The organism is Rhodophyticola sp. SM2404 (genome assembly GCF_053570515.1).
In genome coordinates, this window is sequence record NZ_JBSEDL010000002.1 from 1 (window position 1) to 55,915 (window position 55,915).

54 protein-coding genes (1 of these 54 cut by a window edge) are annotated in these 55,915 nt (G+C 58.2%); 23 read left to right on the forward strand and 31 right to left on the reverse strand.

Annotated features, from left to right (window positions below; all coding sequences use genetic code 11):
• Positions 1-137, forward strand: a 137-nt coding sequence (locus tag ACTYEO_RS02970) for an integrase core domain-containing protein (protein WP_449322648.1), incomplete at its 5' end; no start/stop codon positions are given.
• A 31-nt stretch (positions 138-168) separates the two neighbouring features.
• On the opposite strand, the gene ACTYEO_RS02975 is transcribed toward ACTYEO_RS02970, so the two are convergent.
• Positions 169-510, reverse strand: a complete 342-nt coding sequence (locus tag ACTYEO_RS02975) for a glycosyltransferase family 32 protein (protein WP_449322230.1) — start codon at positions 508-510, stop codon at positions 169-171.
• Between the two features lie 156 nt (positions 511-666).
• Between ACTYEO_RS02975 and ACTYEO_RS02980 the strand changes: the two genes are divergently transcribed.
• Positions 667-1,872 carry a glycosyltransferase family 2 protein gene (locus ACTYEO_RS02980; protein ID WP_449322231.1) on the forward strand — a complete coding sequence of 402 codons (1,206 nt, stop codon included), beginning with the start codon at positions 667-669 and terminating at the stop codon, positions 1,870-1,872.
• Positions 1,873-1,919: 47 nt separating this feature from the next.
• Here ACTYEO_RS02980 and ACTYEO_RS02985 read toward each other — a convergent pair whose 3' ends face one another.
• Together ACTYEO_RS02985 and ACTYEO_RS02990 are read right to left on the reverse strand one after the other, a co-directional pair.
• A complete protein-coding gene (locus ACTYEO_RS02985) occupies positions 1,920-2,348 on the reverse strand; it encodes a DUF1178 family protein (RefSeq protein ID WP_449322232.1) in 429 nt (142 codons plus the stop codon).
• Between the two features lie 73 nt (positions 2,349-2,421).
• Positions 2,422-2,907 carry an NUDIX hydrolase gene (locus ACTYEO_RS02990; protein ID WP_449322233.1) on the reverse strand — a complete coding sequence of 162 codons (486 nt, stop codon included), beginning with the start codon at positions 2,905-2,907 and terminating at the stop codon, positions 2,422-2,424.
• Between the two features lie 143 nt (positions 2,908-3,050).
• Between ACTYEO_RS02990 and ACTYEO_RS02995 the strand changes: the two genes are divergently transcribed.
• The 3 genes from ACTYEO_RS02995 (at position 3,051) to hemP (ending at position 4,983) form a co-directional block, all read left to right on the forward strand.
• On the forward strand, positions 3,051-3,584 hold the full coding sequence (locus ACTYEO_RS02995; protein WP_449322234.1) for a glutathione peroxidase: 534 nt from the start codon (positions 3,051-3,053) through the stop codon (positions 3,582-3,584).
• Positions 3,515-4,708, forward strand: a complete 1,194-nt coding sequence (locus tag ACTYEO_RS03000) for an acetoin utilization protein AcuC (protein ID WP_449322235.1) — start codon at positions 3,515-3,517, stop codon at positions 4,706-4,708. The genes ACTYEO_RS02995 and ACTYEO_RS03000 overlap by 70 nt, the downstream gene beginning before the upstream one ends.
• A gap of 98 nt (positions 4,709-4,806) precedes the next feature.
• Positions 4,807-4,983 (forward strand): hemin uptake protein HemP, encoded by a 177-nt coding sequence (hemP, locus tag ACTYEO_RS03005; RefSeq protein WP_449322236.1) that lies wholly within the window; start codon positions 4,807-4,809, stop codon positions 4,981-4,983.
• 27 nt (positions 4,984-5,010) lie between these two features.
• Here the strand turns inward: hemP and ACTYEO_RS03010 are convergent, their stop codons facing one another.
• From ACTYEO_RS03010 to ACTYEO_RS03020, 3 genes are read right to left on the reverse strand one after another with little or no spacing between them, the layout of a single operon-like run.
• The gene (locus ACTYEO_RS03010) at positions 5,011-5,877 is read right to left on the reverse strand and encodes a HalD/BesD family halogenase (RefSeq protein WP_449322237.1); all 867 of its coding nucleotides are present in this window, start codon (positions 5,875-5,877) and stop codon (positions 5,011-5,013) included.
• 35 nt (positions 5,878-5,912) lie between these two features.
• Positions 5,913-7,427: an NAD(P)(+) transhydrogenase (Re/Si-specific) subunit beta gene (locus ACTYEO_RS03015; RefSeq protein WP_449322238.1), complete on the reverse strand. Its 1,515-nt coding sequence runs from the start codon at positions 7,425-7,427 to the stop codon at positions 5,913-5,915.
• 13 nt (positions 7,428-7,440) lie between these two features.
• A complete protein-coding gene (locus ACTYEO_RS03020) occupies positions 7,441-9,018 on the reverse strand; it encodes a Re/Si-specific NAD(P)(+) transhydrogenase subunit alpha (RefSeq protein WP_449322239.1) in 1,578 nt (525 codons plus the stop codon).
• 227 nt (positions 9,019-9,245) lie between these two features.
• Between ACTYEO_RS03020 and ACTYEO_RS03025 the strand changes: the two genes are divergently transcribed.
• The 4 genes from ACTYEO_RS03025 to moaA all read left to right on the forward strand — a co-directional run bounded on the left by ACTYEO_RS03025 (position 9,246) and on the right by moaA (position 13,829).
• Positions 9,246-10,007 carry an SDR family NAD(P)-dependent oxidoreductase gene (locus tag ACTYEO_RS03025; RefSeq protein WP_449322240.1) on the forward strand — a complete coding sequence of 254 codons (762 nt, stop codon included), beginning with the start codon at positions 9,246-9,248 and terminating at the stop codon, positions 10,005-10,007.
• 127 nt (positions 10,008-10,134) lie between these two features.
• Positions 10,135-11,325, forward strand: coding sequence for a kynureninase (gene kynU, locus ACTYEO_RS03030; protein ID WP_449322241.1), 1,191 nt, complete (start codon positions 10,135-10,137; stop codon positions 11,323-11,325).
• Between the two features lie 158 nt (positions 11,326-11,483).
• A complete protein-coding gene (locus tag ACTYEO_RS03035; RefSeq protein WP_449322242.1) occupies positions 11,484-12,767 on the forward strand; it encodes a DUF3422 family protein in 1,284 nt (427 codons plus the stop codon).
• 48 nt (positions 12,768-12,815) lie between these two features.
• Positions 12,816-13,829, forward strand: coding sequence for a GTP 3',8-cyclase MoaA (gene moaA / locus ACTYEO_RS03040; RefSeq protein WP_449322243.1), 1,014 nt, complete (start codon positions 12,816-12,818; stop codon positions 13,827-13,829).
• 4 nt (positions 13,830-13,833) lie between these two features.
• On the opposite strand, the gene ACTYEO_RS03045 is transcribed toward moaA, so the two are convergent.
• The 4 genes from ACTYEO_RS03045 to argE are packed head-to-tail and all read right to left on the reverse strand — an operon-like array spanning position 13,834 to position 17,970.
• On the reverse strand, positions 13,834-14,430 hold the full coding sequence (locus ACTYEO_RS03045) for an SAM-dependent methyltransferase (protein WP_449322244.1): 597 nt from the start codon (positions 14,428-14,430) through the stop codon (positions 13,834-13,836).
• 11 nt (positions 14,431-14,441) lie between these two features.
• Positions 14,442-15,605, reverse strand: a complete 1,164-nt coding sequence (locus tag ACTYEO_RS03050; protein WP_449322245.1) for a M20 aminoacylase family protein — start codon at positions 15,603-15,605, stop codon at positions 14,442-14,444.
• Between the two features lie 26 nt (positions 15,606-15,631).
• Complete coding sequence (locus tag ACTYEO_RS03055) at positions 15,632-16,798, reverse strand: M20 aminoacylase family protein (protein ID WP_449322246.1); 1,167 nt, start codon at positions 16,796-16,798, stop codon at positions 15,632-15,634.
• A 17-nt stretch (positions 16,799-16,815) separates the two neighbouring features.
• Positions 16,816-17,970 (reverse strand): acetylornithine deacetylase, encoded by a 1,155-nt coding sequence (gene argE, locus ACTYEO_RS03060; protein WP_449322247.1) that lies wholly within the window; start codon positions 17,968-17,970, stop codon positions 16,816-16,818.
• Positions 17,971-18,155: 185 nt separating this feature from the next.
• On the opposite strand from argE, the gene ACTYEO_RS03065 reads away from it, so the two are divergent.
• From ACTYEO_RS03065 to ACTYEO_RS03085, 5 genes are all read left to right on the forward strand, one after another.
• The gene (locus tag ACTYEO_RS03065) at positions 18,156-19,190 is read left to right on the forward strand and encodes an ABC transporter ATP-binding protein (protein WP_449322248.1); all 1,035 of its coding nucleotides are present in this window, start codon (positions 18,156-18,158) and stop codon (positions 19,188-19,190) included.
• Positions 19,183-20,214, forward strand: coding sequence for an ABC transporter ATP-binding protein (locus ACTYEO_RS03070; RefSeq protein WP_449322249.1), 1,032 nt, complete (start codon positions 19,183-19,185; stop codon positions 20,212-20,214). Before ACTYEO_RS03065 ends, ACTYEO_RS03070 begins: the two co-directional genes overlap by 8 nt.
• 23 nt (positions 20,215-20,237) lie before the next feature.
• Positions 20,238-21,956 (forward strand): peptide ABC transporter substrate-binding protein, encoded by a 1,719-nt coding sequence (locus ACTYEO_RS03075; RefSeq protein WP_449322250.1) that lies wholly within the window; start codon positions 20,238-20,240, stop codon positions 21,954-21,956.
• 96 nt (positions 21,957-22,052) lie between these two features.
• A complete protein-coding gene (locus ACTYEO_RS03080) occupies positions 22,053-23,060 on the forward strand; it encodes an ABC transporter permease (protein WP_449322251.1) in 1,008 nt (335 codons plus the stop codon).
• Positions 23,053-23,976 carry an ABC transporter permease gene (locus ACTYEO_RS03085; protein WP_449322252.1) on the forward strand — a complete coding sequence of 308 codons (924 nt, stop codon included), beginning with the start codon at positions 23,053-23,055 and terminating at the stop codon, positions 23,974-23,976. Before ACTYEO_RS03080 ends, ACTYEO_RS03085 begins: the two co-directional genes overlap by 8 nt.
• Before the next feature lie 16 nt (positions 23,977-23,992).
• Here the strand turns inward: ACTYEO_RS03085 and ACTYEO_RS03090 are convergent, their stop codons facing one another.
• Positions 23,993-24,181 (reverse strand): hypothetical protein, encoded by a 189-nt coding sequence (locus tag ACTYEO_RS03090; RefSeq protein WP_449322253.1) that lies wholly within the window; start codon positions 24,179-24,181, stop codon positions 23,993-23,995.
• Here ACTYEO_RS03090 and ACTYEO_RS03095 point away from each other — a divergent pair.
• Positions 24,173-24,847 (forward strand): hypothetical protein, encoded by a 675-nt coding sequence (locus tag ACTYEO_RS03095; protein ID WP_449322254.1) that lies wholly within the window; start codon positions 24,173-24,175, stop codon positions 24,845-24,847. The genes ACTYEO_RS03090 and ACTYEO_RS03095 overlap by 9 nt on opposite strands.
• A gap of 10 nt (positions 24,848-24,857) precedes the next feature.
• Here the strand turns inward: ACTYEO_RS03095 and xseA are convergent, their stop codons facing one another.
• Positions 24,858-26,438: an exodeoxyribonuclease VII large subunit gene (gene xseA, locus ACTYEO_RS03100; RefSeq protein ID WP_449322255.1), complete on the reverse strand. Its 1,581-nt coding sequence runs from the start codon at positions 26,436-26,438 to the stop codon at positions 24,858-24,860.
• An 85-nt stretch (positions 26,439-26,523) separates the two neighbouring features.
• On the opposite strand from xseA, the gene purD reads away from it, so the two are divergent.
• A complete protein-coding gene (purD, locus tag ACTYEO_RS03105; protein ID WP_449322256.1) occupies positions 26,524-27,786 on the forward strand; it encodes a phosphoribosylamine--glycine ligase in 1,263 nt (420 codons plus the stop codon).
• Positions 27,787-27,853: 67 nt separating this feature from the next.
• Here the strand turns inward: purD and hppD are convergent, their stop codons facing one another.
• Positions 27,854-28,951, reverse strand: coding sequence for a 4-hydroxyphenylpyruvate dioxygenase (gene hppD, locus ACTYEO_RS03110; protein ID WP_449322257.1), 1,098 nt, complete (start codon positions 28,949-28,951; stop codon positions 27,854-27,856).
• Between the two features lie 143 nt (positions 28,952-29,094).
• Here hppD and ACTYEO_RS03115 point away from each other — a divergent pair, with 143 nt between their 5' ends.
• On the forward strand, positions 29,095-29,550 hold the full coding sequence (locus tag ACTYEO_RS03115; protein WP_449322258.1) for an Lrp/AsnC family transcriptional regulator: 456 nt from the start codon (positions 29,095-29,097) through the stop codon (positions 29,548-29,550).
• 18 nt (positions 29,551-29,568) lie between these two features.
• Positions 29,569-31,518, forward strand: coding sequence for a monovalent cation:proton antiporter-2 (CPA2) family protein (locus ACTYEO_RS03120; protein WP_449322649.1), 1,950 nt, complete (start codon positions 29,569-29,571; stop codon positions 31,516-31,518).
• A gap of 58 nt (positions 31,519-31,576) precedes the next feature.
• On the opposite strand, the gene cobT is transcribed toward ACTYEO_RS03120, so the two are convergent.
• Positions 31,577-32,593 carry a nicotinate-nucleotide--dimethylbenzimidazole phosphoribosyltransferase gene (gene cobT, locus ACTYEO_RS03125; RefSeq protein WP_449322259.1) on the reverse strand — a complete coding sequence of 339 codons (1,017 nt, stop codon included), beginning with the start codon at positions 32,591-32,593 and terminating at the stop codon, positions 31,577-31,579.
• Between the two features lie 84 nt (positions 32,594-32,677).
• Here cobT and cobS point away from each other — a divergent pair, with 84 nt between their 5' ends.
• Positions 32,678-33,448, forward strand: coding sequence for an adenosylcobinamide-GDP ribazoletransferase (cobS, locus tag ACTYEO_RS03130; protein WP_449322260.1), 771 nt, complete (start codon positions 32,678-32,680; stop codon positions 33,446-33,448).
• Positions 33,449-33,463: 15 nt separating this feature from the next.
• Here the strand turns inward: cobS and ACTYEO_RS03135 are convergent, their stop codons facing one another.
• The 6 genes from ACTYEO_RS03135 to ACTYEO_RS03160 form a co-directional block, all read right to left on the reverse strand.
• Complete coding sequence (locus tag ACTYEO_RS03135; protein ID WP_449322261.1) at positions 33,464-33,742, reverse strand: glycine zipper 2TM domain-containing protein; 279 nt, start codon at positions 33,740-33,742, stop codon at positions 33,464-33,466.
• Positions 33,743-33,926: 184 nt separating this feature from the next.
• Positions 33,927-34,442: a CarD family transcriptional regulator gene (locus tag ACTYEO_RS03140; protein WP_449322262.1), complete on the reverse strand. Its 516-nt coding sequence runs from the start codon at positions 34,440-34,442 to the stop codon at positions 33,927-33,929.
• A gap of 294 nt (positions 34,443-34,736) precedes the next feature.
• On the reverse strand, positions 34,737-35,072 hold the full coding sequence (gene fdxA, locus ACTYEO_RS03145) for a ferredoxin FdxA (protein ID WP_449322650.1): 336 nt from the start codon (positions 35,070-35,072) through the stop codon (positions 34,737-34,739).
• Between the two features lie 52 nt (positions 35,073-35,124).
• Positions 35,125-35,499 carry an RNA-binding S4 domain-containing protein gene (locus ACTYEO_RS03150; protein ID WP_449322651.1) on the reverse strand — a complete coding sequence of 125 codons (375 nt, stop codon included), beginning with the start codon at positions 35,497-35,499 and terminating at the stop codon, positions 35,125-35,127.
• The gene (locus tag ACTYEO_RS03155; protein WP_449322263.1) at positions 35,496-38,297 is read right to left on the reverse strand and encodes a helicase-related protein; all 2,802 of its coding nucleotides are present in this window, start codon (positions 38,295-38,297) and stop codon (positions 35,496-35,498) included. Before ACTYEO_RS03155 ends, ACTYEO_RS03150 begins: the two co-directional genes overlap by 4 nt.
• Positions 38,298-38,321: 24 nt before the next feature.
• Positions 38,322-38,882 carry a tetratricopeptide repeat protein gene (locus tag ACTYEO_RS03160; protein ID WP_449322264.1) on the reverse strand — a complete coding sequence of 187 codons (561 nt, stop codon included), beginning with the start codon at positions 38,880-38,882 and terminating at the stop codon, positions 38,322-38,324.
• Between the two features lie 81 nt (positions 38,883-38,963).
• Here ACTYEO_RS03160 and ACTYEO_RS03165 point away from each other — a divergent pair, with 81 nt between their 5' ends.
• The gene (locus ACTYEO_RS03165) at positions 38,964-39,257 is read left to right on the forward strand and encodes an SCP2 sterol-binding domain-containing protein (protein WP_449322265.1); all 294 of its coding nucleotides are present in this window, start codon (positions 38,964-38,966) and stop codon (positions 39,255-39,257) included.
• A 29-nt stretch (positions 39,258-39,286) separates the two neighbouring features.
• Positions 39,287-40,210 carry an alpha/beta fold hydrolase gene (locus ACTYEO_RS03170; protein ID WP_449322266.1) on the forward strand — a complete coding sequence of 308 codons (924 nt, stop codon included), beginning with the start codon at positions 39,287-39,289 and terminating at the stop codon, positions 40,208-40,210.
• Here the strand turns inward: ACTYEO_RS03170 and ACTYEO_RS03175 are convergent.
• Genes ACTYEO_RS03175 through proS form a run of 4 tightly spaced genes read right to left on the reverse strand, consistent with a single transcriptional unit; the run spans position 40,207 to position 44,112 of the window.
• The gene (locus tag ACTYEO_RS03175) at positions 40,207-40,890 is read right to left on the reverse strand and encodes an ABC transporter ATP-binding protein (protein ID WP_449322267.1); all 684 of its coding nucleotides are present in this window, start codon (positions 40,888-40,890) and stop codon (positions 40,207-40,209) included. The genes ACTYEO_RS03170 and ACTYEO_RS03175 overlap by 4 nt on opposite strands.
• A complete protein-coding gene (locus ACTYEO_RS03180; RefSeq protein WP_449322268.1) occupies positions 40,883-42,181 on the reverse strand; it encodes a lipoprotein-releasing ABC transporter permease subunit in 1,299 nt (432 codons plus the stop codon). The genes ACTYEO_RS03175 and ACTYEO_RS03180 overlap by 8 nt, the downstream gene beginning before the upstream one ends.
• Before the next feature lie 34 nt (positions 42,182-42,215).
• The gene (locus tag ACTYEO_RS03185; protein ID WP_449322269.1) at positions 42,216-42,764 is read right to left on the reverse strand and encodes a peroxiredoxin; all 549 of its coding nucleotides are present in this window, start codon (positions 42,762-42,764) and stop codon (positions 42,216-42,218) included.
• Position 42,765: 1 nt separating this feature from the next.
• Complete coding sequence (gene proS / locus ACTYEO_RS03190) at positions 42,766-44,112, reverse strand: proline--tRNA ligase (RefSeq protein ID WP_449322270.1); 1,347 nt, start codon at positions 44,110-44,112, stop codon at positions 42,766-42,768.
• Positions 44,113-44,302: 190 nt separating this feature from the next.
• Between proS and ACTYEO_RS03195 the strand changes: the two genes are divergently transcribed.
• The gene (locus ACTYEO_RS03195; RefSeq protein WP_449322271.1) at positions 44,303-44,728 is read left to right on the forward strand and encodes a hypothetical protein; all 426 of its coding nucleotides are present in this window, start codon (positions 44,303-44,305) and stop codon (positions 44,726-44,728) included.
• Here the strand turns inward: ACTYEO_RS03195 and ACTYEO_RS03200 are convergent.
• From ACTYEO_RS03200 to ACTYEO_RS03225, 6 genes are all read right to left on the reverse strand, one after another.
• Positions 44,725-46,311, reverse strand: a complete 1,587-nt coding sequence (locus tag ACTYEO_RS03200; RefSeq protein WP_449322272.1) for a Ppx/GppA family phosphatase — start codon at positions 46,309-46,311, stop codon at positions 44,725-44,727. The two genes, ACTYEO_RS03195 and ACTYEO_RS03200, sit on opposite strands and share 4 nt — an antisense overlap.
• A 31-nt stretch (positions 46,312-46,342) precedes the next feature.
• On the reverse strand, positions 46,343-48,520 hold the full coding sequence (locus ACTYEO_RS03205) for an RNA degradosome polyphosphate kinase (RefSeq protein ID WP_449322273.1): 2,178 nt from the start codon (positions 48,518-48,520) through the stop codon (positions 46,343-46,345).
• A 45-nt stretch (positions 48,521-48,565) separates the two neighbouring features.
• Positions 48,566-49,240, reverse strand: a complete 675-nt coding sequence (locus tag ACTYEO_RS03210; RefSeq protein ID WP_449322274.1) for an HdaA/DnaA family protein — start codon at positions 49,238-49,240, stop codon at positions 48,566-48,568.
• A gap of 3 nt (positions 49,241-49,243) precedes the next feature.
• On the reverse strand, positions 49,244-50,311 hold the full coding sequence (locus ACTYEO_RS03215; RefSeq protein WP_449322275.1) for an AI-2E family transporter: 1,068 nt from the start codon (positions 50,309-50,311) through the stop codon (positions 49,244-49,246).
• 62 nt (positions 50,312-50,373) lie between these two features.
• Positions 50,374-52,503 (reverse strand): methylmalonyl-CoA mutase, encoded by a 2,130-nt coding sequence (scpA, locus tag ACTYEO_RS03220; protein ID WP_449322276.1) that lies wholly within the window; start codon positions 52,501-52,503, stop codon positions 50,374-50,376.
• Positions 52,475-53,404 (reverse strand): hypothetical protein, encoded by a 930-nt coding sequence (locus ACTYEO_RS03225; protein WP_449322277.1) that lies wholly within the window; start codon positions 53,402-53,404, stop codon positions 52,475-52,477. The genes scpA and ACTYEO_RS03225 overlap by 29 nt, the downstream gene beginning before the upstream one ends.
• 148 nt (positions 53,405-53,552) lie before the next feature.
• Between ACTYEO_RS03225 and ACTYEO_RS03230 the strand changes: the two genes are divergently transcribed.
• Complete coding sequence (locus tag ACTYEO_RS03230; RefSeq protein ID WP_449322278.1) at positions 53,553-54,017, forward strand: DUF4174 domain-containing protein; 465 nt, start codon at positions 53,553-53,555, stop codon at positions 54,015-54,017.
• A gap of 51 nt (positions 54,018-54,068) precedes the next feature.
• Here ACTYEO_RS03230 and ACTYEO_RS03235 read toward each other — a convergent pair whose 3' ends face one another.
• On the reverse strand, positions 54,069-55,915 hold the 3' portion of the coding sequence (locus ACTYEO_RS03235) for an acetyl-CoA carboxylase biotin carboxylase subunit (protein ID WP_449322279.1). 154 nt of this gene lie beyond the right edge of the window; 1,847 of the gene's 2,001 nt are visible here — the last part of the coding sequence; its start codon lies off the right edge, out of view — the gene reads right to left on this strand; it ends in the stop codon at positions 54,069-54,071.

Consider the following 55,915-nt stretch of genomic DNA (forward strand, 5'->3'; position numbering starts at 1 on the left):
CGTTGCGCGAAGCACAAATCATCATCGAAAGCTGGAGGAAACACTACAACACCAAGCGACCACACAGTGCATTGGGCTACCGCCCACCAGCGCCCGAAGCCATCATCCCGATGGACCAAAGGCCGATCATGCACTAACTTTCAAATTGGACCACTCATGTGGGGCTGCTCACACTTCTTCAGCTCTGTCATAGACGGTATAGGCGCATTTCTCGGTCAGCAATTCGTCAACCGGATGCTGACAAATAGCATCCGCATCGGCCATAAAACCCCCGTATTCATAGAGGATTTCATAGCGCATCAAATCCTGCACACCCGCATATTCCCCCCGCGAGAAATACTCATGGATCAGTTTTCGCGTGCGGAACGGAAAGCGCATCAAGAAGTCATTGTCATAGATGCGATATTCCCATGAGGGATGCATCTCCGGCCAAGACCGCATCCAGTCTTTGGGCATAGGTTTCGGGCCAATCCAGATATGGCCCATGATTTTAGGGATGCGAACCGCCATTCAAGCGTGCCTGTCTTGCTTTTTTCTTGCCCATAAGGGACCACAGAAGAAGGGTGGAGACAACATCGGGCATTTGCAATGAGGGCAAATTCACCTTGCCCGTTGCGCCTATGCCAGACATCCTTGCTCAAAACGAACAAAGACCTTTGAGGCCCGATGGCAAACGCCCCGCATACCGCAACCATTGTCACCATGATGAAGGATGAAGGCCCCTATTTGCTGGAATGGGTGGCGTTCCATCGGCTTATCGGGTTTGACAATATCTGCGTCTATTTCAACGATTGCTCAGATGGCACATCGCAGATGCTTGCGCGTCTTGAGGAAATGGGCGAGTTGCGCGCTTTCCCCAATATGGTGCCTGAGGGAAAGAAACCCCAGCCCAACGCCCTGACCCTCGCCGAGAAAAACCCAGCCATCACCCAAAGCGATTGGGTGCTTGTGATGGATGCCGATGAATTCCTGCATATCAAAAGGGGCGATGGCCACCTGCGCGACCTGTTGGAGGCTTTGCCTGAGGGCACGGATGCCCTTGCCCTGACATGGCGGATCATGGGCTCAAACGGGCTTGAGGCATGGAACCCAGGCCTTGTGACCGCGCAGTATGCACGCGGTGCGCGCGATGATTTCCGCAAAGGTTGGGGCGTGAAAACCCTGTTCCGCCCTTTTGAGAATATGAAATTCGGCATCCACCGCCCCAGCATCAAGCAGCGTAAAACCTCCCCCCAGCGGGAGGCCGCTTTGCTGGACCAGCTATGGGTCAATGGCTCAGGCCGCCCGCTGACCAAGCGCTTCAAGGCCGAGGCTTGGCGTTCCTCGACGCATACGGTCGGGTATGATCTGGCCGAGGTGAAACATTTCGCGACTCGCAGTCTTGAGAATTTCCTGCTGCGCGATCTCCGAGGGAATGTGAATAATAAGACGGGCAAATATGACCCTGCCTATTTCGCGATCTTTGATCGGAATGAGGCCCCCCAAGACGGGCTGAAACAGCATCTGAAAGCGCTCAAGGACAAGCGCGATGCCTATCTTGCTGACCCCCTGCTTGCCGAGTTGCAAACCCGTGCAGAGGCGTTTCATCAGGCGCGCTTGGATGGGCTCAAAGCCCGCGCAGATTATGACGCGCGGCTGCAAGCCCTGCGCGCCGCGGGCGCTGTGCCCTATGAGGCGCTGACTCAGGTACTCTATACCCAATCCCTACCGCCCGAGGCCAAGAAACAGGTGGCAGGCTTGCAGGCCAAGGGTGTGCCCGACAGCCATATCGCGCAAATGATCGCGCAATCGCCCCTGATCAAACAGATCGAACGCACCACGGATGAAGCGGATGCCGCCGAATACGCCGCCATGGGCATTTCCGTGACCTAGACCTCGCGCCTTGGGCGTTTACCCTCAGATAGTGGCTCTATATCGACTCAATTAGCTTTGGATTTGGGCAAGAACGGGATCGGCAGGATGGGGACGCCATCCTCGATCAAGGCTTTGGCTTCTTCAGGCTTGGCCTCGCCGTGAATTTGGCGCTCAGGTGCATCGCCTAGATGGATCTTGCGCGCCTCATCGGCAAATTTGCCCCCCACATAGGTGGAGTTCTTTTCCAGATTTTCGCGCATGTCCTTTAAGGCCTGTTCCGCAGGATGCGACGGCTCGGCCAAGGTTGGCGCGTCTTTGCCCGCGTCCCCCTTGCGGGACAGATTGGGGGCCATGATCGCTTTGGTGACATCACTATCCCCGCAGATCGCACAGGCAACCAGCCCCTTACCCGCCAACCCCTCAAAGGCCTCGGCGGATTGGAACCAGCTTTCAAAGCTGTGATCTTGGGAACATTTCAATCGGTATCTGATCATGAGAGCCGATACTTATAGTCTTACCCCGCAGATTCAAGCGGCAGATAGATCAGCACCCCCTGTCGAAAGGGTGTCACTTGGTCTTGTGAAAACCCGAAGGGTCAAAATTTTCCACGAGGCGTTTGAGGCTTTTCTCACGCACCTTTTTGGCCGCTTTCGCAGGTTTGAACCATTTGCGTTTACGCGTGCCCGCCTCGGGAAAAACATCCTCAAGGGTTTTTACGCGGATCGGGAAAACTGTGACCACACAGGCCAGCGCCGACCCGTCATCAAGCACTTTATTATAGGAATAGAGCCCGATGCACAGATCAATAACCCTGCCTTTTACCCCAGCCTCTTCCCATGCCTCAACGGCTGCAGCCTCCGCAGGGGTCTTGCCATTCATCGGCCAGCCCTTGGGCACAATCCAGCGTTCCGTTTCCCGAGAGGAGACCAGCAAGACCTCGACCGCACCCGATTTCTTCACGCGATAGCATAAGGCCGCGCATTGAATACGCGGGTCGCGCTTTGCAGCGCTGCCCAGTTTTAATGGGGCCTGATGGGTCAATAAACTGCTCATTTGAGCCTATAATCGCATGATTTGGTGGGAATATACAAACCTCCCACCAAATTATGCGATTCTATGTAACGAGACTATCAATATCACGCCGCTTGACCGCATCTTGTCGCGACATAGGTTAAAAACTGATCGGAGACCGCCCAATGCCCCATCTTTTTCGCATATCCATTGCCTCTTTTTTGTTCAGCCTCGTGCCGATCATGGGTTTTGCGGCGGATGATTTCCGCTTTGCCTCTATTGATGGCGGGGAATATGCTCTCTCGGATTGGCGGGGGCAGCCTGTTTTGGTGGTAAACACGGCGTCGCTCTGCGCCTTCACCCCGCAATATGACGAATTACAGGCCCTGCATGATGCTTATGGCCCACGCGGGCTTGTCGTTTTGGCGGTGCCCTCGGATGATTTCGCGCAGGAATTGGCCACAGAGGAAGATGTCGCCGAATTCTGCGAATTGAATTTCAACCTGACCCTGCCAATGACCGAAATCACCCGTATCCGCGCGCCTGATGCGCATCCGTTTTTTGCATGGCTTGATCAAGATCACGACTTCCGCCCGCGCTGGAATTTCAACAAGGTTTTGTTGGATGGCGAGGGGCAGGTTATGGATACATGGGGCAGCAGAACCAGCCCGATGAGCGGGCAGATCACCGGCGCAATCGAGGCGATGCTGGCGCAGTGACTGCGCTGACCAAACCCCTTTTTCTCGGATCGGAGATTTACCGCGGCTCCAGCTATGGGGCATGGCATCCTTTGCGGGTGCCGCGTGTGTCCACGGTAATGGACCTGTCCCGTGCCATGGGGTGGTTGCCGCGCGAACAGTTCCGCACCAGCCCCCGCGCAAAAGCCAAAGCGTTGTCGATCTGGCACAGCCCTGACTATCTGCGCGCCTTGCAAGACTGTGAGGCAACGCAGCATGCCAGCGAGGAAACACAGAGACGGCACGGGCTGGGAACGGTATCCAACCCGATCTTCCCCGAGATGTTCCGCAGGCCCGCAACAGGGGCTGGCGGTGCGCTTTTGGCAGGCGAGCTGCTGGCCAAAGGCGGGATGATCTACCACCCGGGCGGAGGCACGCATCACGCGCTGCCCGACCGTGCCAACGGGTTTTGCTATCTCAATGATCCTGTCCTTGCGATCCTGTCACTGCGCCGCGCGGGTGCAACACGGATCGTCTATCTCGATATCGACGCGCATCATTGCGACGGTGTGGAGCATGGATTGGCGGGTGACCCCGATTGCCTTTTGATCTCGATTCACGAGGAAAGGCGGTGGCCATTTACGGGCAAGCTGGAGGAAGATGGCGGCGGCAATTGCCTGAACCTGCCAGTGCCGCGCGGCTTTAATGACAGCGAGATGGCGATGATCACGCAGGAGCTGATCCTGCCTGCCATTGACGGCTTTGCCCCTGACGCGATTGTTTTGCAATGCGGGGCCGATGCCGTTGAGGAAGACCCTCTCTCGCGGCTGACATTGTCCAATAACGCGCATTGGGCCGTCCTGCGCGCCCTTATGGGCTTGGGCTGCCCAAGGCTGCTGGTGCTTGGCGGCGGCGGGTATAACCCGTGGTCGGTCGGCAGGCTTTGGACGGGGATTTGGGCCAATATGAATGGCTTCGACATCCCCGAGCGCCTCCCCCCTGAGGGAGAGGCCGTGCTGCGCGATTTGGTTTGGGAAAAATCGCGCGCAGGCAAAGCCCCGCCCGAGCATTGGTTCACCACCTTGCGCGATGCACCCCGCAACGGGCCAATCCGCGACGAGGTCAGAGCGCGCGTGGGTATTTTGAAAGCGCGTGTCGCCGCGTAAAAAGCTTAATCCGACAAAAAAAGTCAGAATTGACATTCAAAGCGAGATTCGGCAAAGCTGAGCTCACTCCTACCAATTCAACACGAGACCTAGTGTAGATGTCATATCCGTCCTCCACCGTTCATCCCGAAGGCGCACCCCACCCCCATTCCCGCCTGCCAATACATGAGGCACATGCCCTGACCGGCGAAGACGGCACGGCGCTGATCACGCTGGATGACAAGACCTATACCCTGCGCATCACGCGGGCTGGCAAGTTGATCCTGACGAAGTGAAAGCGGGTGCGGGGCAGCTTGGGCCTGTTACGTTAAACGTCCGTAAAAGGTCATCCGCGCATTGGGTGACAGCTCCACCCCAGCCTCGGAATTATAGGCCAGAACCGCCAGCATGCGGGTGGTATCGCTTTCATTGGGCGAAACACGGTGGATTGAGTTTCGCCCGCGAAACAACACCAGATCGCCCGGTTCCATCTGTAGGACCTGCGGCGTGACCTTGCCATCAAGTAGGGCCGCGACGCCCTCATAATTCATCTCGCCCGCATCGGCATCCCGCAGATCCTTGATGTACTCGAAACGGCTTCCCGCTTCGGGCTTCTGGATAAGCAATGTCGTGGCGAAGGAAGAATTGTCGAAATGCCAGCCAAGCTCCTGCCCACGATTGGCGTAATGGATGTTGATGGAAGACAGCGGGTCGGCATAGGGATGCACTTCGCTTTGAGCGGTGGCAGCACATATGAACTGCCGAAAGACGCTGTCATCATAGAGGCGGCGCAAGGGCGAAGTTGCATCCAGAACATCATCGCAGATGCAGCCTTTAGAGGAGACAACCTTGCGATTGGCGGGATGCTCAGGCGCAAAGCTCGCATCATCAGGTGTGAGATAAACCGAGTGATCCTGCGCGCAGAAATAGGCCCGATCTTGGCTTGCCTCGGCCTCCTTTCGCATCTCGGCCAGCGCGTCAGGGCGGATGAATCCTTGCAGCACCAAGACCCCGTCACGATCCAGCGCTGTATTGCATCTGGCCCCGAACTCCACCCGCCCGATCGGGTGGCGCTCCATATCCACAATATTTTCCAAAGCCATGCTGCCGATCCCGAACCAAGTGACGCTAAGGATGCGCGCGCCCGCGCCCTCATCCGACACCTCACAGCAAAAAGGGCGGCCCCGCAAGGCCGCCCCGTTTACGATACGTCTGCCTGCGGGTCTTAGTCGACCTTGGGCAGAAGGCTGTCGATGGATGCTTTCGCATCGCCATAGAACATCCGCGTATTCTCTTTATAGAAAAGCGGGTTCTCGATGCCAGAATACCCCGTGCCCTGACCACGCTTGGATACAAAGACCTGCTTCGCCTTCCAGCATTCCAGAACCGGCATGCCCGCGATGGGGGAATTCGGGTCCTCTTGGGCGGCGGGGTTCACGATGTCATTGGAGCCGATAACAATGGCCACATCCGTCGAGGGGAAGTCATCATTGATCTCGTCCATTTCCAGCACGATGTCATAAGGCACTTTCGCCTCGGCCAGCAGAACATTCATATGGCCAGGCAAACGGCCCGCCACAGGATGGATCGCAAAGCGGACGTTTTTGCCAGCCGCACGCAGCTTGCGCGTCAATTCCGACACAGATTGCTGCGCCTGTGCGACCGCCATGCCATAGCCCGGAATGATGACGATGCTATCGGCCTCGTTCAACGCGGCGGCAACGCCGTCCACATCAATTGCCACCTGCTCTCCCTCAATCTCTTGCGCGGGGCCGGATGTGGTGCCGAACCCGCCCAAGATGACGCTGACAAAGGAGCGGTTCATCGCCTTACACATGATATAGGACAAGATCGCGCCCGAGGAGCCAACCAAAGCACCAACAACGATCAACAGATCATTGCCAAGCGAGAAGCCGATCGCAGCCGCCGCCCATCCCGAATAGGAATTCAGCATGGACACAACCACGGGCATATCCGCCCCGCCGATCCCCATGATCAGATGGTAGCCGATGAACAGACCTGCCAAAGCCAACAGGATCAGCGCCCAAGTGCCGCCATTGGCAAGATAGATCACCAACAAAAGCGCAGACAGAGCAGCCGCGCCTGCATTCAGGAAATGACCGCCAGGCAGTTTCTTTGCGCCCGTATCAATCGAGAACGGCAGAAGCGAGGAGCTGCCCGACAGTTTGGCATAAGCAATGACCGAGCCCGTAAAGGTCACAGCACCGATCCAGATACCAAGCACCAGCTCGACCCGCAAAATGCCGATCTCGACGCTGCTTTTCTTGGCAATGAGCTGCCCGAAAGCCGAAAGCCCATCCATCAATCCAGCATGTTGTGCGGCCTGATCAGCGGCATGACCCGCAACAGGGAAGGCCAGCTCGGCTTCGTTGAAGATCGATGTAATCAGCTCGATCTGCATATGCGCGTTGAAGCCCACAAAGACAGCCGCAAGACCGACAAGGCTATGCATGATCGCCACAAGCTCAGGCATCTGGGTCATCTCGACCTTGGTGGCCAATTGATAACCAACGCCTGCGCCCAAGGCGATCAGAACCAATGACAAAAGCCAAAGCCCCGAACCCGGTCCAACGATTGTGGCAAAGACAGCAATTGCCATGCCAGTGATGCCATACCAAACCGCTCGCTTGGCACTTTCTTGGCCCGAGAGCCCGCCCAGTGACAGGATGAACAAGATTGCGGCAACAACATAGGCCGCGATGGTAAATGCGTTTTCCATTTCGCCTGCCCCCTTAAGATTTCTGGAACATGGCGAGCATGCGCCGAGTGACAAGGAAGCCGCCGAAGATATTCACGGCCGCCATGAAGATGCCAAGTGCAGCAAGGATCGTGACCAAGGCGCTGGAGGATCCGATCTGGATCAGCGCACCAAGGATAATGATCGAGGAAATCGCATTGGTCACAGCCATCAAAGGGGTGTGCAGCGAATGCGCCACATTCCAGATGACCTGAAACCCGATAAAGACCGACAACACAAAGACAATAAAGTGCTGCATGAAGCTTGCAGGCATGCCTGGGATCAAGCCGACACCCAGCACCAAAGCCGCACCAACGGCCAAAAGGCCAACCTGATTGCGGGTTTGGGTCTTGAAGGCTTCAGTTTCAGCGGCGCGCTTTTCTTCAGCCGTCAACTCTTTGGCTTTTTCTTTTTTAGGAGCTGCGGCAATCGCGGCCACTTTGGGTGGCGGCGGCGGGAAGGTGATTTCACTGCCAAAGACCGCAGTCGCCCCGCGGATCACATCATCCTCCATATTGTGATTGACCTGACCATCCTTCTCAGGGGTCAAATCCGTCATCATGTGGCGGATATTGTTGGAATAAAGCGTCGAGGATTGCGCGGCCATGCGGCTCGGGAAATCGGTATAGCCGACGATGACCACACCATTATCCGAGACAACCCGCTCATCCATTTGTGTCAGCTCGCAATTGCCACCGCGCTCGGCGGCCAAATCGACAATCACCGAGCCCGGCTTCATCATCTCGACCATGTCCTTGGTCCAGAGCACAGGCGCATCGCGTCCGGGGATCAGGGCCGTGGTGATGACAATGTCGATCTCGGGGGCAAGCTCGCGGAATTTCTCAAGCTGCTTTTCACGGAATTCAGGGCTGGAAGGGGCCGCATAGCCACCAGTCGCTGCACTGTCCTGACTGTCTTCGAAATCAAGGAAGACAAACTCGGCCCCCATCGATTCAATCTGCTCGGCCACTTCGGGACGCACATCAAAAGCATAGGTGATCGCGCCAAGGCTGGTCGCCGTTCCGATCGCGGCAAGCCCTGCAACACCAGCGCCCACGACCAAAACCTTGGCGGGGGGCACTTTACCGGCAGCGGTCACCTGTCCGGTGAAGAAACGGCCGAAATTATTGCCCGCTTCGATCACCGCGCGGTAGCCCGCGATATTGGCCATCGAGGAAAGCGCATCCATTTTCTGCGCGCGGCTGATACGCGGCACCATATCCATCGCGATCACATTCGCGCCCTTGGATTTGGCAAGCTCCATCAGCTCTTCATTCTGACCAGGATAAAAGAAGGAGATCAGAAGCTGGCCTTCCTTGAAGCGCTTGATCTCTGCCTCCAGCGGCGGGCGCACCTTGGCGACCACATCAACCGCTTTCCACAGCGCCGCTGCCGTCTTCACGACCTGCACACCAGCCGCCTTATAGGCCGCATCCGAGAAACCTGCCGCGACACCAGCGCCAGTTTCGACAACGCAGTCATAGCCCAGTTTTTGCAGCTGAGCTGCACTCTCAGGCGTCATCGCTACCCGCGATTCGCCCGGTTCAATCTCTTTAGGAGCGCCAATTTTCACGCGAAATCCCTCTTAATTATCCCTCGGAATGTCCCATACCAAGCTCGAGCGCGCTTCACAACGCGGCTCGCGACAATTTATTGCGTGCACAATGGTATACCGCGCAACTTATGCAATCCCCTCGTCCAGCAGCCTTTCTACAACCGAACTCTAGCAGACGCAAATACACCCTTGTCGCGCCTTTCCAGACCGCTAGGCTTTGCGAAGCACCAAGGGAGGGTAGCGGAATGGAGCATCAAGGGCGTCATGCGCTTGTGACAGGCGGCGGCACGGGCATTGGCTTGGCCATCGCACATGCTCTCGCCGAGCAAGGGGCCAATGTCACCATCACCGGCCGCGACGAGGCTCGCTTGCGCGATATCGCCCAAGACAATCCCCGCCTCCACCCGCTTGCAATGGATGTCACAGATGAGAGCAATCTGCGCGCTGGTATCAAATCGGCCTGTGAGGCGCGCGGCCCCATCTCAATTTGCGTGGCCAATGCAGGGCTGGCCGAGCCCATGGCATGGTCCAAGATCGATATGACCCATTGGCGGCGCATCATGGCCACCAATCTCGACGGTTGCTTCCTCACGATCCAAGCCTGCATGGAAAGCTTGGCCCGCGATGATTGGGGACGTGTCATCGCCATCAGCTCCATCGCAGGCGTGCGCGGGCTGAAAGGTGCCGTTGCCTACACAGCCTCGAAACACGCCGTTATCGGCCTGATCCGCGGCCTCTCGGAGGAATATATGGGCAGCAAAATGACCTTTAACGCGCTTTGCCCCGGCTATGTGGATACCCCTATCGTGACCCGCAACGCTGCAGAGATTTCGCAACGGCAAGGTATCTCGAATGAAGACGCCCGCGCCTATCTGGCAAAAGGCAATCGGCATAGAACCCTGCTTGAGGTGGATGAGATTGCAGCCAGCGCGCTCTGGCTCTGCTCGGATGCCGCGCGCTCGGTGAATGGTCAGACGATCCAGATCGCGGGCGGGCAAGTGTCCTGAAGGAACAGATTTCATCTTTCCAAAAATACGAAATCCACGCTCAACACATACGCAGGGTTTTGATAATGAGCACCCAACGGGGGCTTTGCCCCCGCACCCCCAAAGTATTTGGAAAGCAAAGAATATCATGAGTGATTTTGCAGCCACCCGCGAGATGTTCCATCTGCCCAACGGGATGATCTATCTCGATGGCAATTCTCTGGGCCCCTTGCCCAAAGCCGCGACCGAGCGGGTGGGCGCGTCTATGGACGCCGAATGGGGGGACATGCTGATTACGGGTTGGAACAAGGCGGGTTGGATGGATTTGCCGCAGCGGCTCGGCGATCGCATTGCGGGTTTGATTGGCGCCGAGGCTGGATCGGTTGTTGTGGGCGATACGCTGTCGCTCAGGGTTTATCAGGCATTGGGGGCGGCATTGGCGATGACCCCGCGCCGCGTTGTGTTGTCGGATCGGGGGAATTTTCCATCCGATCTCTATATGGCGCAAGGATTGTTGCAGAGCTTGGGCGGGGATTACGCGCTTCGTGTGGTGGAGCCGGAAGAGGTTGAGAGCGCGCTTGGTGACGATGTGGCTGTATTGATGCTCACGGAGGTGGATTACCGCACGGGCCGCAAACATGACATGGCACGGCTTACACGATTGGCGCAGGCGCGTGGCATCGTCACGATTTGGGATTTGGCGCATTCCGCAGGGGCCATCGAGGTTGATCTTGCAGGTGCTGGTGCCGACTTCGCTGTGGGGTGCAGTTATAAATACCTCAATGGCGGGCCAGGTGCGCCCGCCTTCATCTATGTTGCCCCCCGCCATAGTGACACGGCCCATACTGTCTTGAACGGCTGGTTAGGTCATGAAGCCCCGTTCGCCTTTGATCCCGACTACCGCCCCGGGGGCGGCATTGCGCGGATGCGGATCGGGACGCCCGCGATTTTGCAAATGCGCGCTTTGGAAGCGGCGCTTGATATCTGGGATAGGGTCGAGATGGCCGATATCCGTGCCGCATCCATCGCATTGACCGAACGTTTCATCGCGGGGGTTGAAGCGGCCTGTCCTGATCTTGTGCTGGCCTCGCCCCGTGATCCCGACCTGCGCGGCAGTCAGGTCTCGTTTCGGTTCGAGCATGGCTATGCCGCGATGCAAGCGCTGATTGCGCGCGGGGTTGTTGGTGATTTTCGCGCGCCAGATATCATGCGTTTTGGCTTCACGCCCCTGTTCATCGGGGACGCAGAGGTTGATGCCGCCGTCAGCCATATCAGTGATATCATGCAAAACCGTCTTTGGGATCGCCCTGAATTTCACGCAAGGCAGGCGGTCACCTGACCCTGTTTAAGGCGCGGAATGGCCAGCCTCCCAGCTGTACAGCCGGGTCAGCATGCCAATGCATGCCGCCAAGTTACGGTTTTATATAGCATTTTTGGTTTACTTGCGGAATTTTCAGGGTATCTCATGAGGCAGGAAAGATTTGGAAAAACAAAATTATGCCGCCGATTGAAGACCATCCGTTAAGGTATGCGCTGGCCAATGAGCTTCACGCGCGCCCGTTTCCTTCGCTCAAAGGTCTGGGGCAGGCCCTTTTTGTGGCCTTCAAACAGCCAAAGGATGCCGCTCAGCGCGACCGTGATCTTGACCGCGCGCATTTGCTGCAATTGCTGGATCGCTTCGGGGTCCAGCATCCGCAACCCGATGCCACGCATTATTTCGGCAATTTGGGAAAATTCAGCCTGAAATGGGAAATGCATACGGAGTTCGTGTCCTACACAGCCTTTATGGAAAACGGGACGCAGCGCGATTTTGACCCAGCCAATTGGGACATATTCCCTGAAGACTGGCTGGAAGCCGCACCCGGTCAGCGCATCACCTCGGCCCATATCAAAATCACGGCTGCACCGAAAAAAAGCGCCGATATCGAAGAGATGCTGTCGGAATGGTTCGTGCCTGAAAGCCTTGCAGTCAGCCATGTGCTGGATGACACGGCGATACTGGCAGGTGATTTCAGGATTGATAGCGCAGGCCATATGCGCTTTGCCCTGTTCACCCATAGCGATACAGGCGAGCGCCGCAAAGGCCGCATTGTCCAACGCATTTGCGAGATCGAGACCTATAAAGCCATGTCCATGTTGGGCCTGCCACGCGCGCGCGAAATCGGGCGGCGTATGGGCGAGATTGACGAGGATCTCACGCAACTGGTCAGCGATATGACGGGCGATCTGTCCAAGCCTGATGAAACCCTCAGCCAGCTTTTATCCATCGCGGCCGAGCTGGAAAAAATCCAGACCGAAACCGCCTTTCGTTTTGGCGCAACGGGCGCCTATGAAGCCTTGGTGAACCAGCGGATCGAAGTGCTGCGCGAGCAGCGTTTTCTGGGGCGGCAAACCTTTGGCGAATTCATGATGCGCCGCTTTGACCCTGCGATGCGCACGATCAAATCCACCGAGCGGCGGTTGCAGCAAATGACCGAACGCGCCATTCGCGCGGGCGATCTGCTCAGAACACGGGTTGATGTGGACCGTTCCGCCCAGAACCAGCAATTGCTGGCAAGCATGGATGAACGCGCAGCCCTGCAATTGCGATTGCAAAAGACGGTTGAGGGCCTCTCGGTCGTGGCGATCAGCTATTACGCGGTCAATCTTGTGGTTTATATCCTCGCGCCAATGGCCGAGGCGGCGGGCCTGTCCAAGACACTGGTCACGGGCATGGCCGTCATCCCTGTTGTGCTGTTTGTCTGGCTGATCGTGCGGCGTATTCGCAAAGGCATGGAGTAGCCTGCGACAGGCCTTGCAGCGCTGTCTCAGGCCCACTAGGTTTCCGCCATGACAACGACCACGCCTCCACTTATCGATCCCTTTGCACGCGCGATTTCCTATCTGCGTGTCTCGGTCACTGATCGCTGCGATTTCCGCTGTGTGTATTGCATGTCCGAGAACATGACATTCCTGCCCAAGAAGGAGCTTCTGACGCTGGAGGAGCTGGACCGCATGTGTTCCACCTTCATCAATATGGGCGTCAAAAAGCTGCGGATCACGGGGGGTGAGCCTTTGGTGCGCCGCGATATCATGACCTTCTTCGAGGCCATGGGCGAGCATGTGAAATCAGGCGCTTTGGAGGAGTTGACGCTGACCACCAATGGCAGCCAGCTTGGCCGCTTTGCCGAGCAGCTTTACGCGGCGGGTGTGCGGCGGGTGAATGTCTCGCTTGATACATTGGATGACACGAAATTCGCCGAGATCACCCGCTGGGGGCGGCTGCCCCAAGTGCTGGAGGGGATCAAGGCTGCCAAGGCGGCAGGTCTCAAGATCAAGATCAATGCGGTTGCCCTGAAGGGGTTCAACGAAGACGAGCTGTTCACCCTGCAAGAGTGGTGCGCGCGCGAGAAGATGGACCTGACCTTCATCGAAGTGATGCCAATGGGGGATTTGGGCAATGAGGACCGTCTTGATCAATATTGGTCACTCAATGATCTGCGCGCGCGACTGGCCAAGAAATTCACCCTGATCGATCTGGCCGAGCGCACAGGCGGGCCTGCGCGGTATGTCCAGCTTCAAGAAAGCGGGCAAAAGATCGGCTTTATAACGCCGCTGTCGCATAATTTCTGCGAAAGCTGCAATCGTGTGCGCCTGACTTGCACCGGCCAGCTTTATATGTGCCTCGGCCAAGAGGATATGGCCGATCTGCGCGCGCCATTGCGTGCCTCAAGCGACAATGCAGTGCTTGAGACCGCGATCCGTGATGCGATCACCCGCAAGCCCAAAGGCCATGATTTCGACTATTCCCGCCAGACGGTGGATGGTCAGGTCTCACGGCATATGAGCCATACGGGCGGCTAGCACCCTATTCAGGTTTACGCGCGACCAAATCAATCAGGGCCGAGCGTCCTGAATGGCCACGGCCTTCTTGAACCTCGCGCTCATAAGCGGCCAAGCGTTCAATCGTCCATCCATCAAAAGCCTGCGCAAGCATCTGGGGCGTATACATATTGGCCGCCGAGGGTGGGCCGCCTGTGCCAAGCTCAATCTGCTCAGGCGTATAGCCATGCATAACAATCCGTCCCCCCGGACGGACGGCCTGTTTAAGCGTCTCGAATTGACGGGCGCGGCCATCGGGCCCTACGAATTGAATAAAGATCGCCACGACCATATCGAACTGGCGCGACCAGTCCCATGCCTCCCAATCCGAGACATGGGCGCTAAGCGACACCCCAAGCTCAGCGGCCAGCCCATTGGCGCGGGCGACAGCGGTGGATGACAGATCAAAGCTGGTAACATCAAGCCCCTGACCCGCGATCCAGACACTGTTGCGCCCTTCGCCATCGGCCACGCAAAGCGCGCTTTCGGCGCCTTGTGTCAGCCACGGGTTTTCAGCAAGGAATGCGGCTGGCGCGCGCCCGAACAGGAACCCATCCTCAGCGGCGTAACGATCTTCCCACATCTTAATGTCCTTTACGCAGCTGGCAGGCGTTTCTCGACAATCTCGGCCCACCATGAACAGCCCGCAGGGATCGCTTCATCATTGAAATTGTATTTTGGGTGATGAACCATCGCCGTGTCGCCATTGCCCACAAGGATATAGGCACCCGGGCGCGCATTGGCCAGAAAGGCGAAATCCTCGCCGCCCATGACCAAGGGGGCATCTTCGCAACTGCCTGATACCGATTTGGCGATCTCGGCTGCGAATTCTGTTTGGGCGTCGGCATTGACCATCACAGGATAGCCGCGGCGGTAATCCACCTCAACCTTGCCGCCCATCATCGCGGCTGTGCCCTCGGCAATTTCCGTAAGGCGCTTTTCGGCCATATCCTGAACATCGGGGTCCATGGTGCGCACGGTGCCTTTGAGATGCACAGTCTCGGGGATCACATTATGCGCCATCGAGCCTGTGGCAAAGCCTGTGACCGAAACAACAAGCTGTTTCACAGGGTCCAGATTGCGGCTGGCGATGGACTGAAGCGCGATCACGATATGGGAGGCCACAACCGTGGTATCGATCGTCTCTTGCGGCTTGGCGGCATGGCCACCCAGACCCGTCACATAGATATCGAATTGATCAGCCGCTGCGAAAAACGGGCCTGAACGGATCGCGAATTGCCCCGTGGGCAGACCAGGCCAATTGTGCATGCCGTATACTTCATCAATCTTGAAGGTCTCCATCATACCGTCTTCGACCATCTCGCGACCGCCCCCGCCGCCCTCTTCGGCAGGCTGGAAGATCACGGCGACCCTGCCATCAAAATTGCGCGTCTCGGCCAGATATTTCGCAGCCCCCAGCAACATGGCCGTATGCCCGTCATGGCCGCAGGCATGCATCGCGCCATCCGTCTTGGAGGCATAATCCAGACCCGTTTCCTCATGGATCGGCAATGCATCCATATCGGCGCGCAGACCGATGGTTTTGCCCGATGTGTTGGTCTTGCCATTGATGATGGCCACAACGCCTGTCCGCCCGATCCCTGTCACGATCTCATCACAGCCAAAGGCCTTGAGCTTGTCTGCCACAATGGCCGAGGTGCGATGTGTCTCGAATAGGATTTCGGGGTTTTCATGCAAATCGCGGCGCCATTCGGTGATCTCGGGCAACAATTCGGCAAAGCGGTTCTTGACGGGCATGGGGTCTCTCCTGTCGGTGGGAAGGGTCAGGCCGATGGCATCCGGCGTTCCACCAATTCGGCGAAAAAGCTGGACCCATAGGGGATGATATCATCATTGAAATTATATTTCGGGTGGTGGCACATGGCGCTATCCCCATTGCCAAGAAAGAGATACGCGCCGGGACGCTCTTGCAACATATATGAGAAATCCTCGGATGGCATGATCGGCAGGGAATTGCCATCGACATGCTGCATGACCGCGCGGGCGGCATCGACGGCACGCTCAACGCCTTCGGGTGTGTTGACTGTCACGGGATAGCCCGGCATCCAGATCACCTCGGCCTGCGCACCAAAGGCGCTGGCCGTATCCTCGGCCACACGGCGCACGCGCGCCTCGGCCACGGCGCGATCCCCCTCGTCAAGGCAGCGCACGGTGCCTTCCATCACAGCCGTGTGCGCAATGACATTCGAGGCCCCTGAATCTGTGCTGAAGGTGCCAACCGTCAGCACGACCGAGCGGAGCGGGTCGATATTGCGCGACACGATGGAATGGAGGCTGACCACAATTTGTGCAGCAACAAGCGTGGTATCAACTGTGCGATGCGGCTCGGCGGCATGGCCGCCCACACCCGTCACCTTGATTTCGAACTCATCCGAGGACGCAAGAAGCGGGCCAGGGCAGGTCACCATGGTGCCAACCGGAATTCCCGGTTCGTTATGCAGCCCATAGACCTCCTGCACGCCGAAACGGTCCATCAAGCCGTCATCTATCATCGCCTTGGCCCCTGCCCCGCCTTCTTCGGCAGGTTGGAAAATCAGCACAACCGAGCCATCGAAATTGCGGGTCTCGGCCATGTATTTGGCAGCCCCTAGCAACATGGAGGTATGACCGTCATGGCCGCATGCATGCATCGAGCCTTCGATCAGGGAGGCATATTCAAGGCCTGTTTCCTCATGAATGGGCAGCGCATCCATATCTGCGCGCAGGCCAACCACGCGGCCAGACCCTTTGGATTTGCCATGGATCACACCCACCACACCCGTGCGCCCGATGCCTTCCACAACCTCGTCACAGCCAAAGGCGCGCAGCTTTTCAGCCACGAAAGCTGCCGTTTTATGGACCTCATACATCAGCTCGGGGTTGCGGTGCAGATGCTGGCGCCACTCGGTGATCTCGGAGGCCATTTCGGCAAGGCGGTTTTTGACGGGCATCTTGTGTCACTGCTCCTTCAGGCGAGTGTGTCCAGTAATCGGTCCATGAATTGCTGACCAAGCGCGAATTGCTCAAGGCTGAGATATTCGTTGGGTTGATGGGCTTGGGCAATATTTCCAGGACCACAGATAATAGAAGAATAGCCCGCTGCCTGAAATTGACCCGCCTCTGTCCCGTAACTGACTACATTTCGGGCATTCAGACCTGTGAGCTGACGCACGAGACCTTCGGCCTCACCATCTTCTTCGGCCACCAATCCGGGCACTTCCCAGCGTTCATCCACAACAATCTCGGCCTCGGGGCGGATGGCCTTCATACCCGCCTCGATCCGCGCGATCTCGGCACGAATTTTGACGCGCCACTCTTCCAGCGGCTCATTCGGGATGCAGCGCGCGGATAGGACGAATTGGCAATCCTTGGCCGTGATATTATGCGCTGTGCCGCCTTCAATCATCCCGACATGCAGCGTGGTCCAAGGCGGCTCATAGCCATTTTCAGGATCGGCCTTTGCCTGATTTTCATCATTCATGCGATTGGCCCAATCAATCAGCTTGGCCCCCTCCATGATCGCAGAGACGCCAGTATGCTGCAGCGAGGAATGCACCTCGAAACCCTTGAAATGCAGATCAAACCCAAGGCCACCCTTATGGCCTGTCACAATCCCCATTTCCGTCGGCTCTCCGATTATGGCCAGTGCAGCGCGCGGGATGCGGCCCTGCATATGTTCGATCATCGGTGGCGCGCCTGTGCAGCCGATTTCCTCGTCCCGCGACAGGCATAGCTGAATGGGCCGCGACACGCCGCGTGATTTCGCCTCGACGGCGGCCCAGATCGCAAAGGCATCAAACCCCTTCATATCGCAGGTGCCACGCCCATAAAGCTTGCCGTCTTTTTCCGTAACGGCGAAAGGGTCCGTGACCCAAGCCTGCCCATCCACGGGCACAACATCGGTATGCCCCGATAGAATAACGCCCCCGTCAATCTCGGGTCCGATATGGGCATAAAGGCTCGCCTTGTTACCTTCGAGGTTATAGTCGCGCTGGCAATGGATGCCATGCGTGCCAAGATAATCCTCAACCCAATCGATCAAAGGCAGGTTGCTGTCGCGGCTGACGGTGGGGAAAGATACAAGTTTTTCAAGCAGTTCCCGCGCGGATAGAACGGTGGCCATTGGCGTCTCCGATGATGCGTTACGCTGACCCTGTGCCTGAATTGATCAACCGTCAAGTATATGCGCGTAGAATTTGAGCATTTGATCAAAAACAGAACAGGCTGCTAATCATTCTGTATTGCCGGATCGAATTTCCGTGATAGCGTGAAGGGCATAATGATCCGCATCCGACTGAGATGACGGACATGCAACAGGGTAAGGAGCGTCGTTTGATGCTTGATCGAGGCACCGCCTCAGTCCTTGATGTCAAGGGCCTGAACACCGTTTTCAAAACGCGACGTGGAGAAGTCCACGCGGTCAATGATGTGAGCTTCCACCTCAAACCTGGGGAGCTTTTGGGGGTGGTGGGCGAATCTGGTTCGGGCAAATCCGTGACCATGATGTCGCTGATCAAGCTGCTCCCAACACCCCCCGCAGAAATCCGAAATGGTGAGGTAATCTTTGAAGGCAAAGACCTTCTGACCGCCACGGATGACGAATTGCGCGCCATTCGCGGCGCGAGAATCGGCTTTGTATTCCAAGACCCGATGACCTCGCTCAACCCTGTGTTCAATGTGGGCTTTCAGGTGATGGAGCCGCTGCGCAAGCATATGGGGCTGAATAAATCAGCCGCCCGCATTCGCGCGATTGAGCTGCTGGAATTGGTCGGTATTCCCGATGCGGATCGCAGGCTGGCGGATTACCCGCATCAATTCTCGGGCGGTATGCGCCAACGCGTGATGATCGCGATTGCCTTGGCCTGCGACCCCAAAGTTTTGATCGCAGATGAGCCGACAACGGCGCTGGATGTGACGATTCAGGCGCAAATTCTGGAACTGGTCAAAGACCTGCGCCAGAAACTTGGCATGGCGATTGTCTGGATCACCCATGATCTGGGCGTGATCGCGGGCATCGCGGATCGCGTCATGGTGATGTATGGCGGGCAGGTCGTTGAACAGGGCCCTGTGAAAGAGCTGTTTGCCAACCCGCAACATCCCTACACCAGAATGCTGCTCGAGACCGTACCAAGCGTGAGCGGGGACCGCGCTGATCGCCTGCAGGTGATCCAAGGCCAGCCACCGATCTTGAGTGCTGCCCCCTCCAGCTGCCCGTTCCGTGACCGCTGCCCGAATGCATTTGATCGCTGCGCCACCGAAAACCCAAAACGCATCGATGTCGGCCCTGAGCATGACGCGGCCTGTTTCTGGGATGCCGCAAAGGGGGCGCCGCGCAATGTTTGATTTCACCGATGCCAAAAAGCTGGTCGAGGTCAAAGACCTCAAGATGTATTTCCCGATCCATACGGGCATCTTCCGCAAGCATACGGGCGATGTGAAAGCCGTGGATGGGGTGAGCTTCGATATTTATGAGGGCGAAACCCTCGGGTTGGTGGGCGAATCTGGGTGTGGGAAATCCACCTGTGGCCGCGCCGTCCTGCGGTTGTATGAGCCGACCGATGGCTCGATCATGGTGGATGGCGTGCAAATCGCGAATGCGCCTTTTGATGATCTGCGCAAGATGCGCCCCACCATGCAGATGGTGTTCCAAGACCCGCAGGCCAGCCTCAATCCGCGCATGACATTGGCGGGCATTATTGGCGAGCCGCTGATGGAGCATACCAAGCTCTCGGCAGATGAACGTCTTGAGCGGATTTACGAATTGATGGATGCGGTGGGTCTGAACCGCGATTTCGCAAACCGGTATCCACATGAGTTTTCGGGCGGCCAGCGCCAGCGCATCGGCATTGCCCGCGCCTTGGCGCTGAACCCGAAATTCATTGTCTGTGATGAGCCGATTGCGGCGCTTGATGTCTCTATCCAAGCACAGGTCGTGAACCTTCTGGAGGATTTGCAGGAACAGCTTGGCCTGACCTATCTGTTCATCAGCCATGACCTGTCGATGGTGCGCCATATCGCGGATCGGGTGGCGGTGATGTATCTGGGCAAAGTGGTGGAACTGGCCCCGCGCGACCCGCTCTATGAAGCGCCACTTCATCCCTATACCGAGGCGCTGCTATCAGCGGTGCCCGAGCCTGATCCCGCAAGCCATGAAAATGCGGAGCGGATCATTTTGCAAGGCGACGTGCCCTCGCCCGCGAACCCGCCCAAGGGCTGCAATTTTTGTACGCGCTGCCCCAAGGCCATGGATATCTGTCGCGAGATAGACCCCGAATTTCGTCAGGTGCAACCCGGCCGTTTTGTGGCCTGCCACCTGCATAACGACACAAAAATGACTGCTGAACAAACAGCAGCATCAAAGGTGTGAGCATCCAACAAGGAGAGTACCAAATGAAAATGAAGCATCTATTGGCCGGAACGGCAGCAGCGCTTGCGCTGGCACCGCTTGCGGCAATGGCCGATGGCCACATGACCCGCGGGTCATCAGGACATCTCAATATCATCTATTGGCAAGCCCCTTCTACGCTGAACCCCTATCTGTCGGGTGGCACCAAGGAAGTTGAATCAGCCTCGCTGGTTCTGGAATCGATGGCACGTTTCGACGAGTCCGGCACCATGGTGCCTTGGCTGGCTGCGGATATTCCGACCGTTGAAAATGGCGGCATTGCCGAAGACCTGACCTCCATCACATGGACAATCGCCGAAGGCGTTACATGGTCGGATGGCACCGCTTTGACGCCTGCCGACCTGATCTTCACATGGGAATACTGCACCCATCCTGAAGGCGGTTGTGCGCAGGCCAGCTATTTCGATGGTGTGACCAGTGTGGAAGCCATCGATGACAGCACGGTGCGTGTGAATTTCGAAAACCCCACGCCGTTCCCCTATACAGCCTTTGTCGGCTCCGAGAGCCCGATTATTCAGGCCGCACAATTCGCCGATTGTCTTGGCGCGCGTGCCCCTGAATGCACCGAGGCCAATTTCGGCCCGATCGGCACTGGTCCTTTCGTTGTCTCCGAGTTCCGACCAAATGACGTGATCGAACTGGTTGCAAATGATAATTTCCGTTTCCCTGATCGTCCCTATTTCGCATCTGTGACCTTCAAAGGTGGCGGCGATGCAGCAGCGGCGGCCCGTTCGGTTCTTGAAACCGGCGAGTTTGACTATGCGTGGAACCTCCAGATCGACCCGACCATTCTCTCCGAGATGGAAGCTGCAGGCCTTGGCACTGTTGTGACCGCCTTCGGCACCTCGGTCGAGCGTTTGCATCTCAACCAGACCAACCCTGACGCTGCTTTGGGCGATCTTCGCGCAACAGCGGAAGGTGGGCCACACCCCTTCCTGACCGACCCGATCATCGGGCAAGCCATGTCGATGGCCATCGACCGCGCGCTTCTGGTTGAAATCGGTTATGGTGCTGGTGGTCAGCCAACCTGTAACGTGCTTCCAGCGCCTGCGCTCTATGCTTCGACTGCAAATGACGCATGCCTCGTACAAGACATCGCTGGTGCCAATGCGCTTCTGGATGAAGCGGGTTACATGGATACCGATGGTGATGGCATCCGCGAAGCCAATGGCGTTCCAATCAGTGTTCTCTACCAGACCTCGACCAATGCCGTCCGTCAGGACACGCAAGCGCTGGTCAAGCAGTGGTGGTCGGAGATCGGTATTGATACCGAACTGCGCAATATCGACGCCTCGGTCTTCTTTGGGGGTGATCCTGCATCGCCTGACACGTTCCAGAAGTTCTTTGCCGATGTCGAGATGTACACCAACAACTTCGCTGGTGTGGACCCACAGGCCTATATGGCGAACTGGTCCTGCTCGGAATGGCCAAGCCCTGAAAGCCAGTGGCAGGGATCGAACATGCAGCGTTTCTGTGACCCTGCATATGACGCCCTGATCGTCGAGATGGCAGGCACTGCCGATCTCGAAGAGCGTGGCCGTCTGGCACGTGAGATGAACGACATGCTCGTTCAGTCCTACTCGATCATCCCATTGATCCACCGTGGTGGTGTATCCGCCCATGCCAATACACTGGCAGGTATCCGCATGTCCGATTGGGACAGCGAGCTGTGGAACATCATGGATTGGCATCGCACCGAGTAATCGCGCGATCCACGACCTTGGCACGTCCCTTCGGGGGCGTGCCGCCTTTCCCCCGATTTCCCGAAATAGAAAACTGATGAACCGAGGCGCCGCCCTATGCTGACCTTTACAATCCGCCGATTGCTGCTGGCGATACCGACGCTTCTGTTCATCAGTTTCATCATCTTTCTGATCGTGAAACTGTCGCCCTCGGACCCGACCGCGGGTCTGCCAATGACGATCCCGCCCGAGGTCCGCGAACAAATCCGCGAAAGCCTCGGCGTGAATGACCCGCTATTCTTCCAGTATTTCAAATGGCTCAAACTCATGATGTGGGACGAGCCGCTGCATCTGATACAGGGCTGGACAGGGCTTGAGGTCGCCCCAGATGGCCCGCGCATCATCTCCTACCAGACGCGCAGCCCCGTGATGGAGCTGATCATGCAGCGCATGCCCCAGACGCTCTGGGTTGTGGGCACCTCCTATGTGGTCGGCATTCTGATCGCGCTGCCGATCGGCATCATCTCGGCCTATAAGCAATATTCGGTCTTCGATCAGGTCGGCACCTTCATCTCCATGCTTGGCTTTTCGGTTCCCACCTTTTTCACAGGCGTTTTGTTCATCGTGATTTTTGCGGTGCATCTTGGCTGGTTCCCCAGCGTCTATGACACCACCCATGAGGTGACGGATTGGGATAGTTTCATCGTCCAGATCAAACAGATCATCATGCCTGTGATGGTGTTGGGCCTTTATAATGCCAGCCAGATCAGCCGCTTCATGCGCGCCTCGATGCTTGATAACCTCAATCAGGATTATGTGCGCACCGCGCGCGCCAAGGGCCTGACCGAAAAGATCGTGGTTTTGGTCCATGTGTTGCGCAACTCGCTGATCCCCGTGATCACGGTGATCGCGCTGAATGTGCCATCCGTCTTTGGCGGCGCGATCATCACCGAGCAGGTCTTCAAGGTAAATGGCATTGGCCAATTGCTGATCATCGCCATTCAGGGCGGAGATATTCCCGTAGTTCAAACCGTGAGCTTTATCTTCGCTGTCCTGATCGTTCTCTTCAATCTTCTTGCCGATGTTCTCTACGGCGTTCTTGACCCGAGGATCCGCTATGACTGATACCGCAAAACCCGCAGTCGAGTTGGAAACCTACCGCGCGCCGCGCAACCAGTGGTGGGATGTCTGGGACCAGTTCAAGACCCATAAAGGCGCCTTGATGGGGCTGGCCTTTTTCATCTTCATTCTGCTCTTCGTGTTTCTGGGCCCGCTCGTCTGGACCATTGATGCGCAATATATCGATATCCGCGCCCGCAATTCGAGCCCCTCTTGGACCCATCCTTTGGGCACCGATCAATTGGGCCGTGATACATTCGCGCGGATGATGATGGGCGGGCAGACCTCGATCGCTGTGGGGTTGACCGCGATGTTGCTCTCGCTGCTGCTTGGCACGCTGATCGGCGTTTTGGCGGGCTATTTCCGCAAGCTTGATGGCATCTTGATGCGCACCACCGATCTCTTCCTTGCGCTGCCCTTGCTGCCGCTTCTGCTGGTGATCATCATGCTCTTCCGTGACCAGTTGCGCGCAGCCTTCGGGCCTGAGGGGGGCATCTTCATCCTGATCGTCTTCGTCATCGGGATCACAAGCTGGATGCAAACCGCCCGCGTTGTGCGCGGTGATGTGCTGGCCTTGAAAGAGCGTGAATTCGTGCTGGCTGCCAAAAGCATCGGCACGCCGTCACGTCGCATGATCACCCGCCATGTTCTGCCAAATGTGATGTCGCCGATCATGGTCTCGGCCACGCTTGGCATTGCCAATGCGATCATCACCGAAAGCGCCTTGTCCTTCCTTGGCCTCGGCTTCCCAAGCGATTTTCCAACTTGGGGCCGCTTGCTGTTTGATGCGACCGACTGGCTGCAACAAAACCCCGAACGGGTGATCTGGCCGGGCTTGGCAATCTCGCTGACGGTGTTGTCGGTGAATTATATCGGCGATGGTCTGCGCGACGCACTCGATCCGCGCATTCGGGGCCGCTGAGGCCCGATAAATCCGCCTAAAACCATTCAAACGCCCGGCCGAGCTTTGCCAGCGGGGCGTTTCTTTTCCTCAACATGGCCGCAATCTGCGCCATAATTCGTGCGAAATCCGCCTGAATTCCCTGCCAATTGGTTAACCCAACAGAGGCTTTAAGGAAGGCCCGATCCGAATCGGACGGGCCAAACAGGTGTGAAAGATGCGGCATGACAATGTGATACTGGACCTTGATGGTCCACGTGGTGTGCCCTTGCATATCGGCTCGACCATCTTTTTCCTTGCCGTCCTGCTGCTGCCGCTGATCCGGCAGAATGTGGGGCTGGTCGATGCTATGCTTTTCCTGATGCTGATCTTTGTCTCCGTCACCTTTGGCGGGCTGGCCAAGGCATGGGCCGCGCATGTGCAGGCCATTCCCGTTGAGCGCGTCCTGATCTATGGCGCGGGCAGCTATTGCGAACATGAACCCGTACCTGCCGAGGCCGAAGAATTCATCGTGATGATGGGGCCGTTAAGCTATCTGTCGCTTTGGGCTGCGGGAATGATCCTCGCCCCTATTCTGGCCCCCTTTGGCCTCGACCATGCTGTTGCGATGGCCGCCGAGGTGAATTTATTCCTGCTGCTGATCTCGTTGATGCCCGTGCGCCCCTTGGAAGGCGGCTATCTGTATGAGCTGCTTCTCAACCGCGTCACCGACCGCGACAGCGCACAGCGCATCGCAGGCGGGTTTGGCGTTGCCATGGCACTGCTTTGGGTGCCGATGATGCTGTTTTTATTCTCGCAAACAGGTTTCGCACTTCTGGTCATGCCACCGCTGCATGAGCATCTGATGATGGCCCGTGGCGAAGCGCCAAGACGCCCCTATCGACGCGTCTAAGCCACCCGCGCTAGAACAGGCTTCCCTGATCGCTGCCATCCGCTTTGCGGGGCGCCTCCTTTGCTGCCCGTTTGGGTGCTGCCGCACGCGCCGTGCTTGCCCCTGTGGGCGTGACAGACAAGCTGCCATCGGAAAACTCGATCTCCAGTGCGGGATGGCTTTCCGCCCCCGCCTTGCTGGTCAGCACCTCCTGCCCCGCACGGATCACCGCATATCCACGGTTAAGTGTTTCCCTATAGCCAAGCGTTTGGCGCAACCGCTCCAAAGCCTCCAGCTTGTCACGACGACTGGCCAAGGCACCCTGCGCCACATGTGCAAAACGCCCCGACTGCTCCTCCAGCCGTTGCCGCATCTGGGCAAGTCGTATCTCGATCCGCTCGGGCGAGAGGCGCTGCTCCAGACTATCCAGCTTGCTGCGGCCCTCCCGCGTGGTGCGGCGCAAAGCCGAAGGCGAAAGCCCCGCCCCTGTCCGCTCCAAGGCGATCCTCTTGACCGAAACCGCGCGGTCCAAGGCGGGCCGCAAATTGGCCGAGAACCTGTCCAATGTGATCCGGCGTGCTTGGGTGGCGCTGCGTAGCGCTGGCCCCAGCTTGTCGCCCGCGCGGTCCAGCCTTTGGCGCGGCGTTTCCAACAGCGCATCTGGCCGTGGCAAGCCGCGCGACAAATCTCCCAAACGTTGCGCCCGCATCTGCAAAGCCGCTTGCGCCGCCCGTCCCATCCGCGCGCCTTGGTCCTGCACCCAGTTGAGCATATCCATCCGAACAGGAACCGCCATCTCAGCCGCTGCCGTGGGCGTGGGCGCGCGCCTGTCCGAGGCAAAATCGATCAGGGTCGTGTCGGTCTCATGCCCCACCGCCGAGATCAGCGGGATAGCGCTTTCAGCCGCGGCCCGCACCACGATCTCCTCATTGAAGCCCCAAAGGTCCTCCAGACTGCCCCCGCCCCGCGCCACAATGATCAGATCGGGCCGCGGGATAGCACAACCTTGCGGCAATGCATTGAACCCGCGGATACCATTGGCCACTTCCCCTGCACATTTCTCACCCTGAACCGCCACAGGCCAGATCAGAACCTTGCGCGGGAAACGGTCGCGCAAACGATGCAGGATATCGCGGATCACCGCCCCTGACGGTGAGGTCACAACCCCGATCACCTCGGGCAGGAAAGGCAACGCCTGTTTGCGCTCTTCGGCGAAAAGCCCCTCCGCCGCCAAAGCCGCACGGCGCTTTTCCAGCATGGCCATCAAGGCCCCCGCGCCCGCAGGTCGGATATCCTCAATCACCATCTGGTAGCGCGACTGCCCTGGGAAGGTCGTCAATCGCCCTGTCGCAATAACCTCCATCCCCTCCTCGGGACGATGCTGCAACCGCGACGCCACGCCCTTCCAAACCACGGAGGCCAGAACCGCGCGGTCATCTTTCAGATCAAGATAAAGATGCCCCGAGGCAGGCCGCGACACCCGCCCGACCTCACCCCGCACCCTGACAAAGGAGAAGGACCCCTCGACAGTGCGCTTCACCGCGCCCGAGAGTTCCGAGACGGTAAATTCGGGCGCATTGCCCTCGGGTTCGTCATCAATCAGGTCAGACATCTCTGCGCGGTTCCGCTCAAGCTTGTGTTGTGTGCGCCCTGACCTTAGAACGCGGCGCAGAGAAGGCCAAGGTGGAGCGGCAAAGATGAATATTCTGATCCTCGGTGGTGGCGGACGGGAACATGCGCTCGCATGGGCCGTGCTGCAAAACCCCAAATGTGACAAGCTGATCGTGGCCCCCGGAAATGCCGGCATCGCCCAGATCGCCCAATGCGCCGATCTCGATATTCTCGATCCTGCCGCCGTCACCGATTTCGCCGCTGAAAACGCGATCGATTTCGTGATCGTGGGCCCCGAAGCGCCTCTGGTCGAAGGCATTGTCGATGCCTTGAGCGGTTCTGGCATTCTGGCCTTTGGCCCTTCGAAAGCCGCCGCCGAACTGGAAGCCTCCAAAGCCTTCACCAAGGAAATCTGCGACGCGGCCAAAGCCCCAACAGCCAACTACGCGCATTTCACTGATGCCGAGGCCGCCCGCGCCTATGTCCGCGCCCAAGGCGCGCCGATTGTGGTCAAGGCCGATGGTCTTGCCGCTGGCAAAGGCGTGATCGTGGCCATGGATGAAGACACGGCACTCGCGGCCATCGACGATATGTTCGGAGGCGAATTCGGGTCAGCTGGCGCCGAAGTCGTGATTGAAGAATTCATGGAGGGCGAGGAAGCCTCCTTCTTCGTACTGACCGATGGCACAACCGCCCTTCCGATTGGCACCGCCCAAGATCACAAACGCGCCTATGACAATGATGAAGGCCCCAATACGGGCGGCATGGGGGCCTATAGCCCCGCGCCCGTCTTGTCAGATGCCATCGCCAAAGCCGCCTTGGACGACATCGTACAACCTACAATCGACGAGATGGCGCGGCGCGGCACACCCTATCGCGGCGTTCTCTATGCGGGGCTGATGATCAAGGACGGCAAGCCGCGCCTTGTTGAATATAATGTCCGCTTTGGCGATCCTGAATGTCAGGTGCTGATGATGCGCCTTGGCGCACAAGCCCTCGATCTGATGCTGGCCTGTGCCGAAAACCGCTTGGCCGAGGCGCAAGTCAATTGGGCCGATGACCATGCCCTGACCATCGTGATGGCCGCCAAGGGCTATCCCGGCTCCTATGAAAAAGGCTCTGTGATCAAGGGGCTTGATACGCTTCCAGAAGATGCCAGCCATATGGTGTTTCATGCCGGCACGCGAAAATCCGATGGTGCGATCCAAGCGGTTGGCGGGCGCGTTCTCAATGTCACGGCGCGCGGCGCAAGCCTTAAAGAGGCGCGCGATCGTGCCTATAAAATGGTGGAAGAGATCGACTGGCCCGAGGGTTTTTGCCGCTCCGATATCGGATGGCGCGCCCTCTAAGCAGATAACCCCCGCGCGCGCCTGTCTTTCATCTTTCCAAAAATACGACCGCGCGGGAGCGCGAATATCACTGCGCCGCGTCCAGCACGCCACGCGCGATCTGATCGGCTTCGATGGATTCAAACAGGGCTTTGAAATTCCCCTCTCCGAAACCGTCATCGCCCTTGCGCTCGATAAACTCGAAAAAGATCGGCCCGATCACGGTCTTGGAGAAAATCTGCAACAATATCCGCGTCTCCCCGCCGCCCAACACGCCCTCACCATCAATCAAGACGCCATGTTTGCGCATCCGCTCCAGCGGCTCTTGATGACCGACCACACGGGTTTTGCTCAAATCATAATAGGCATCAGGCGGGGCGGGCATGAATTTGATCCCGTTCTCGGCAATCTGGTCTGTCGCGGCATAGATATTCTGCGCCCCGACTGCGATATGCTGGATGCCCTCGCCATTATAGCGTTTAAGATATTCGACAATCTGGCCTTTCTCGCCACGGTCCTCATTGATCGGGATGCGAATACGCCCGCAAGGCGAGGTCAGCGCACGGCTCAGCAAGCCCGTGAATTTACCCTCGATATCGAAGAAGCGGATTTCGCGGAAATTGAACAAATCCCCGTAGAAGTCGAACCAGACATCCATATTCCCTTTATGAACATTATGGGTGAGGTGATCGAGATAGTAGAACCCAACCCCCGCAGGATGGGCGTCATGCACCCAGTCGAACTCGGCATTATAGGGTGAGCTGTCCCAATATTGGTCGGTGAAGTAAATCAGACTTCCCCCGATTCCCTTGATCGCGGGCCAATCCACGGTTTTATCCGCGCCCTCATAGGGCTCGGCCCCTTTGGCAACCGCATGTTCAAAAGCATGCTGCGCATCCACGACGCGCCAAGCCATGGACGGGGCGCAGGGCCCGTGCTCTTGCACAAAACGCGCGGCAAAGCTGTCGGGATCGGCATTAATCACATAGGTGATATCGCCTTGCTGCCAAAGCTCGACCGCTTTGGTCTTATGGGTCGCCGTATGGATATAGCCCATCTTGGCAAAGAGGTCGCGCAGCACCTGCGGGTCGGGATGGGCAAATTCGACAAATTCGAACCCATCTGTCCCCGCAGGGTTCTCGGCGGTGATCGTGGCGCGCGGCGCGTCATGCGGGAAGGGGCCCATTGCGATAACTCCTCAAGGCTGTGTCCTGTTCAGTGTCAGCCTAACGCAAACCTGTCGCGGCGTTTGCGCGTTCTACTGGCCAGTTCCGCAAATTTATGCAATAATCACGCAATCAAATTTATATCTGCGCGAGTTTCCCGCATATGATCGACAAAACCGACCGAAAGCTCATCGCGCTTTTGCAGAAGGATGCAAATCTGACCGCGCAGGATTTGGGCGAGCGGCTCAACCTTTCGGCCAGTCAGGCAGGGCGCAGACGCCAGCGGCTTGAAAGCAGCGGGATCATGCAAGGCGCGCATGCCCGCGTGGATCCGACCGCTTTGGGGCTTGATGTGCAGGCCTTCATCCAAGTGCAGATGACGGGACATTCCAAAGAAAATGACGAAAGCTTTGCCCGCCTCGTGCGCAACACCCCCGCCATCACCGCCGCCTTCACCCTGACCGGAGAGGCAGATTACCTGCTGCGGGTCTGGTGCGGCGATCTTGCGGGATTGCACAATCTTATCCAAGGGATACTCTTGCCGCATCCGGCTGTTGCGCGGGTTCAATCCCAGATCGTGATGGATCAGATGAAACCGGACGCCCCTTTACCGATCTAGCCATCCGAAAGGTCCATGATGGAAGGTATTCTGCTTCAGGCAACGATCTATCTCGCAGCGATGGTGATCGCGGTGCCGCTATCGGTGCGGCTCGGGCTTGGATCGGTGCTGGGATATCTCTTGGCGGGTATCCTGATCGGCCCGTTTCTTGGTTTGGTCTCCGAGACGGAAGACCTGCAACATTATGCCGAATTTGGCGTGGTGATGATGCTGTTTCTCATCGGGCTGGAGCTGGAGCCGAGCGCGCTTTGGGATATGCGCAAAAAGCTGATCGGGCTTGGCGGGGCGCAAGTGATCCTCAGCGCTTTGGCGCTGGCAGGCGGGGCGATGTTTCTGGGGCTCAACTGGCAGCAATCCATGGCCGTGGGCCTGATCCTGACGCTCAGCTCTACCGCGATTGTGTTGCAAACGCTCAATGAGAAAAAGCTGATGCAAACCAGCGGCGGGCGATCGGCCTTTTCGGTTCTGCTGACCCAAGATATCGCCGTGATCCCGATGCTGGCCCTGATGCCGCTTCTGGCCGTGCAAGGGATGGTCAGCTTTGCAGAGGATGGCTCGATCCAGCGCGGAGTCGAAGAGGATGCCCATCACACAATGTCACTGGTCGAAGGCCTACCGGGATGGGGCGTGACCTTGGTGACTTTGGCCGCCGTCGCCGCCGTCATTCTGGCAGGCCATTTCCTGTCGCGCCCCCTGTTCCGCTTTGTGCATATGGCGCGCCTGCGCGAGATGTATACCGCCGTTGCTTTGGTCATCGTTGTAGGCATTGCCTTTTTGATGATCCTTGTGGGTCTTTCGCCCGCGCTTGGCGCTTTTGTGGCGGGCGTTGTTTTGGCCAATTCCGAATTCCGCCACGAACTTGAAGCCGATATCGAGCCGTTCAAGGGCCTTTTGCTGGGGCTGTTTTTCATCACCGTGGGGGCGGGGATTAATTTTGGCTATCTCTTTGACAATGTCTTGGCCGTGATCGGGCTGACCCTTGCGGTCATGGCGCTGAAAGGCGCGATCCTGTTTGTCATTGGCTTGGTGTTCAAACTGCGCAAGCGCAACCTCTGGCTCTTTACCCTAGGCCTTGCACAGGCAGGGGAGTTTGGCTTCGTTCTGGTCTCCTTTTCCCTACAGCAAAACGTCATAACAGCCCGCTTGGGGGAATTGCTGCTGCTGATTGTGGCCCTGTCCATGCTTCTGACACCGCTTTTCTTCATCCTCTATGAACGCATGGGCAAACGTATGAGTGAGGACAGCGAAGACATGCCCGAGGCCGATGATATCTCGGGCGGCGCGCCTGTGATTATCGCAGGCATTGGCCGATTTGGTCAGGTGGTGAACCGATTGGTGCAAGCTGCGGGGTTCAATACGGTCGTACTCGATAGTGACCTGCGCACCATCCAGCTGATGCGCAGCTTCGGCTTCAAGGCCTTCTTCGGTGATCCTACGCGGCCCGAGCTTTTGGCCGCCGCAGGGCTGGAGCATGCCAAGGTGTTGGTCGTGGCCGTTGATGACAAGAAATCCGCGATTGATCTGGTCACCTATGCCCGCCGAACGCGCCCCGATATTGCCATCACCGCCCGCGCGCATGACCGTTTGCATGTCTATGAACTCTATCAAGCGGGTGCCGATCATATCGTGCGCGAGATGTTTGACAGCTCACTTCGTGCGGGGCGCTATGTTCTGGAGGATATGGGCCTGTCGGATTACGAGGCGCATGATATGGAAGTGGCCTTCTATCGCCATGACCGCCAATCGCTTGGCGAGCTGGCCCGCCTATGGGAGCCTGGCAAACCGATCTCCGAGAACACCGCCTATATGGAACGCGCCCGCGAGTTGAACAACAATATCGAGAGCGCCTTGGTCAGCCAGCTTGATGAAGCCGAGGAAGACCGCACCGCCTCCGAGAGGCGCCGCGCCCAAGGCGATGCCAGCGCCCTGCACGGGGCAATGACAGGAAAGCGCAAGACCACGTCCTGACACGTTGCGCGCGGGACCTGAGACGGCGCGCAGCGATGCAAAGCGAACGGAGCGTGCCTTAGCCGTCCGAGACGCCGGCCTCGGCAAAGGTCGACATGCCCGAATGGCAGGCAATCGCCCCTTTGAGGATCTGGATCGCAAGCGCCGCCCCGCTGCCCTCGCCAAGGCGCATCCCAAGCGACAGCAAGGGGGGCTTGCCCAAATGCTGCAAAACCGCGCCATGCGCAGCCTCGGCCGAGACATGGCCTGCAACAGCATGATCCAGCGCGCCTGCGGCGGCCTTCTCAAGTGCGGCAGCCGAGGCCGAGCAGATAAAGCCATCAAGAATAACCGGAATGCGCAAGACCCGAGCATGCGCAATTGCGCCCGCCATCGCCACCAATTCCCGCCCGCCAAGGCAGCGCAGCGCCTCAAGAGGGTCAGTTGAGGCTGATGGATTGGCCGCAAGACCTTCGGCCACAACCCGCGCTTTCAGGGCCAGCCCCGCATCATCCACGCCTGTGCCGCGCCCTGTCCAATCCTCGGCGCTGCCGCCAAATAGCGCGCAGGCCACAGCAGCCGCAGCGGTCGTGTTGCCAATGCCCATCTCGCCCGTAACCAATAGATCGGCCTCGGCGCTCACCACTGACCAGCCTGTTCCAAACGCTTCAAAAAACTCTGCCTCGGTCATCGCAGGGCCTTGGGTGAAATCAGCGGTCGGCGTCTCGAGAGACAGCGAATGAACCGTCATCTGCGCGCCTGCCAATTTGGACAATTGGTTGATCGCAGCCCCGCCTGCTTCGAAATTTGCCACCATCTGAACCGTGACTTCGGCAGGAAAAGCGCTGACGCCTTGTGCGGTCACGCCGTGATTGCCTGCAAAAACCAGAACCTGAGGGTGTTTGATCTGCGGGCGATCCGTGCCGCGCCATGTGGCATACCAGATTGCCAGATCCTCAAGCCTGCCCAAAGCACCAGGCGGCTTGGTCAATTGCCCGTTGCGCGCCTCGGCATCTTTGCGCACGGCCTCATTTGCGCGAGGGGCGTTTTGCAGCGCATTGCGGATATCATCGAAGCTCTGGGGAGGGTTGGACATTCGGTCACTCGTCGTTCAGAAGATTTACTCAGCAGCAGATGTATCAAACCTGCACCAGCTTGAAAGCGGCAAAGAGGCCTAGGCATGAGCGAAAACGACATCGAAGGCAAACGGGTTCACTGGGATGATGTGATTGCCAGCCTTGGCTTGCTGACCCGCCTCCCCCTGCCCGCGCGCCCGATCAGTGATCGGGGTGGAAAATCGGCTTGGGCCTATCCTTTGGCGGGCCTTGCCGTGGGGCTATGCGGCGCGGTTGCAATGGTTTTGGCAAATGCCTTTGGCTTGTCAGCGGGGGTTGCGGCAGCCCTTGGCTTGACCGCCACAATCATGACCAGCGGCGCGATGCATGAAGACGGGCTGGCAGATAGCGCCGATGGCCTCTGGGGCGGCTGGGAAAAGGCGCGACGCCTCGAGATCATGAAGGACAGCCGGATCGGAACCTATGGGGTTCTGGCGCTGGTGCTGTCTGTGCTGGCGCGGTGGTCGCTGCTGGTGGTTGCGATCCAAGCAGGTGCTGGGGCAAGCGCCCTACTGGCCGCCGCCATGATCAGCCGCGCCCCGATGGTGGCTTTGACGGTCTGGCTGCCCAATGCGCGGGGGGAAGGGCTGTCCCATAGCGTGGGCCGTTCTGACGCCTTGCCTGCAGCCCTTGCAGCCGCCCTTGCCTTTGTCGCGGCCATCGCCTTGATCGGTCCCGCCGCCGCCCCCGCCTTGATCATGGCCTTCCTTGCTGCGGCAGGTGTGGGGCTGGTCGCCAAGGCCAAGATCGGCGGGCAGACGGGGGATATTTTGGGCGCAAGCCAGCAATTGGCCGAGATCGCGGCGCTGGCGGTTATCGTGGCGATGCTCGGCTAAACCGAACCGCGCGCCTCAAGAGCAATTGCCTGTGCGATATGTGCCATCCCCATTGGCATAGGCACATTGCTGGGTCTGGGTATTGCGGGCGACCATAGTGCCTGCCGCCGCCCCACCCAAAGTCGCCAGAATGGTCCATTGCGGATTAGCATCCAAAGCCCACGCCGCCAAATAACCCGCCGCAGCCCCCGTCAGCCCGCCATAGGTCGCGCGGTCATTCGCGGTCAGGCCAGATTGGCACGCAGCAAGGCTCATGGCCCCGATCAAGAAAAACACCGTCCGTGATTTCGACATGCGAGAGGTCCTTTCATCGAAATGGAAACTCCGATGATCAAGACAGGCTTTGCCCCTTCAGACATCCTTTCAATCAGATCACGACGGGTTTGAGCGGTATCATGCTAAATCCACCCATCCGCCCAACAAAAAACCGCCGCAGACAGGCTGCGGCGGTGTAAATCTTTAAGGCGGTGCTTGCCAATCAGGCAGCAGCGCGGGCCGTCAGGACGTCATCAACACGCTTTTGCGCGCCAGCCTCATCCATGCCTTGAACGGCGGCCAATTCGCGGGTCAGACGCTCAAGCGCTGCTTCATAAAGCTGACGCTCGGAATAGCTCTGCTCACGCTGGTCATCGGCGCGGTGCAGGTCACGCACCACTTCCGCGATTGCGATCAGATCGCCCGAATTGATCTTTTGTTCATATTCCTGCGCACGACGCGACCACATGGCGCGCTTTACGCGTGCCTTGCCTTTGAGCGTATCCAGCGCTTTCGAGACCACATCAGGGTTCGACAGAGCGCGCATACCCACTTCGGTCGCTTTGGCGGTTGGAACGCGCAGGGTCATCTTGTCCTTTTCAAACGAGACCACGAACAACTCCAGCGTCATGCCAGCGATTTCCTGCTCTTCAATTGAAACGATCTGGCCCACACCATGTGCCGGATAAACGACAAATTCATTTGGGCTGAAGTCCTGCGATTTCCGTGACTTGCTCATCAAGTATTCCTTTTACAACCGGTGCAGCAGCCAATGCTCAGGCGACAAAAATTTCCGGCGGAAAAGTTACCCTTTCCACAACCGGGTTTGTCAATGTTCTGATAGATCGGGCTTACAGGCCCAAATGCATCGCTACAGACAGTATTTACTGAAACAACATAGCATGATTCCTGACCAATTTAAAGTTTTGGCCATTCAACCAACGAAATTGCCCTTTTTCTTAAGGCAATTCACGTATCTGTCACATTCATCCGAGCAGCCCAAAAGGCCCGTCCCCAGACAGATGCGAATCGTTTAGCCGCCTTCGCCCGCCGCCTCAGAGAGCAGTTCCATCTTGCCTGTTTTGCCGTCCATCTCTTCGGCATCGGGCAATGGATCTTTCTTGGTGATGATCACAGGCCAGGCTTCCGAGTATTTGCGGTTGAACTCGACCCATTTTTCCATATCCGCCTCGGTATCGGGGCGGATCGCATCTGCGGGGCATTCGGGCTCGCAGACACCGCAATCGATGCATTCATCTGGATGGATCACCAACATGTTTTCACCCTCGTAGAAGCAATCCACGGGGCAGACTTCAACGCAGTCTGTATATTTGCAGGCGATGCAGTTCTCGGTCACCACATAGGTCATAGGCACTCACTCTTATTCGCGCGTCTCACAGGGTTTAGAACGCGCTCAGACATCAATCAAGCATGCTGCGGCGGAAAGGATCGGCTTGACGGCGCTCTTTCTTGGTTGGGCGCCCTTTTCCTTCAAAAGCGGGGTTTTGGGGAACGTCCTCCTTCGGGGGTGACATATCCTCATAAAGCGCCTGCGCCTCGCAGGCGGGGCCGCGCCTTTTTGCCAAAGCAATCAGCCTGACAATGCGAATCTGTTTGGCTTGCGGGAAGGTCAGCACATCACCTGCCCCGATTGGCGTTGCAGGCTTGGACACTTTATTGCCATTCACCCGCACAGACCCCGCCGAGACAAGCTTGGATGACAGGCTCCGCGTCTTGAAGAAGCGGGCCTGCCAGAGCCATTTATCCAGCCGATCTGTTGCGCGGGGTTCTGTCAGGATTTGTCCTTCAGGCCCATAAGCGCCTGTGCAAACGGATTATCGGGATCGATCTTGTCCTTTTTCTCGGGACGGGCCGAGAATTTGCGGGTTTTCTCGACACGCTCGAAAGTCTTGCCGCCCTTGCCACGGGGTTTGCCGCCATCACCACGGCCCTTGCCCGCAGGCTTGCCACCTGGCTTGCCTGCTTGCTCACCACCACGACGGTTCGGAGCGCCAGAAGGCGCACGACGAGGGGCCCATTTGAAGGTGTAGAACACCTCCATTTCAGGGGCCTCTTCGCCATCGGGTGCATCCTCGCTGGCAGGATCCGCCGCAGGCGTGTCTGAAGCGACCGCCTCAGCAGGGGCCGCTTCCGCGGTATCCTCAACTGCGGCTTCCGTTCCCTCAGGTGCGGGGCTTGCAGCGCCCGCAGCAGCAGGTTTGACCTTGGGCCGCTCGCCTTTTTCGGCAGCATAGCCAAGGCCCTGCATCAGATCGGCAAACTGCTCAAGCGTCATGCCTGTGATCGACAGCATATCCGCATTGCCTTCGAACCCGCCACGCGTGTCTTGGCTGCGCAGCATATCGGCCAGACGTTCCAGCATATCGATGCGGATCGCACGCGCGCCCGCCGCGCGGTAGCCCGACATGGTGTAATAACCCTTGGCCGAGCCCGTATCATTGGGAATGGTCACCAAACCGGGTGGGGGGCTTTCTGGGAATTCTTCCAGCTTTTCAGCCAAGGACCACAGAACCAAGCGCAGCCTTGTCGGCGCAGGCTTGAGCAGAAGCGGCATGAAGATTGTGAATTGACCGAAACGAACGCCATGTTTGCGCAGCAAGCCGCGCGCATCCTGATCCAGTTCCTTCACCTCTTTGACGACATCGGCGCGCGGCACGACGCCCAAAGCCTCGACCATGCGGAAGGCAAAACCACGGGCAAGCCCCGTGATCTCTTCATCCTTTTGCATTTTAAGCATCGGCTCGAACAAAGCGGCGATCTTGCGGTCGATGAAATGCTGCAGACGGCGCTGGACCTTCTGGATCACCTCGGGGCCTGCTTCGTCATCGACGAAGGCCTCGGCCGTGGGCTTCAACGGCTCGGAGCCTGCCACCAATTTGCCAACAGCCTGATCACCCCACATGAGGCCACCCTGCTCGGTATAGTCAAATTCGGTATCGGGCGCGTTATAGAACCGATCCGCCCTCAGGCTTAACTCGGGCTTGAGCGCGGCAATCGCGGCTTGGCGCAGGGTTTTGGCCTCATCCGGTGTCGCTGACGCATCCTGCCGGAAACGGAACCCCTCCAAACGGCCGACGAACTCGCCCTCGACCATCACTTCACCCATATCATTTACTTCGGCCACAAGGCCCTCCTTCTGCTTCAACCGGCGCAGCAACACTGATGTGCGCCGATCGACAAATCTTTGCGTCAACCGCTCATGAAGCGCATCTGACAGGCGATCTTCTACGGCACGCGTGGCCTCTCGCCAATGGGTTACATCATCTACCCAAGCACTTCGTTGCGCAACAAAGGTCCATGTCCGGATATAGGCCAGTCGTTTCGATAATGTGTCAATATCACCATCGATCCTGTCAATCCGCTTTACCTGCGTCGCCAGCCAATCATCGGGGACACGGCCAAGTTCATGTAAATACTCGAATATTCCGGACAAAAGGCTGGAATGCTCGGCATGGCTGATGCCCCTAAAATCGGGTACGCAGCACACATCCCAGAGCAATTTCACATCGCGCGCATCCCGAATTCGATCAGCAATTTCAGGCCGATCCGAGATTGTCCGTAGCGCCAAAAGATCATCGGCTGCCCGCGCGCGACTAAGCCATTCATCATTTGTGGGCTCCTCAAGCGAGGAAATCAGCCGTTTGACCGAGCCAAACTCCAGCTTGGAATTGCGCCATTGCAGCTTGCGAACAGGTGTAAACCTGTGGCTGGTGATCGCATCGACCACCCCGTCATCCAAAGGGCTGGCCTCGCCCGTCACCCCGAATGTGCCCGCCTGCATATGACGGCCCGCGCGCCCTGCGATCTGGGCCAGCTCATTGGGGGCCAATTCACGCATCCGCCGCCCGTCAAATTTCCTCAGCCCCGAAAAAGCGACATGACGGATATCAAGATTAAGCCCCATCCCGATGGCATCTGTCGCCACCAGAAAATCCACATCTCCATTTTGGTATAGCTCAACCTGTGCATTGCGCGTGCGCGGGCTAAGCGCGCCCATCACAACAGCCGCGCCCCCCTTTTGACGGCGGAGCAATTCGGCAATCGCATAGACATTCTCAACCGAGAACCCGACAATTGCCGAACGCGGGATCATCCGGCTGATCTTTTTCGACCCCGTATAGGTCAGCTCCGAGAACCGCTCACGGCGCATGAATTCACAGCGTGGCACCAGATCGGCAATCGCGCTTTTCATCGTATCCGCGCCCAGAAACAGCGTCTCGTGCAGGCCGCGCGCATGCAAAAGCCTGTCAGTGAAAACATGGCCACGCTCAGGGTCGGCGCAAAGCTGGATTTCATCAATCGCCAGAAAATCCATGCCCGTATCCACAGGCATCGCTTCAACGGTGCAGACCCAATATTTCGCGCGCTCGGGGATGATACGCTCTTCTCCCGTGACCAAAGCCACCACGGATGGCCCGCGCAAAGCGACGATCCGGTCATAGACCTCGCGGGCCAAAAGCCGCAAAGGAAGCCCGATCACACCCGTGCGATGCGCCAGCATCCGCTCGATTGCATAATGGGTTTTGCCAGTATTGGTCGGGCCTAGAACAGCCGCAATGCGCCCTTTGGTCATGTTCACACCGCCTTGCCTCTCGCGTCAGAGAGACTGCCCCTCGACCTGCGCCTCGATACGGCGCATGGCCTCTTCTAGGTCGGGACGGTTGGGATGTATAGCATGCGCCGCCTGATAGGCGCTCAATGCCGCGTCGATCTCGCCCAACTCCTCAAGCATGCGCCCCAGCCCTGTCAAAGCGCCGAAATGATCGGGGTTCAGCGCCAGTGTGCGCTGAATATCAGCGATCGAAGGGCCATAGAGGCCTGCATGGAAATAAACCGTGGCCCGTGCGTTCCAGCCTGCGGCAAAATCAGGGGCGTGATCGGTCAGCGCGGTCAGATGGTCCAGTGCTGCATCAATATCCCCCGCATCCAAGGCGTCCTGCCCGCGGCGCAGCAGCAGGTCCATCGCGGGCGAGCCTGACAGCGCCCATCTCTGAAAGATTTCCTCTTCGACCAGCTGCCAATTCGGCAGATCGGGTTCGCGCAATTGCTCCAACAGGCTTTGCAGACGGTCGGGATCGCTTTGCGCCCCTGCCGCAGTTGCGCTTAAAGCGAAAGCTGCCGCGACGAGAGTGTTGAGTATGGGGGCCGAAAACCTCATGATGGAGATAAGTGTAGCATTCCCGCAGAACCGATCCAGCGCAAAGACGCGGACTGCGATCAATTCAAGGAGAGATTTTTCATGAGCACCGTAATTGACGCAGCCGTCACGGCCCTCAGCGCCAAGATTGATGGCGGTTTTGATGGAAGCGCCAAATTCGTGATCGAAGGCGAAGGCGCTGTGATGATCGATGGAGCGGGCGTGCATGCCGCAGAAGAAAGCGATGGCGCTGATGTGACGATGACGGCCTCGGCGGATGTCTTCCAAGATATCCTGTCAGGTGATCTGAACCCGACCTCGGCCTTCATGACGGGCAAGCTGAAAGTGGATGGTGATATGGGTGCTGCAATGCGGCTTGGATCGGCTCTCTCCTGAACAACAGGATTTTTGATGTGACCTTGCGAATGGAAAACGCCACGTTTCTGGACGATATTGCGCAAGGGCCGAAAGGAGGGCGGGCCTATTGGCTGCGCACGCAAGATGGTACGCGCATCCGGATGGGCCTTTGGCCCGACGGCCCCAAAGGCACCATCATCATGTTCCCGGGCCGCACGGAATATATCGAGAAATATGGCCGTATCGCGCAGGAAATGGCCATTCGCGGCTTTGGCATGGCAGCTATCGACTGGCGCGGACAGGGGCTGGCCGACCGCCCCGCCCATAACCGCGATATGGGCCATGTCACCAGCTTTGATGAATATCGCCAAGACGTGGCCGCTGTCAGGGATGCATTGGAGCAGATCAACCCGCCCAAACCGTGGTTTCTGATCGGGCATTCCATGGGCGGGGCCATTGGTTTGCGCGCCTTGCATGACGGGTTTCCTGTGACCTCGGCCGTATTTTCCGCACCTATGTGGGGGATCAGGCTGTCTTTGCCTGCGCAGATCGGGGCGCATCTTTTAAGCTATCTCAGCGCCCCTTTGGGCCTTGATAAAAGCTATGCGCCCTCAACGGGCCCCTCCCGCGCGATGGAGTTCGAGGGCAACCCCCTGACCAATGACCGTGAGCAATTCGATTATATGTGGGGCCAGACCCGTCATTATCCTGAGCTGGCCTTGGGCGGCCCCTCCATCCGATGGCTATTATCCGCCTTGTCTGAGGCCAAACTCTTGATGGATATGCCCGCGCCCGCACAACCTGCCGTGACGTTTTTGGGCAGCAAGGAAGGGATCGTACGGGCCGACCGCATCAAAACCCGCATGGCGAATTGGGCAGGCGGGCGCTTGGAGATCATAGAGGGCGGCAAGCACGAAATTCTATTCGAGGCCGCCCAGTTGCGCACACCCATGCTGGATGGCATCGCAGATTGGTTTTCGAGCCACGCCTAGCGCGCGGTCAAAACCCCGTCTTCCATCACCAAGACACGGTCCATCCGATCGGCCAAAGCGTGATTATGCGTGGCAATCAGCGCCGACATGCCCGTGCTGCGCACCAGCTCCATCAAAACCTCAAAAACCTTATCCGATGTGGTCGGGTCCAGATTTCCTGTCGGCTCATCGGCCAAAAGCAGCTTGGGCGCATTGGCCAATGCGCGGCAAAAGGCAACGCGCTGCTGCTCGCCCCCAGACATCGCCGAGGGGCGGTGATCCGAGCGCTCGGACAGCCCCACCTTATCCAGCAACATCGCGGCACGATCTGCCGCCTCACGCGCGGGCACGCCATGGGCCAACTGCGGCAGGGTAATGTTTTCCAAAGCCGAGAATTCAGGCAGCAAATGATGGAATTGATAGACAAAACCGACCAAGCCGCGCCGTGCGCTTGTGCGCACACGGTCCGACGCCCCGCTCAGGTTTTCGCCCGCAATCTCGACGCGGCCGTGATCGGCCACATCCAAAAGCCCTGCGATATGCAGAAGCGTTGATTTGCCCGCCCCAGAGGGCGCGATCAGGCCCACCACCTCGCCCGCGGCGATCTCGGCGCTGGCCCCGCGCAGCACCCGCACCTCATTGGCACGGCCAATATTATAGCCCTTCTCGATCTCGCTCAGGCGCAGCACAGGATCATTCATAGCGCAAGGCCTCCACGGGGTTCATCCGTGCGGCACGGCGCGCGGGAAAGATCGTCACGAGGAAGGACAGGCCAAGCGATAAGGTCACCGCGGATCCGACATCGCCCCATTCCAGCCGCGCAGGCAATGTGGACAAAAAGCGCACCGAAGGGTCCCAGACACCGCCACCCGCAATCCAGTTCACCGCTTGGAAAATCGGGTCGATCCAGATTGCAAAGGCGCAGCCCATGGCCACGCCCGCGATGGTGCCAAAGACACCAACCGAAGCGCCGCAGATAAAAAAGACCCGCAAGACCGAGCCCTTGGACAAACCCATCGTGCGCAAAATACCGATATCGCGGCCCTTGTTCTTGACCAGCATGATCAGCCCCGAAACGATATTGAGCGTGGCTATGATCACAAGGATCGACAGGATGATGAACATCACATTGTCTTCCATTTGCAGAGCCTGCAAAAACGCGCCCGAGCTGTCGCGCCATGTCCAGATCACAGCACCATCACCTGCGGCCTGAAAGACGGGCAGCATCATCTGATCCACCGCTTCGGGGTCTTGCAACATCACCTCGATCCGGTCGGCGGTGCCGTCACGGTTGAAATAACTCTGTGCTTCTTCAAAAGGCAGATAGACCCGCGTGCGGTCGATATCCCATCGTCCGACCTGAAAGATATAAACAACCTCATAGGCCGAGATGCGCGGGCTGGTCCCAAACGGGGTGCGCGCACCATCGGGCGAGATCAGGCGGATCATATCCCCCGCATTCACCCCCAATTCACGCGCCACACCTGAACCAATAGCAACGCCTTCATTAAAGCGGCCAAGGTCACCACGCGCCAGTTCAGGCTCGGCGATCAGGGGCACTTCGATCAAATCTTCATAGCGGATGCCCACAACTTCCACGCCCGAATTGCGGCTATTGGCCGTGACCATGACCTGCCCCGTCACGGTGGGGGCTGCATGGACAACACCGTCCACAACCGCGACGGCCTCGGCGATTTCCGCGTAATTGGTCACGCTGCGATCCAGCTGGCCATTCTCCAAGATGGTGGCCGCGCCATAGACGCTCATATGCGGGTTTGCGCCCAGAATGGTGCCCACGAATTCATACCGAAAGCCCGAGCGCACAGCCAGCGTTGCAATCAGCGCCGCCACAGCCAAGGCTACGCCCAGAAAGCTGATCCATGTCATGACGCTGACGCCGCCTTCGGCACGACGCGCGCGCAAATAGCGCCATGCGATGAGAAACTCGAAACCTGCAAATGGTTTTGGGGTCTTATGTCCGGACTGGGCCATCTGGCCTCCTTGGGCTTGCTGCTCGCCCTAGGATTTACCCTTTCGATAGCCGCGCCACAACGTCCCTCGCGTTTTCGTCAGGTGGAAATACCGGATAAATCACATCCTCGATCACACCGTCACGCAAAATCAACGTCAAACGCTTGTGCAAAACCTCGCCTGTGGGTTGGAAAACAGGAAGGTTCAGCGCATTGGCCAATACCAAATCAGCATCCGAGAGCAGCGGGTAAGGCAGATGCAAGCGCGCCACCGCCTCTTGCTGCCACGCGCTGTCTTGGGTCGAGAGGCCGAACAGATGATCAACGCCAACCGACCTGAGGTCTTGATAGAGGTCGCGAAAGGCGCAGGATTGCGGTGTGCAGCCCTTGGCGCCCGGGATCATATCCCAGCCATCGGGGGTGGGCGTATCGGGGCGGCCCGTTTTGGGATAGGCAAAAACGACCGTCAGCCCTGACAGGGCCGATAGGTCAACCGCCTGCCCGTCAGTTGCAGCCAGATCAATCGAAGGCAGCGCCATTCCCGCAAGATGGCGGGCCGCGCCGTCATCCTCAGGGGCGGGCAGCGCCGACCAATCCGTTGCCATCTCAGCCGCCCATATGGGGCGCGTAGATCTCGCCCAAGCGCGCGATGGCGGCTTCTGGTGTCATCTCTTCGCTTTCGCCCGTTCGGCGCGAGGTCACCTCGACCACGCCATTTTTCAAACCACGTGGGCCAACGGTAATCCGCCAAGGCAGACCAATCAGATCCATCGTCGCAAATTTCGCGCCCGCCCGTTCCGAGCGGTCATCATAAAGCGGCTCAAGCCCCAAAGCAGTGAGCGATTTATACAGCGCTTCACATGCGCCATCGGCCTCTTCATCGCCCTGTTTGAGGTTCACAATCCCCACATGGAAGGGCGTCACGCCTTCGGGCCAGATGATGCCATTATCATCGTGATTGGCCTCAATGATCGCGCCCAACAGGCGGCTGACACCAATGCCATGGCTGCCCATATGAACGGCCACACGGTTGCCTTCGCTATCGGTGACACTTGCGCCCATAGCATCGGAATATTTGGTGCCGAAGTAAAAAATCTGGCCCACTTCAATGCCACGAGCCACGCGCTGGCGGTCTTCAGGGACATCCGCGAAAACGGCTGCGTCATGAGTTTCATCGGTGCGGGCATAGCGCGAGGTGAACTCCTCAAGCACCGCTTGGCATTGATCGACACTGTCATAGTCAATCTCGCGATCACCGAATTTCAGATCGGTGATTTCGCTGTCATAAAAGACCTCGCTCTCACCTGTTTCGGCAAGCACAAGAAATTCATGCGTGTCATCGCCACCAATCGGGCCACTATCGGCGCGCATCGGGATGGCTTGCAGGCCCATCCGCTCATAGCTGCGCAGATAGCTGACCAAATGGCGGTTATAGGCGTGCAGCGCGTCTTCCTTGGTCAGGTCGAAATTATAACCATCCTTCATCAGGAATTCGCGCCCGCGCATCACGCCGAAACGGGGGCGGATCTCGTCGCGGAATTTCCACTGGATGTGATAGAGCGTCAGCGGCAGGTCTTTATAGCTCGAGACATGCGCGCGGAAGATATCGGTGATCTGTTCTTCATTGGTGGGGCCATACAGCATGTCACGGTCATGGCGGTCCCGCACGCGCAGCATCTCGGGGCCATAGGCATCATAGCGCCCGCTTTCGCGCCACAAATCAGCCGATTGCAAGGTCGGCATCAGCATCGGGATATGGCCCGCGCGAATTTGCTCTTCATGCACGATCTGCTCGATCCGCTTGAGCACTTTATACCCGAGGGGAAGCCATGAATAGATGCCAGCAGAGGCCTGTTTGATCATGCCTGCCCGCAGCATCAAACGGTGGCTGACGATCTGCGCCTCGGAGGGCGTTTCCTTGAGAACAGGCAAGAAGTAACGAGAAAGGCGCATGGGTATTGTCCAATAGATCAGCAAAAGAGGTTGCCGAACGGTCTAAGCGAGGGCGCGGCGACACGCAATGAAGCTTTGAGAAATCGCAAGCAAGCTGCCCAAATTTGTGCTATCCCCACGTTCAAGCCGCGCCACTGAATTTCGATCACAAGCCAAGGCCGTGATGTGAAGAAATTGAAATTGGTGAGTTATGAATTCATTCGTTGTTGATCTGAAAGACCCTGTTGCGGTCGATTTGGCCGATCTTGATGCGTCCAAACCGGTGCAAGCTGAGGGGCGCGCACCCTTTTATGTTGAGATCAGCCTATGGCTAAACTCCGATCAAAGAGAGCTGTGGCAGGCCTATGCCTATTGGTCGGTTGCCGTTATGCGCCTGCATGGTGGGGAATATCTGGGGCGCTGTGATCTTGAGAGGACCGAAAACGCGCCTGACTCTCATTCCGTTTTCGCCTTTCCAAGCGAAGCGGCCTATGACGCCTATCGCAAAGATATCATCACGACAGCATTGGCCGATAAACGCAGACAATGCGTGATCGACAGCGAATACAGCTTCCCCAAAGACCCCGGCGATCTGCTTCTTTTGGGATGCACCCGCGATGACGGCTCGAAAGGCTAAGACTTTCTTTTGCGGGGGTAGACGACATGTGGCTCACAGCCCATGGCAGCGGCCAACGCATTGAAACGCGCCTCAGCCACCTCGCCGAACAGATCAGCGGCGTCTTTGGATTTGAGGGTAAGCTGCAACTTCTGATTCTTCGAAAACAGCTTGAGAGCAGCGTGGTTCATCGGTTTTTCCAGCGTCAACATGGCTGCAAAGCGCATGGCACGGCCAAGAATTTCAGCCTCCTTCACCTGCGGCGGAGAGAGCAGTTCCAAAAGCCTTGGGTCGAAATTTGTGCCATCGCGCGACGATTTATAGCGGTGAAGCAAAGCCAGCCCCAAATAGACCCGCTCAGGGTGGTTCAGCCCCCCGAGATTGGCCCGCGTCGCATTGTCGAAACAGACCTCGGCGCGGTAATCGGGATGGGCACGCCACGACACATCATGCAGCAAACAGGCCGCACGGATCAGGCGCTTTTTGCTGTGTTTTGCCCGTGGGAAAAGGGGCTCCACGAATTGGAACAAGGCCCATCCAAAACCTGGAATGCGCGAATTCGAAGCCTCGGCATGGCGCGCGGCCTCGATCAAGGGGTCACGGTGGCGCAACTGCTCGCCCATCTGCTCATAAAGCAGCCCCTCGCGGATACCATAGCTTGAGATCGCAACCTCGCGCGGGCGGATTGTTCGCACCAATTCCTTGAGGACTTGCGAGGCGAGCGGCACAAGGCGCATCCGCTCGGCGCTTGTGCCCGTGCGGGCGCGCAACTCGTCCATATCGCATTGGTTGATATATTTGATCGTCTCGAGGATAGCCTTGGGCGTCATGATATATTCATGCAGTACCTTCAGGGGATAGCCGCGCCGCTCCATATCCACCCGCGCGATGGCCCGCCATGAGCCACCAACAAGGAACAAACGTTTGGGTTTTTCGGGGAAATGCTGGTGCAAATCGGCCAGACGCGCCTTGATATGGGCCCGCAGCCCCTTCTGCCCACCCTTGATGCCCATCAGCTTCAACGGGCCAAGATCAGAGGAGCGGCGCTCGCCGACAACACCGCCGCCCTGCAACTCGGCCAATTCCATGGAGGAGCCGCCGATATCGCAAATCAGACCTTGCGCACCTGGCCAGCCAAGCAAAACACCTTGCGCAGAAAGGCGGGCTTCCTCGCCGCCATCCACAACCTTGATATCAAGCCCCGTGGCCTCGGCCACTTCTTGGCGAAACTCGGGCCCGTCCTCGGCATCGCGCACAGCGGCGGTGGCCACCGTCACCAAGGGCGAGACATCCATCGAGCGCGTCAACGTCGCAAAGCGTTTGAGCGCTTTGAGCGCGCGGATGCGCCCCTCAGGGTTGAGGCGCCCCGTCTCGGAAAAGCCCGCGCCAAGGCCGCAGAGGATTTTTTCGTTGTAGAAATAGGCAGGGCTGCGCGCTGCACCGTCAAACACCACCAAACGCACCGAGTTTGACCCGATATCAATCACACCAACCCTGGAGAGCGCGCGGGCATCTGGCCCATCAAAAAGCGGCACACCGAAAGGACCCCATTCGGGGTGCAATTCATCGGTCAAACCATTGCTGGAGAATCCCTCGACCATCATCGGGTGATCTCACACACCCGCGAGGGGATCGTCAATCTTCACTATGTGTTAACTCGGGCACGTCTTTCGCACCTGCACTACCGCGGCCAGACAGGGAGGGGTTTTCCATGAAAAACCTGTGGCAGGAAAACGGGTTATCGACATTGGAAAGATCAGGCCGCGCAAAGCTGCCATCGGCCTGCAACACCCATGATTGCGCCGTATCGGCTAGATTGGCCGCCATGACCTGGCTCACAATCTGCGCTTTCACTGTGGGGTTTGTGCATTCAACCAAGGTCTCGACACGGCGGTTCAGGTTCCGCCCCATCCAATCGGCCGAGCTGATATAGACCCGCGCCTTCTTGGACGGCAGGCCGTGGCCATTGCCAAAACACATGATCCGCGAATGCTCGAGAAACCGCCCAACCACGGATTTCACGCGAATATTCTCGGACAAGCCCTTCACACCGGGTCGCAGGCCGCAGATGCCGCGAATGACCAGATCAATTTTCACGCCCGCTTGGCTTGCCTCATAAAGCGCGTCAATAACATCAGGCTCGATCAGGCTGTTCATTTTCGCCCAAACCACCGCAGGTTTGCCCGCCTTGGCATGGGCGGCCTCGGCCTTGAGGCCTTCAAGGATGCGGGCCTTGAGGCTGATGGGCGAGATGCTGAGGTTCTCAAGCCCGTCAGGCTCGGCATATCCGCCGACATAATTGAACACCTTGGTAGCATCGCGCCCAAGCGCATCATCGCAGGTGAACAAGCTGAGATCGGTATAAATCCGCGCCGTGATCTGGTGATAATTGCCCGTCCCGTAATGGGTATAGGTCACCAGCTTGTCTCCCTCGCGGCGGACAACCACAGACATTTTGGCATGGGTTTTGTAATTGATGAACCCGTAGATCACATGCGCGCCCGAGCGCTCCAGCTTGCGCGATTGGCGAATATTCGCGGCCTCGTCAAAACGCGCCTTCAACTCGACCAGAGCGGTAACGGATTTGCCATTCTCGGCCGCTTCGCACAAAGCCGCAACAATCGGGCTTTCATTCGAGGTGCGGTAAAGCGTCTGTTTGATCGCGACCACATTGGGGTCACGGGCGGCCTGCGCCAGAAAGCGGATGACCATATCAAAGGTCTCATAGGGATGATGCAGCAGCATATCCTTCTGGCGGATCGCGGCGAACATATCGCCCTCATGGTCCTGCACCCGTTCCGGCACGCGCGGTGAAAAGGCGGGCCACATCAGATCGGTCCGCTCATCCACAACCAGTTCTTTCAGGCCCACAAGGCCGATCATGCCTTTGACCTGAACCACTTCTTCTTCGCGAACGCCGAGCTGGTCGATGATTTCGGCGCGCAGGTCCTCGGGCGCACCTTCGGAGATTTGCAAGCGCACCACTTCACCACGACGACGGCGCTTGAGGGCGGTTTCAAACTCGCGCACGAGGTCTTCGGCCTCTTCTTCGACTTCCAGATCGCTGTCGCGCAGCACGCGGAACGAGCAGGAGCCCGTCAATTCATAGCCCGGAAAAAGCCGCCCGCGATGAAGCAGCAAAAGCTCCTCCATCGGCAGAAACCGCGATGTGCCCTCAGGGGCGGGCAGCTTCACGAAGCGGTCAATCTGGCCCGGAATGGGCAAAAGCGCGCGCAGCACGCGGCCATCGCGTTCGCGGCGCATCTTCAATGCCAACGAAAATCCTTCATTCGGAATGAAGGGGAAGGGATGGGCCGGATCAATCGCAAGCGGCGAAAGAACGGGAAAGACTTCGGCCAAGAATAACTCTTCAAGATAGGAGCGGTCCGCCTGCTCCAGATCGCCGCGCGCGACCACGACAACCCCTTGCTCTGCCATCTCATCCCTGATTTCGCGCCAAGCCACTTGCTGCTGCTGCATGAGCCTGCGGGCATTCTCGTTGATCAGCTTCAACTGCTCGGCGGGTGTGCGGCCATCATCTGAGGGCGTGACATTGCCCTCACGCGCCAATTCGCGCAGCCCCGCCACGCGGACCGTATAGAATTCATCCAGATTGCCCGCCGAGATCGAAACAAAGCGCAACCGCTCCAACAAAGGCACGCGCGGGTTCTGCGCCTCTTCCAGCACGCGCCAGTTGAAGTTGAGCCAGCTCAGCTCGCGGTTGAAAAAACGCTTGGGCCCTTTGGTCTTGTCCTCGGGAAGTTCCACGGGATCAGGATAGGGGGCATTCAGGAAATCGGCAGATATGGTCATGACAATGCCATTATGGGGTTAAAATGTCAGTCTTATGACAATTATTTATCTTTCATTACCAATTATTTGACGGGCAATGGTAAAACCCGGTGCGCGCTTTTCAGCCAAAGCGCGGGCATCCAGCTCGGCGATGAAGCTTTGAGCGGCCGAAAAACTACGTTCGATACGCGGCAGAACGAATCCGATCACCTTTGGCGTAAGCTGGATACCACGATCCCCCGCCAGTTTGACCAAGACCGCCATCAAAAGCGCATCATCAGGGGCTTCAAGCCGCAAGACGCCCGATTGGCTCATCCGGCTGGCCAAATCCGCAAGCCCGATGCCCCAACGCTGCGGCGCATCGCGCGCGGTCAAAAGCAAAGGGGCCTGCCGTGCGGCCATGGCGTTATGGAGATGGAAGACCAACTCCTCAAGTGAGGGCTGCCCCGCGATCTGGTCAGCATCTTCGATAACCAAAGCGGGGGCTGCGCTTAGGTCTTGAATGCGGGCTTCTTCCAGATCACTGGCCGCGACACATTCGGCACCGACCTGCGCTGCCCAGACAAGCGCCAAATGGGTTTTGCCCGAACCTGCGGGACCCGCCAGAACCATCTTGCCAAAGGGCCAATCCCGCCAGTCATCAATGCCCGCCACGGCCGCCGCATTGCCAGGAGAGACGAAAAAATCCTCCCGCCCCATGGCCGCGCGATAGGGCAAATCAAGGCTCAATTGTTCAGACATGGCTCAGTCGTCTTTCTGCTCGCCCAAACCGCGATAGAGCAAACCCTGTTTGTATTGCGACAACACAAATCGCACGAGCACGCCGATCATTGCCGCAATCGGAACAGCCACCAGAAGGCCCACAAATCCAAACACCGTGCCAAAGGCCGAGAGCGCGAAGATCAACCAGACAGGGTGCAGACCAACCGAGGAGCCGACCAGCTTGGGCGTTAGCACATTGCCTTCAACCACTTGCCCGACCTGAAAGACCAGTGCGACCGCCACGATCATCCACCAATCGCCCCAGAACTGGAACAGCGCCAGCCCGATAGACAAGGCCCCGCCCACCAAAGCGCCGACATAGGGAATAAAGGTCAAGAGCCCCGCAATCAGCCCGACAACCAGCCCGAATTGCAAACCGATCACCATCAGAGCAATCGCATAAAAGGTGCCAAGGATCAGGCAGACCGTGCCTTGCCCGCGAATAAAGCCAGCCAGTGTCTGGTCGATCTCGGTGGCGAGGTTGCGGATGACCTTGCGATGATCGCGCGGCAACAATTCATCAACACGGGCGACCATATTGTCCCAATCCAGCAGCATGTAAAAGGCCACGACAGGCACAACGACCAAGAAGACCAGCGCATTCACGACCCCCACGGCCGAGCTTAACACCGTGTTCAACAACTCCGCGCCGCGCGCTTGCAATGTCTCGCCGACCGAGACGAGCGATTGGCGCAAGGGCGAGGATTGATCCATCAGATCGGGGAAACGGTCGATCAGGAAGACCTGCAATTGGCGGAAAATCTCGGGCGCGGCCTGAAACAGATCGGTGGTCTGCGCGATCAGCAAAGGAATAACGACCAGCGCCGCCAGCACGACCATAAACAGCACCACAAGCGAGATGATGGTGGTGGCAAACACGCGGCTCAGCCCGAATTTCTCAAGGCGATCCGCGACAGGATCAAGGAAATAGGCAATGGCCCCGCCCACAACGAAAGGCAGGATCACATCGCCCAAAAACCAAAGAATAAAAAGGAACGCCACGGCTGCGACGCTCCAATAGATGATCTGTTGCCTGACCGGCAGTGCCATGATCGCTCTCTCCTGAAACCTGCCACATATGTGCGTTGTTCTGCGGCAGGGTTCAAGGCGGGTTAGCTACGGGCGGCGCGGATCAGGTGCAGAATGTCTTGCGCGGCATCGGGAATATTGGTTCCCGGCCCAAAAATGGCCTTCACCCCCGCCTTCTTGAGGAAGTCGTAATCCTGCTGCGGGATCACGCCGCCGCAGATCACAAGGATATCGCCCGCGCCCTCGGATTTGAGCGCCTCGATCAGTTTCGGCGCAAGGGTTCTGTGGCCTGCTGCTTGGCTCGAAATACCGATCACATGAACATCGTTGTCGATGGCGTCTTGCGCGGCTTCCTCAGGGGTCTGGAACAAGGGGCCCACATCGACATCAAAGCCGATATCGGCAAAGGCGGTGGCGATCACCTTGGCGCCGCGATCATGGCCGTCCTGCCCCATTTTCACCACCAGCATACGCGGGCGGCGCCCCTCTTCTTCGGCAAATTGCTCCACATCCTTTTGGATGCGCGCAAAGCCTTCATCGCCCTCATAGGCCGCGCCATAAACACCTGCGAGGGTTTTGACCTCGGCGCGGTGCCGACCGAATTTCTTCTCCATCGCCATGCTGATTTCCCCCACGGTTGCACGTGCGCGCGCGGCCTCGATTGCGGCCTCCAGCAGATTGCCCCCCGCCTCGGCGCGGCGGCTGACCTCGTCAAGGCTGGCTTGGCAGGCTTGCTCATCGCGGCTTGCACGGATTTGCGCCAGCCGCGCGATCTGCGCCTCGCGGACCTTGTCATTATCGACCTGCAAAATATCAATCGGGTCTTCCGTTTCCTTGCGGTATTTATTGACCCCGACGATCACATCCTCACCTCGGTCAATCGCGGCTTGGCGTTTGGCCGCCGATTCCTCGATCCGCAATTTGGGCAGGCCCGAGGCCACGGCTTTGGTCATGCCGCCCATCTCCTCGACCTCTTCGATCAAGGCCCAAGCAGCCTCGGCGATATCATGGGTCAGTTTCTCGATGTAATAGGAGCCTGCCAGAGGGTCGACGACATTGGTCACCCCCGTTTCTTCCTGCAAGACAAGCTGTGTGTTGCGCGCGATACGAGCCGAGAATTCGGTGGGAAGGGCAATCGCCTCATCCAGCGCATTGGTATGCAGAGATTGCGTGCCGCCCAGAACCGCGCTCATCGCCTCATAGGCGGTGCGGATCACGTTGTTATAGGGGTCCTGCTCTTGCAGGCTGACACCGCTGGTTTGGCAATGTGTTCGCAGCATTTTCGAGCGCGGATCCTGCGGCTCGAACTCATCCATGATGCGCGACCAAAGCAGGCGCGCGGCGCGCAGCTTGGCGATCTCCATGAAGAAATTCATGCCAATAGCGAAGAAAAAGCTCAGACGCCCTGCGAATTTATCCACATTCATGCCGCGCGCGATGGCCGTGCGCACATATTCGCGCCCATCTGCCAGCGTATAGGCCAGCTCCTGCACAAGGTTCGCGCCCGCCTCCTGCATGTGATAGCCGGAAATCGAGATCGAGTTGAATTTGGGCATCTCGGCGCTGGTGTATTCAATGATATCAGCCACGATCCGCATGGAGGGTTCAGGCGGATAGACATAGGTGTTGCGCACCATGAATTCTTTTAGAATATCATTCTGGATGGTGCCTGCGAGAACCGATTTGTCATGGCCTTGTTCCTGACCTGCGACAATGAAACTGGCAAGGATCGGGATGACCGCGCCATTCATCGTCATAGAGACCGAAACCTTATCCAGCGGGATACCATCAAAGAGGATTTTCATATCCTCAACGCTGTCGATGGCCACGCCTGCCTTGCCTACATCGCCCTCAACGCGGGGGTGGTCGCTGTCATAGCCGCGATGGGTCGCCAGATCAAACGCCACTGAAACACCCTGCTGACCTGCGGCAAGGTTCTTGCGGTAGAAAGCATTGCTTTCCTCGGCGGTTGAGAAGCCCGCATATTGCCGGATCGTCCAAGGGCGGCCCGCATACATCGTGGCTTTGACCCCACGGGTGAAGGGCGCAAAACCGGGCAGGCTGCCCATATGGGGCAGGTCCGCGCTATCGGCTTCGGTATAGAGCGGTTTGACTTCGATCCCTTCCAGCGTCTGCCAGTTCAGATCATCGGGCGAGCCGCCTTTGCGTTCTTTTTCGGCCAGCTTACGCCAAGCGTCTGTGCTCTGCGTCATCGGGGTTTCCTCTTCCTTGTCCTGTGGTGCCCGCTTCTTTTACATCGCTCGGGTCACCAAAATAGCTTGCCAGCCCGTCTGCGCCTGCGCGCAACCAAGCCAGATCATCGATATAATCCGCGCGCAAATCGCCGCGCTGTTCGGGTGTGAAAGGCGAAAAGCGCCGCGCATCGGCATCCACCAAACCTTCGCCCTCGCCACGGCTTTGCAATGCAAGCGCCAGTTTGGCAGGGGTCGGGGCGGGGTTGTGCCATTGCGGCGAGATATCCAGCGGCAGATCACGCCCCAACATGGCGCGCATCTGTGTACATGGGCTGTTGCCAAGCCCCTCATAGCTCCAGACGATGACGCGCGCTTGGGGGAATGCACGGGCCGCATCGCCAATAATATCGCGCCAACGACGCGGCTGGTTCGTAAGCCGCGCGCAAAGCTGCGATGTCGGCAGTGGCCCGCCCTTGGGCAACGCAAACGCCATGCTGGAGGCCCAGAAGCTGTCATAGCTGCGGATGGCCAGCGCAACCACGCGCACGCGGTCGGCAAGACTTGCGCGGAACCTTTCCAAACGTTGTGCCGCATAGGGGTAAAGCACCCCTTCCCGCAGGTTTTCACCAACCTTGCCAAGCATGTTTTCCTCGGAGATCAGCAAAGCCGCGCAGCCCGCCTGTTCAAGCCGCAAGGTTTCCATCCGGATCAAACCGGTTGAGCGCAAAATCCGTTCCGATTGCCACGGCAAAACCGGATCAGGCTGGCCGATCAGCCCCGCAAATAACCCGTTTCGCGTGCGCCAAGGCCCCCAACAAGCCACCCCGTCCTGCCTGAGCGCGTGTTGCGACAGCTTGAGCGTGCGCTGAAGCGTGGTGCTGGCTGTGCGATGTGCACCAAGATGCAGGATGACTTCCATCTGCCCTGCCCTTTCCTTTCGCGGTCTCCGCGCAAGGGCATAGGGCATAGCCTTAAACATAGGGTGAAGAGAGAAACGCCACGGAATATTTGCAAAAACCTTCGCTTTCCGCCGCGCGCTGCTTATATCACATCCGAACGGAGACGATATGAACCAAGCTTTTGCATTTGTTTTCGCGATGATCGTGGCGCTGCCTGTTTTCGCGCAGGAGGCCGAACTCGCCAGCGCCGAAATGGTTGAGCCGCAGGAAATTGACCCGCTGGCCCCTATTGATGCCACTGAGGTGACGCTGGCCGATTTCCAATGGGTGGCCCGCCCGATCATCATTTTTGCCGACACACCCGCTGATCCGCGCTTTCGTGAACAGCTTTCACTGCTGGCCGAGCGACCCGATCCGCTATTGGAGCGTGACGTGGTAATCATCACCGATACCGATCCCGAGGCGCGCTCGGAGCTGCGGCAGGAATTGCGCCCGCGCGGCTTTGCGCTGGTTGTGATGACCAAGGATGGTGCTGTCGGTTTCCGACGCCCCAGCCCCCGCGATGTGCGCGAGATCACGCGCGGTATCGATAATTTCGCGCTCAGACAGGAGGAGTTGCGCAGCGCAAACTGATGCGCCGCGCCACCGCCTTGATCCATATGCCAAGCGCAATCCGCCATTGGGTTATTCGAACTCCATGATCACGTCATCAACGGCCAGACTATCGCCTTCAGCAGCATTGACCTTGCTGACGATACCCTTGCGCTCGGCGCGCAGGATATTCTCCATCTTCATGGCCTCAACCGTGCAAAGCGCCTGCCCTTCCTGCACTTCTTGGCCCACCTCGACATCGACCTTCACGATCAAACCGGGCATCGGGCAAAGCAGCAGCTTCGAGGTATCGGGTGGCAGCTTTTCAGGCATCAAACGCGCCAGCTCAGCGCCGCGCGGGCTGCGGATGGCAATCTTGATATCAGCGCCGCGCGTCCGCAAACGGAAGCCCTGCGGGACCTTGCCAACCTTGAGCACCAAGGGGCTGCCATCGACGCTGAGCTTGGCCAGCTGATCACCCGGTGTCCAATCGGAGGTGACCCGCATCGCGGTGCCATCCCCAAGCGTGATGGTTGAGCCGTCTGGATCAGCAGAAATCGAAAGCGGGTATTCCGCCTCGCCGATCCGCGCCACCCAGTCGCTGCCAACGCGGCGCTCATGGTTATCCATGCGCCCTGAGACACGGGTGCGGCGCACCTCGCTGACAAAATACATGGCCGCGGCTGCCGCCACAACGCGGCGCATCTCGGCCTCGGGCAGGCTCGCGCCCTCAAACCCATCTGGATATTCCTCGGCGATAAAGGCCGTGGTGATATCACCAGATGCAAATTTCGGGTGATCCATAACCGCCGACAGGAAAGGCAGGTTATGGCCGATCCCCTCCACCTCGAAACTGTCCAGCGCGATGCGCATCTCTTCGATTGCGGCCGCACGGGTGGGCGCCCAAGTGCAGAGCTTTGCGATCATGGGGTCGTAATACATGCTGATCTCACCCCCCTCATAAACGCCTGTGTCATTGCGCACGACGCTGTCGTCCAAGGCGACCTCGGCGGGCGGGCGATAGCGGGTCAAGCGCCCAATCGAGGGTAGGAAATTGCGATACGGGTCTTCGGCATAAAGGCGGCTTTCCATCGCCCATCCGTTGAGTTTGATATCGCCCTGCGCAAAGGGAAGCTCTTCGCCAGCCGCAACGCGGATCATCTGCTCAACCAGATCAATGCCAGTGATCAACTCGGTGACGGGATGCTCGACCTGCAAGCGGGTGTTCATCTCGAGGAAGAAGAAGTTCTTATCGCCATCCACGATAAACTCGACGGTGCCCGCGCTGGTATAGCCAACGGCTTGTGCCAAGGCGACGGCCTGCTCGCCCATGGCTTTGCGCGTTTCCTCATCAAGGAAGGGCGAAGGGGCCTCTTCGATGACCTTCTGGTTGCGGCGCTGGATCGAGCATTCCCGCTCACCCAGATAGATGCAATTGCCATGCGCATCGCCCAAGATCTGAATTTCGATATGGCGAGGTTGGGTGACGAATTTCTCGATGAAGATACGGTCATCACCGAAGGAGCTTGCCGCCTCGTTCTTGGAGGATTGGAAGCCTTCGCGCGCTTCCTCGTCATTCCACGCGATCCGCATGCCCTTGCCGCCGCCGCCCGCCGAGGCCTTGATCATAACCGGGTATCCGATCTCGCCCGAGATTTTCACAGCCTCATCCGCATCCGCGATAAGCCCCATATATCCGGGCACAGTGGAGACGCCCGCCTCTTGGGCAATTTTCTTGGAGGTGATCTTGTCCCCCATGGATTCAATCGCGCCTGCGGGTGGGCCAACAAAGGCCACGCCTGCGGCCTCCAGCGCTTGGGCGAATTTCATGTTCTCGGACAAAAACCCATAGCCCGGATGCACCGCTTCGGCCCCGCTGGCCTTGATCGCCTCCATGACCTTATCGATCACGATATAGCTTTCATTGGCGGGGGGCGGGC

Excerpts from the sequence above, each read along its gene's own strand:
- ACTYEO_RS02975 (WP_449322230.1), bottom strand. The coding sequence starts at position 510 with ATGGCGGTTCGCATCCCTAAAATCATGGGCCATATCTGGATTGGCCCG.
- ACTYEO_RS02980 (WP_449322231.1), top strand. The coding sequence starts at position 667 with ATGGCAAACGCCCCGCATACCGCAACCATTGTCACCATGATGAAGGAT.
- ACTYEO_RS02985 (WP_449322232.1), bottom strand. The coding sequence starts at position 2,348 with ATGATCAGATACCGATTGAAATGTTCCCAAGATCACAGCTTTGAAAGC.
- ACTYEO_RS02990 (WP_449322233.1), bottom strand. The coding sequence starts at position 2,907 with ATGAGCAGTTTATTGACCCATCAGGCCCCATTAAAACTGGGCAGCGCT.
- ACTYEO_RS02995 (WP_449322234.1), top strand. The coding sequence starts at position 3,051 with ATGCCCCATCTTTTTCGCATATCCATTGCCTCTTTTTTGTTCAGCCTC.
- ACTYEO_RS03000 (WP_449322235.1), top strand. The coding sequence starts at position 3,515 with ATGGGGCAGCAGAACCAGCCCGATGAGCGGGCAGATCACCGGCGCAAT.
- hemP (WP_449322236.1), top strand. The coding sequence starts at position 4,807 with ATGTCATATCCGTCCTCCACCGTTCATCCCGAAGGCGCACCCCACCCC.
- ACTYEO_RS03015 (WP_449322238.1), bottom strand. The coding sequence starts at position 7,427 with ATGGAAAACGCATTTACCATCGCGGCCTATGTTGTTGCCGCAATCTTG.
- ACTYEO_RS03025 (WP_449322240.1), top strand. The coding sequence starts at position 9,246 with ATGGAGCATCAAGGGCGTCATGCGCTTGTGACAGGCGGCGGCACGGGC.
- kynU (WP_449322241.1), top strand. The coding sequence starts at position 10,135 with ATGAGTGATTTTGCAGCCACCCGCGAGATGTTCCATCTGCCCAACGGG.
- ACTYEO_RS03035 (WP_449322242.1), top strand. The coding sequence starts at position 11,484 with ATGCCGCCGATTGAAGACCATCCGTTAAGGTATGCGCTGGCCAATGAG.
- moaA (WP_449322243.1), top strand. The coding sequence starts at position 12,816 with ATGACAACGACCACGCCTCCACTTATCGATCCCTTTGCACGCGCGATT.
- ACTYEO_RS03045 (WP_449322244.1), bottom strand. The coding sequence starts at position 14,430 with ATGTGGGAAGATCGTTACGCCGCTGAGGATGGGTTCCTGTTCGGGCGC.
- ACTYEO_RS03050 (WP_449322245.1), bottom strand. The coding sequence starts at position 15,605 with ATGCCCGTCAAGAACCGCTTTGCCGAATTGTTGCCCGAGATCACCGAA.
- ACTYEO_RS03055 (WP_449322246.1), bottom strand. The coding sequence starts at position 16,798 with ATGCCCGTCAAAAACCGCCTTGCCGAAATGGCCTCCGAGATCACCGAG.
- argE (WP_449322247.1), bottom strand. The coding sequence starts at position 17,970 with ATGGCCACCGTTCTATCCGCGCGGGAACTGCTTGAAAAACTTGTATCT.
- ACTYEO_RS03065 (WP_449322248.1), top strand. The coding sequence starts at position 18,156 with ATGCAACAGGGTAAGGAGCGTCGTTTGATGCTTGATCGAGGCACCGCC.
- ACTYEO_RS03070 (WP_449322249.1), top strand. The coding sequence starts at position 19,183 with ATGTTTGATTTCACCGATGCCAAAAAGCTGGTCGAGGTCAAAGACCTC.
- ACTYEO_RS03075 (WP_449322250.1), top strand. The coding sequence starts at position 20,238 with ATGAAAATGAAGCATCTATTGGCCGGAACGGCAGCAGCGCTTGCGCTG.
- ACTYEO_RS03080 (WP_449322251.1), top strand. The coding sequence starts at position 22,053 with ATGCTGACCTTTACAATCCGCCGATTGCTGCTGGCGATACCGACGCTT.
- ACTYEO_RS03085 (WP_449322252.1), top strand. The coding sequence starts at position 23,053 with ATGACTGATACCGCAAAACCCGCAGTCGAGTTGGAAACCTACCGCGCG.
- ACTYEO_RS03095 (WP_449322254.1), top strand. The coding sequence starts at position 24,173 with ATGCGGCATGACAATGTGATACTGGACCTTGATGGTCCACGTGGTGTG.
- ACTYEO_RS03090 (WP_449322253.1), bottom strand. The coding sequence starts at position 24,181 with ATGCCGCATCTTTCACACCTGTTTGGCCCGTCCGATTCGGATCGGGCC.
- xseA (WP_449322255.1), bottom strand. The coding sequence starts at position 26,438 with ATGTCTGACCTGATTGATGACGAACCCGAGGGCAATGCGCCCGAATTT.
- purD (WP_449322256.1), top strand. The coding sequence starts at position 26,524 with ATGAATATTCTGATCCTCGGTGGTGGCGGACGGGAACATGCGCTCGCA.
- hppD (WP_449322257.1), bottom strand. The coding sequence starts at position 28,951 with ATGGGCCCCTTCCCGCATGACGCGCCGCGCGCCACGATCACCGCCGAG.
- ACTYEO_RS03115 (WP_449322258.1), top strand. The coding sequence starts at position 29,095 with ATGATCGACAAAACCGACCGAAAGCTCATCGCGCTTTTGCAGAAGGAT.
- ACTYEO_RS03120 (WP_449322649.1), top strand. The coding sequence starts at position 29,569 with ATGGAAGGTATTCTGCTTCAGGCAACGATCTATCTCGCAGCGATGGTG.
- cobT (WP_449322259.1), bottom strand. The coding sequence starts at position 32,593 with ATGTCCAACCCTCCCCAGAGCTTCGATGATATCCGCAATGCGCTGCAA.
- cobS (WP_449322260.1), top strand. The coding sequence starts at position 32,678 with ATGAGCGAAAACGACATCGAAGGCAAACGGGTTCACTGGGATGATGTG.
- ACTYEO_RS03135 (WP_449322261.1), bottom strand. The coding sequence starts at position 33,742 with ATGTCGAAATCACGGACGGTGTTTTTCTTGATCGGGGCCATGAGCCTT.
- ACTYEO_RS03140 (WP_449322262.1), bottom strand. The coding sequence starts at position 34,442 with ATGAGCAAGTCACGGAAATCGCAGGACTTCAGCCCAAATGAATTTGTC.
- fdxA (WP_449322650.1), bottom strand. The coding sequence starts at position 35,072 with ATGACCTATGTGGTGACCGAGAACTGCATCGCCTGCAAATATACAGAC.
- ACTYEO_RS03155 (WP_449322263.1), bottom strand. The coding sequence starts at position 38,297 with ATGACCAAAGGGCGCATTGCGGCTGTTCTAGGCCCGACCAATACTGGC.
- ACTYEO_RS03160 (WP_449322264.1), bottom strand. The coding sequence starts at position 38,882 with ATGAGGTTTTCGGCCCCCATACTCAACACTCTCGTCGCGGCAGCTTTC.
- ACTYEO_RS03165 (WP_449322265.1), top strand. The coding sequence starts at position 38,964 with ATGAGCACCGTAATTGACGCAGCCGTCACGGCCCTCAGCGCCAAGATT.
- ACTYEO_RS03170 (WP_449322266.1), top strand. The coding sequence starts at position 39,287 with ATGGAAAACGCCACGTTTCTGGACGATATTGCGCAAGGGCCGAAAGGA.
- ACTYEO_RS03175 (WP_449322267.1), bottom strand. The coding sequence starts at position 40,890 with ATGAATGATCCTGTGCTGCGCCTGAGCGAGATCGAGAAGGGCTATAAT.
- ACTYEO_RS03180 (WP_449322268.1), bottom strand. The coding sequence starts at position 42,181 with ATGGCCCAGTCCGGACATAAGACCCCAAAACCATTTGCAGGTTTCGAG.
- ACTYEO_RS03185 (WP_449322269.1), bottom strand. The coding sequence starts at position 42,764 with ATGGCAACGGATTGGTCGGCGCTGCCCGCCCCTGAGGATGACGGCGCG.
- proS (WP_449322270.1), bottom strand. The coding sequence starts at position 44,112 with ATGCGCCTTTCTCGTTACTTCTTGCCTGTTCTCAAGGAAACGCCCTCC.
- ACTYEO_RS03195 (WP_449322271.1), top strand. The coding sequence starts at position 44,303 with ATGAATTCATTCGTTGTTGATCTGAAAGACCCTGTTGCGGTCGATTTG.
- ACTYEO_RS03200 (WP_449322272.1), bottom strand. The coding sequence starts at position 46,311 with ATGATGGTCGAGGGATTCTCCAGCAATGGTTTGACCGATGAATTGCAC.
- ACTYEO_RS03205 (WP_449322273.1), bottom strand. The coding sequence starts at position 48,520 with ATGACCATATCTGCCGATTTCCTGAATGCCCCCTATCCTGATCCCGTG.
- ACTYEO_RS03210 (WP_449322274.1), bottom strand. The coding sequence starts at position 49,240 with ATGTCTGAACAATTGAGCCTTGATTTGCCCTATCGCGCGGCCATGGGG.
- ACTYEO_RS03215 (WP_449322275.1), bottom strand. The coding sequence starts at position 50,311 with ATGGCACTGCCGGTCAGGCAACAGATCATCTATTGGAGCGTCGCAGCC.
- scpA (WP_449322276.1), bottom strand. The coding sequence starts at position 52,503 with ATGACGCAGAGCACAGACGCTTGGCGTAAGCTGGCCGAAAAAGAACGC.
- ACTYEO_RS03225 (WP_449322277.1), bottom strand. The coding sequence starts at position 53,404 with ATGGAAGTCATCCTGCATCTTGGTGCACATCGCACAGCCAGCACCACG.
- ACTYEO_RS03230 (WP_449322278.1), top strand. The coding sequence starts at position 53,553 with ATGAACCAAGCTTTTGCATTTGTTTTCGCGATGATCGTGGCGCTGCCT.